Annotated in this window: 44 protein-coding genes (2 of these 44 cut by a window edge); 14 read left to right on the top strand and 30 right to left on the bottom strand. The window is 58.0% G+C overall.

Annotation, left to right across the window (positions count from 1 at the left end; genetic code table 11):
• Nucleotides 1-253: the start of a DJ-1/PfpI family protein gene (locus tag BCM02_RS20310; RefSeq protein WP_148930937.1), read on the bottom strand. Its footprint begins 779 nt before the window's first position; 253 of the gene's 1,032 nt are visible here — the first part of the coding sequence; the start codon lies at nt 251-253; the stop codon falls past the left edge of the window.
• A 188-nt stretch (nt 254-441) separates the two neighbouring features.
• Between BCM02_RS20310 and BCM02_RS20305 the strand changes: the two genes are divergently transcribed.
• Entirely contained in the window at nt 442-1,140 is a 699-nt protein-coding gene (locus BCM02_RS20305; protein ID WP_425466192.1) for a response regulator transcription factor, read from the top strand.
• Entirely contained in the window at nt 1,137-2,231 is a 1,095-nt protein-coding gene (locus BCM02_RS20300) for a sensor histidine kinase (RefSeq protein ID WP_148930935.1), read from the top strand. The genes BCM02_RS20305 and BCM02_RS20300 overlap by 4 nt, the downstream gene beginning before the upstream one ends.
• Before the next feature lie 121 nt (nt 2,232-2,352).
• On the opposite strand, the gene BCM02_RS20295 is transcribed toward BCM02_RS20300, so the two are convergent.
• The 6 genes from BCM02_RS20295 to uvrA all read right to left on the bottom strand — a co-directional run bounded on the left by BCM02_RS20295 (nt 2,353) and on the right by uvrA (nt 10,869).
• Nucleotides 2,353-3,054, bottom strand: coding sequence for a YczE/YyaS/YitT family protein (locus BCM02_RS20295; protein WP_148930934.1), 702 nt, complete (start codon nt 3,052-3,054; stop codon nt 2,353-2,355).
• Between the two features lie 166 nt (nt 3,055-3,220).
• Nucleotides 3,221-4,960 carry an amidohydrolase family protein gene (locus BCM02_RS20290; protein WP_148930933.1) on the bottom strand — a complete coding sequence of 580 codons (1,740 nt, stop codon included), beginning with the start codon at nt 4,958-4,960 and terminating at the stop codon, nt 3,221-3,223.
• Between the two features lie 772 nt (nt 4,961-5,732).
• Nucleotides 5,733-6,710, bottom strand: coding sequence for a LacI family DNA-binding transcriptional regulator (locus tag BCM02_RS20285; RefSeq protein WP_148930932.1), 978 nt, complete (start codon nt 6,708-6,710; stop codon nt 5,733-5,735).
• A gap of 247 nt (nt 6,711-6,957) precedes the next feature.
• Nucleotides 6,958-7,566 (bottom strand): hypothetical protein, encoded by a 609-nt coding sequence (locus BCM02_RS20280; protein ID WP_148930931.1) that lies wholly within the window; start codon nt 7,564-7,566, stop codon nt 6,958-6,960.
• 68 nt (nt 7,567-7,634) lie between these two features.
• On the bottom strand, nt 7,635-8,087 hold the full coding sequence (locus BCM02_RS20275; RefSeq protein ID WP_148930930.1) for a flavodoxin: 453 nt from the start codon (nt 8,085-8,087) through the stop codon (nt 7,635-7,637).
• 274 nt (nt 8,088-8,361) lie between these two features.
• Nucleotides 8,362-10,869 (bottom strand): excinuclease ABC subunit UvrA, encoded by a 2,508-nt coding sequence (uvrA, locus tag BCM02_RS20270; RefSeq protein ID WP_148930929.1) that lies wholly within the window; start codon nt 10,867-10,869, stop codon nt 8,362-8,364.
• Nucleotides 10,870-11,093: 224 nt separating this feature from the next.
• On the opposite strand from uvrA, the gene BCM02_RS20265 reads away from it, so the two are divergent.
• On the top strand, nt 11,094-11,528 hold the full coding sequence (locus tag BCM02_RS20265) for a MarR family transcriptional regulator (RefSeq protein WP_222871023.1): 435 nt from the start codon (nt 11,094-11,096) through the stop codon (nt 11,526-11,528).
• Between the two features lie 634 nt (nt 11,529-12,162).
• Here the strand turns inward: BCM02_RS20265 and BCM02_RS20260 are convergent.
• On the bottom strand, nt 12,163-13,458 hold the full coding sequence (locus BCM02_RS20260; protein WP_148930927.1) for a hypothetical protein: 1,296 nt from the start codon (nt 13,456-13,458) through the stop codon (nt 12,163-12,165).
• 983 nt (nt 13,459-14,441) lie between these two features.
• A complete protein-coding gene (locus BCM02_RS20255) occupies nt 14,442-15,626 on the bottom strand; it encodes a replication initiator protein A (protein ID WP_148930926.1) in 1,185 nt (394 codons plus the stop codon).
• Nucleotides 15,627-15,802: 176 nt separating this feature from the next.
• Between BCM02_RS20255 and BCM02_RS20250 the strand changes: the two genes are divergently transcribed.
• From BCM02_RS20250 to BCM02_RS20240, 3 genes are all read left to right on the top strand, one after another.
• Nucleotides 15,803-17,929, top strand: coding sequence for a winged helix-turn-helix domain-containing protein (locus BCM02_RS20250; protein ID WP_342791319.1), 2,127 nt, complete (start codon nt 15,803-15,805; stop codon nt 17,927-17,929).
• A 77-nt stretch (nt 17,930-18,006) separates the two neighbouring features.
• Complete coding sequence (locus BCM02_RS20245; protein WP_148930924.1) at nt 18,007-18,666, top strand: DUF4386 domain-containing protein; 660 nt, start codon at nt 18,007-18,009, stop codon at nt 18,664-18,666.
• A gap of 105 nt (nt 18,667-18,771) precedes the next feature.
• Complete coding sequence (locus BCM02_RS20240) at nt 18,772-20,316, top strand: right-handed parallel beta-helix repeat-containing protein (protein WP_187434324.1); 1,545 nt, start codon at nt 18,772-18,774, stop codon at nt 20,314-20,316.
• A gap of 49 nt (nt 20,317-20,365) precedes the next feature.
• Here BCM02_RS20240 and BCM02_RS20235 read toward each other — a convergent pair whose 3' ends face one another.
• The 5 genes from BCM02_RS20235 to BCM02_RS20215 form a co-directional block, all read right to left on the bottom strand.
• On the bottom strand, nt 20,366-21,025 hold the full coding sequence (locus tag BCM02_RS20235; RefSeq protein WP_246183474.1) for a DapH/DapD/GlmU-related protein: 660 nt from the start codon (nt 21,023-21,025) through the stop codon (nt 20,366-20,368).
• A 164-nt stretch (nt 21,026-21,189) separates the two neighbouring features.
• Complete coding sequence (gene rhaS / locus BCM02_RS20230; RefSeq protein ID WP_246183484.1) at nt 21,190-22,257, bottom strand: rhamnose ABC transporter substrate-binding protein; 1,068 nt, start codon at nt 22,255-22,257, stop codon at nt 21,190-21,192.
• Between the two features lie 110 nt (nt 22,258-22,367).
• Nucleotides 22,368-23,348: an ABC transporter permease gene (locus tag BCM02_RS20225; protein WP_148930921.1), complete on the bottom strand. Its 981-nt coding sequence runs from the start codon at nt 23,346-23,348 to the stop codon at nt 22,368-22,370.
• Between the two features lie 2 nt (nt 23,349-23,350).
• Complete coding sequence (locus tag BCM02_RS20220) at nt 23,351-24,403, bottom strand: ABC transporter permease (RefSeq protein ID WP_148930920.1); 1,053 nt, start codon at nt 24,401-24,403, stop codon at nt 23,351-23,353.
• Nucleotides 24,404-24,418: 15 nt separating this feature from the next.
• Nucleotides 24,419-25,936, bottom strand: coding sequence for a sugar ABC transporter ATP-binding protein (locus BCM02_RS20215; RefSeq protein ID WP_148930919.1), 1,518 nt, complete (start codon nt 25,934-25,936; stop codon nt 24,419-24,421).
• Between the two features lie 838 nt (nt 25,937-26,774).
• Here BCM02_RS20215 and BCM02_RS20210 point away from each other — a divergent pair.
• Together BCM02_RS20210 and BCM02_RS20205 are read left to right on the top strand one after the other, a co-directional pair.
• Nucleotides 26,775-27,668: a helix-turn-helix domain-containing protein gene (locus BCM02_RS20210; protein WP_148930918.1), complete on the top strand. Its 894-nt coding sequence runs from the start codon at nt 26,775-26,777 to the stop codon at nt 27,666-27,668.
• A 127-nt stretch (nt 27,669-27,795) separates the two neighbouring features.
• Nucleotides 27,796-28,251 (top strand): VOC family protein, encoded by a 456-nt coding sequence (locus BCM02_RS20205; RefSeq protein WP_148930917.1) that lies wholly within the window; start codon nt 27,796-27,798, stop codon nt 28,249-28,251.
• A gap of 121 nt (nt 28,252-28,372) precedes the next feature.
• Here BCM02_RS20205 and BCM02_RS20200 read toward each other — a convergent pair whose 3' ends face one another.
• The gene (locus BCM02_RS20200; RefSeq protein WP_246183473.1) at nt 28,373-29,377 is read right to left on the bottom strand and encodes an SMP-30/gluconolactonase/LRE family protein; all 1,005 of its coding nucleotides are present in this window, start codon (nt 29,375-29,377) and stop codon (nt 28,373-28,375) included.
• A 219-nt stretch (nt 29,378-29,596) separates the two neighbouring features.
• Here BCM02_RS20200 and BCM02_RS20195 point away from each other — a divergent pair, with 219 nt between their 5' ends.
• The gene (locus BCM02_RS20195; RefSeq protein WP_148930915.1) at nt 29,597-30,139 is read left to right on the top strand and encodes a hypothetical protein; all 543 of its coding nucleotides are present in this window, start codon (nt 29,597-29,599) and stop codon (nt 30,137-30,139) included.
• 20 nt (nt 30,140-30,159) lie between these two features.
• On the opposite strand, the gene BCM02_RS20190 is transcribed toward BCM02_RS20195, so the two are convergent.
• Nucleotides 30,160-31,038: an aminoglycoside phosphotransferase family protein gene (locus BCM02_RS20190; protein ID WP_148930914.1), complete on the bottom strand. Its 879-nt coding sequence runs from the start codon at nt 31,036-31,038 to the stop codon at nt 30,160-30,162.
• Nucleotides 31,039-31,248: 210 nt separating this feature from the next.
• Between BCM02_RS20190 and BCM02_RS20185 the strand changes: the two genes are divergently transcribed.
• Together BCM02_RS20185 and BCM02_RS20180 are read left to right on the top strand one after the other, a co-directional pair.
• Complete coding sequence (locus BCM02_RS20185) at nt 31,249-31,839, top strand: TetR/AcrR family transcriptional regulator (protein WP_148930913.1); 591 nt, start codon at nt 31,249-31,251, stop codon at nt 31,837-31,839.
• 79 nt (nt 31,840-31,918) lie between these two features.
• Nucleotides 31,919-33,163: an MFS transporter gene (locus BCM02_RS20180; protein WP_148930912.1), complete on the top strand. Its 1,245-nt coding sequence runs from the start codon at nt 31,919-31,921 to the stop codon at nt 33,161-33,163.
• 120 nt (nt 33,164-33,283) lie between these two features.
• Here BCM02_RS20180 and BCM02_RS20175 read toward each other — a convergent pair whose 3' ends face one another.
• The 7 genes from BCM02_RS20175 to BCM02_RS20145 form a co-directional block, all read right to left on the bottom strand.
• Complete coding sequence (locus BCM02_RS20175; protein ID WP_148930911.1) at nt 33,284-34,933, bottom strand: helix-turn-helix domain-containing protein; 1,650 nt, start codon at nt 34,931-34,933, stop codon at nt 33,284-33,286.
• Nucleotides 34,902-36,776 (bottom strand): sensor histidine kinase, encoded by a 1,875-nt coding sequence (locus BCM02_RS20170; RefSeq protein WP_148930910.1) that lies wholly within the window; start codon nt 36,774-36,776, stop codon nt 34,902-34,904. Before BCM02_RS20170 ends, BCM02_RS20175 begins: the two co-directional genes overlap by 32 nt.
• Nucleotides 36,766-37,818: an autoinducer 2 ABC transporter substrate-binding protein gene (locus tag BCM02_RS20165; protein ID WP_246183472.1), complete on the bottom strand. Its 1,053-nt coding sequence runs from the start codon at nt 37,816-37,818 to the stop codon at nt 36,766-36,768. The genes BCM02_RS20170 and BCM02_RS20165 overlap by 11 nt, the downstream gene beginning before the upstream one ends.
• Nucleotides 37,819-37,984: 166 nt before the next feature.
• Entirely contained in the window at nt 37,985-39,967 is a 1,983-nt protein-coding gene (locus tag BCM02_RS20160) for a beta-galactosidase (protein WP_148930909.1), read from the bottom strand.
• Nucleotides 39,968-39,969: 2 nt separating this feature from the next.
• Complete coding sequence (locus tag BCM02_RS20155) at nt 39,970-41,652, bottom strand: type 2 periplasmic-binding domain-containing protein (RefSeq protein WP_148930908.1); 1,683 nt, start codon at nt 41,650-41,652, stop codon at nt 39,970-39,972.
• Nucleotides 41,653-41,702: 50 nt separating this feature from the next.
• A complete protein-coding gene (locus tag BCM02_RS20150) occupies nt 41,703-42,572 on the bottom strand; it encodes a carbohydrate ABC transporter permease (RefSeq protein ID WP_148930907.1) in 870 nt (289 codons plus the stop codon).
• A gap of 15 nt (nt 42,573-42,587) precedes the next feature.
• Nucleotides 42,588-43,583: an ABC transporter permease gene (locus tag BCM02_RS20145; RefSeq protein WP_246183471.1), complete on the bottom strand. Its 996-nt coding sequence runs from the start codon at nt 43,581-43,583 to the stop codon at nt 42,588-42,590.
• 196 nt (nt 43,584-43,779) lie between these two features.
• Between BCM02_RS20145 and BCM02_RS20140 the strand changes: the two genes are divergently transcribed.
• Together BCM02_RS20140 and BCM02_RS20135 are read left to right on the top strand one after the other, a co-directional pair.
• The gene (locus tag BCM02_RS20140) at nt 43,780-45,507 is read left to right on the top strand and encodes a sensor histidine kinase (RefSeq protein WP_148930906.1); all 1,728 of its coding nucleotides are present in this window, start codon (nt 43,780-43,782) and stop codon (nt 45,505-45,507) included.
• A complete protein-coding gene (locus BCM02_RS20135; protein WP_187434323.1) occupies nt 45,485-46,849 on the top strand; it encodes a response regulator in 1,365 nt (454 codons plus the stop codon). Before BCM02_RS20140 ends, BCM02_RS20135 begins: the two co-directional genes overlap by 23 nt.
• Nucleotides 46,850-46,916: 67 nt before the next feature.
• Here BCM02_RS20135 and BCM02_RS20130 read toward each other — a convergent pair whose 3' ends face one another.
• Complete coding sequence (locus BCM02_RS20130; protein WP_187434322.1) at nt 46,917-47,780, bottom strand: alpha/beta hydrolase; 864 nt, start codon at nt 47,778-47,780, stop codon at nt 46,917-46,919.
• A gap of 123 nt (nt 47,781-47,903) precedes the next feature.
• Between BCM02_RS20130 and BCM02_RS20125 the strand changes: the two genes are divergently transcribed.
• A complete protein-coding gene (locus BCM02_RS20125; protein ID WP_148930903.1) occupies nt 47,904-48,746 on the top strand; it encodes a hypothetical protein in 843 nt (280 codons plus the stop codon).
• A gap of 59 nt (nt 48,747-48,805) precedes the next feature.
• Here the strand turns inward: BCM02_RS20125 and BCM02_RS20120 are convergent, their stop codons facing one another.
• The 6 genes from BCM02_RS20120 to BCM02_RS20095 all read right to left on the bottom strand — a co-directional run.
• A complete protein-coding gene (locus BCM02_RS20120; RefSeq protein WP_148930902.1) occupies nt 48,806-49,879 on the bottom strand; it encodes a glycoside hydrolase family 88/105 protein in 1,074 nt (357 codons plus the stop codon).
• A 57-nt stretch (nt 49,880-49,936) separates the two neighbouring features.
• Nucleotides 49,937-51,613, bottom strand: a complete 1,677-nt coding sequence (locus BCM02_RS20115) for a type 2 periplasmic-binding domain-containing protein (RefSeq protein WP_148930901.1) — start codon at nt 51,611-51,613, stop codon at nt 49,937-49,939.
• A gap of 39 nt (nt 51,614-51,652) precedes the next feature.
• Nucleotides 51,653-52,552, bottom strand: a complete 900-nt coding sequence (locus BCM02_RS20110) for a carbohydrate ABC transporter permease (RefSeq protein ID WP_148930900.1) — start codon at nt 52,550-52,552, stop codon at nt 51,653-51,655.
• A gap of 15 nt (nt 52,553-52,567) precedes the next feature.
• Nucleotides 52,568-53,533 carry an ABC transporter permease gene (locus BCM02_RS20105; protein WP_148930899.1) on the bottom strand — a complete coding sequence of 322 codons (966 nt, stop codon included), beginning with the start codon at nt 53,531-53,533 and terminating at the stop codon, nt 52,568-52,570.
• A 555-nt stretch (nt 53,534-54,088) separates the two neighbouring features.
• Nucleotides 54,089-56,389 (bottom strand): helix-turn-helix domain-containing protein, encoded by a 2,301-nt coding sequence (locus BCM02_RS20100; RefSeq protein WP_148930898.1) that lies wholly within the window; start codon nt 56,387-56,389, stop codon nt 54,089-54,091.
• A 983-nt stretch (nt 56,390-57,372) separates the two neighbouring features.
• Nucleotides 57,373-57,671, bottom strand: partial view of a helix-turn-helix domain-containing protein gene (locus BCM02_RS20095; RefSeq protein ID WP_246183470.1) — the 3' portion only. It continues 136 nt past the right edge of the window; only the last 299 of its 435 coding nucleotides appear in the window; its start codon lies beyond the right edge, outside the window; the stop codon is at nt 57,373-57,375.

Raw genomic sequence — 57,671 nt, 5'->3', positions numbered from 1 at the left:
ACCCGTCCCCTAACAGCTCGCCCGATGCGCCCGGCACGAGAATGATGCCCGGCCGCGACGGGTCCAGCTTGGCGGTCGCCTCCATCCGTACCCCGCCCACGCCGCTCGTGACCGTCCTCGCGCCTTCCGCCGCGACAAGCTCCGCCTGAACCGCTCCGTCCGCAAACATGCCCGCCGCGCAAAATACTTCATAAGGCGCGATGGCATCCAGCAGATCGAAGCCGTCGAACAATGCGATTTGTACGTTCAACATCACTCATTCCTCCTGTTATTCGCTCGTATGGGAATCAGCATACCAACGCAACGTCACGAACAACGCGCCCAAAAGGTCACAAATTCATCAACGAACGGTCACGATTCGCGCGGTTCCGCTCCTAGCCGCCGCGAATTTGATACACTGGGAGAGAAACGGCAACAGCGAATACGGGACGCAAAGGCGGGATGGACGTGAATGAACGGCCTACGGTGCTGATCGTGGATGACGATCCGAGCATCGTTGACATATTGAAGGATTTCCTGGAGTACGACCAGTTTCGGGTGGTGACGGGATGCGACGCGCAGGAAGCTTGGAACGCGTTCCGGAACAACGAGGTGCAATGCATCCTATTGGATATTATGATGCCGGGGCAGAGCGGCTTCGACTTCTGCCGGCGCATACGCGAATCGAGCGACGTCCCGATTCTGTTCTTGAGCGCCCGGAGCGACGACGTGGACAAGATCCGCGGCCTCTCGCTCGGCGGCGACGATTATATCGTCAAGTCCGCTTCGCCCGGCGAGATCATCGCGCGCGTGAAGGCGGTGCTGCGGCGGGCCGGCGCAGCGCAAGGGAGCAGCGCGCCCAAGGCGCTCGACTACGGCTACCTGAAGCTCGATTTGACCTCGCGGGAGGTGTTCGCCGGAGGCCGGAGCGTCTCGCTGACGCCGAAGGAGTACGACCTGCTGCGCCTGTTCGCGGAGCATCCGAGACAGGTGTTCACTTACGACCAGCTGCTCGCGAAATTCTGGGAAGGCGTCGGGGACAAGCATACGATCCGCGTCCATATGGGCCGGCTGCGCGAGAAGATCGAGCCCGATCCGGATCACCCGAGATATATCGCCAACGTATGGGGCGTCGGCTACCGCTTCGAGGCCTCGCCATGAAGAAGCTCCGCGTTCGCTCGTATGCGCTGCTCGGGCTGTTGACCCTGCTGTTGCTGCCCTGGATATTTTTTTTGGCTGTGCTCCTCATTACGACCCAGTCGGTACAGCTGGGAACGGACCGGCAGCATTCGTATATGATCGTCATCCCGCACGTTGCCGCGTTCGCGGGGCTGCTGCTCGCCTTCTTCCTGGTCGGCATCCGGCTGCGGCGGCTCCTGCTCGCACCCTTGGAGAAGCTGAGCGCGGCTTCTCGCCAAATCGCCGAGGGCGATTGGGACGTGAGGCTCACTCCCTCCGCGATCCGGGAGATCGCCGACGTGCAGGCCGGCTTCGAAGCGATGGCGAGCGGCCTTGCGGATTCGCACCGGAAGCAGGCGGAGCTCGAGGAACAGCGCCGGTTCGTCATCGCGGCCGTCGCCCATGACCTGCGAACGCCGCTCTTCGCGCTGCGCGGCTACTTGGACGGACTCGAGCAGGGCATCGCGCGCACGCCGGAGCAAGCCGCCAAGTACGTCGCCGTCTGCAAAGCGAAGTCGGCGCAGCTGGACCGGCTCGTCGAAGATCTGTTCGCGTTCGCGAAGCTGGACGTCATGGACGAGGCGGCCGCGGATACGCTCCGGACCGCCGACCTTCGCGCCATCGCGCGGCAATCGATCGACAGCGTAATGCCGCAAGCGAGCGCGAAGCGAATCGAGATCGCCGCCGATTGCGACGACGCCGATGGCGTAGCGGTACTCGCGGATGCCCATATGCTCGAGCGCGCCATTATCAACCTGCTGGACAACGCGGTGCGGCATACGCCCGCGCAGGGGCGAATCGAAGTGAGCTGCCGCCGGGAAGGCGACCGCGTCGTCTTCGCCGTGCGCGACACCGGAGACGGATTCGCGCACGATGAGCTGACGCGCGTCTTCGAGCCGCTGTTCAGGGGCGAGCAATCGCGGAATCGCGCGACCGGAGGCGCCGGACTGGGGCTGGCGATCGCCCAGCGCATCATCCGCAGGCACGGCGGCGAGCTTGCCGCGAGCAATCGCCCGGAAGGCGGGGCGGTCGTGACGGGCTGGCTCCCCGCGGCTGATCCGGCCGCCGGCTGAACGCGAATAACCGGGGAAGCCGAACGCGGCCTCCCCGGTTATTTTTGCTGCGTCGCGTCATGCCTCGCGCCGGACAAGGCCGCCCGGGCGAAGCTGTTTCTCGACCGAGAACGCTTTCATTTTACCCTTTCGCGATCGTCGATCCTTCGTTCGCCGACTTCGCCTTCGCTCTTCTCAAGAGATACGCATACAGCTTGATATACTGCCCGACCAGAATCGCGTTGATAATCGTGCCTTCGCGGATGAACTTGACTTCGCCGAGCCACAACAGCCCGACACAGGCCGAGATGACGAGCAGCGAGCAGTCGAATACCGTCTTCACGTTGCCCCATTTCTTCTGAATGCGCTTGACGACCGTGTTCACGAACAAGTCGACCGGGATCAGCACCAGGTTCGCCTGAATCATGAGGAACAGCCCGAACGCGAGCGCCGCGTCCGCGAAGGCGAGCAGCGCCACTTTGACCGCATACGCATCCAGATGGATGAAGCTCGTCAGCTCCAAATTTAAATCCAGGAACACGCTCAGCGCAAGGGCCGGGATTAACCCGGCTATGTATTTGAGTTTGAATTCCTTCGGCATGACGAAATACGATAGAACGAGCATGACGAGCTCCAATAAGAACGAGAACGTGCCCTGCGACATACCGGGAAAAATGAGCGTCATCGTCCGCGTCAAACTGCTCTGCGGCGAAATGCCGATGCCGGCCCGAATGGCCAGACTGATCCCCAGCGTCAAAATATAGATACCCGCCAAATAGACGATCCATCGCTTCATGACGCTGTCGCTGCTATTCATCTCGGTGATACCCGTATTGTTTTGCATAGTCCATCCCTCTTTCACGTCAATAGTTTATTTTCCGCGAAGCCTCTAAAGCAGGGAATGATGCGCTGCAGCGTTCACCGAGAACCCCCCAGTTCAACGGTTGCGGGCTGTTGCTTGCAAACAAGAATAAGAAAAGCGTTGCGCGGCCGAGAACGGCGCCGGGCTGCTATTGCATGAAGCGGAAGCGGTGAAGCGAAATGAACAGGCTGAGCAGCTTGTTCACGACCGGCTCGCCCTCGTTGCGGTTGCCCAGATCCTCCAAAGCACTGTCGATCGCGGCCGCGCTGGACGTCAACTCGTCCACGGTCATATTCGCCATCATGCCATAGATTTCGATCGGCATCACGCTTTTGTGCATGTGGTCCTCCGTGACGATGCAGGCGCCGGAATACTTGTCGACCTCTTGGACGCAGTAATGCATCTCCTCGCTATCCTGCCCGACGACGACGAAATACGGGATCGGAGCCGGGAACGAAGTCGCGACCGCGCCGCGCTCCGCATATACGCCTTTGAACAGACCGTTCACAACATGCCGATTGCCGTCCGCATAACGGCGAATGACGGATAACCGACTGAAGCGCTCGCCCTCGTATTCCGGCACCACCTTGCCGCCCTGGAACGGCACCCACACCTCTTGATAGAACTTCGCATGCCCGCGTCCGTACACGTCGAACAGATACACCTTCGCCAGCGTGCCGTCCTCGGACAGTTCGAGCGGCGCAAGGTCCAGCTCCTCCGGCTTCAGATCATCCGCGCCCGGCACCCCCGGCGTGCACATGGCGGAGTAGTCGGTGTCCGCGTTCTTCAGCAGCTTCCGGTCCTTGGCGATCAACTCGCCGTCCTTGAATACATACCGCGGGTTGATGCTGGAGAGGCTGTCGGTCAAGACGATGTCCGCGAACCGGCCCGGCGTCAGGGAACCGATGCGGTCGTCCATGTTATAGGATTTGGCCGTGTTGTAGGTCGCCATCTTGATCGCCTTGATCGGACTGATGCCCATCTCCGCGCAGAGCGAAATGATCCAGTCCATATGCCCCATCTTCTGCAGCCGCTCGATCGAAATGTTGTCCGTGCACAGCATGAAGTTCTCCGTTGGGAATTTGCGGTCGACGATCGAACGAAGCAGCGTCTTGATTACCTCGCTGCTGCCGACGCCGAATTTGATCTGGGTCGGGAAGCCGTAGCGGATGCTCTTGGCGATATCGTCGCCGTTCCACACGTCGTGGTTGTTGGACACCCCGATCGCCGGCAAATAGTTCAGCACCATGTCGGGCAGCGCGGTCAAGCCCCAATGGCCGTTCATGAAGCCGCCCTTCGCCCGCACCCAGGCGGCTTTGCGGAAGTCGTCCTCGTCCCCTTTGCTGTACGTAAAATGCTCGAATTCCCCAAGCCCGATAACCGGCTCCATCTCTAGCACTTCCTTGGTAACCCAGGCTGCCGTCTTCTTGCCCGGCGCGAACGCGTACAGCCGATACGGCAGCTTGTCATAATCGCGGAACAAGAGCTGGGCCGCCCGCACTCCGTCGTCTCCGGCCGCGCTGAGCAGGTCGAGACACTCTGCGAAAATCGTCGTCGTGCCGCACGGCACCATCGCCTCGGCCAGCGCCGTCGGGTGGGCAAGCTGCGACTCGAAATGCAGATGCGCGTCGATCAGCCCGGGAATCGCGTACAGCCCCTGCCCGTCGAAGATTTCCTTCACCCGAATTGCGGATTCGTCCGGATTCAGCGCCACGATGCGCTTGTCGTAGACGAGAATCGACCCTTGGTAGACGGTCTCCCCGTGCACGTCGAGGATGTTCAGATTGCGGAGCAGAAGGTCGGCTTCCCGGTCTCCGGCCAGTACCTCGAAAATGGCGCGGACGTTGGCGAGCTGCGACTGCTGAGTTTCGGTTTCGGCTTGTTTCATGGTGCGTTCTTCCTTTCGCGGATGATTGTATATAAGCAGAGGCGAGCGGGGCTCGGCACTGGGCTTATCGAAGATTGTGTTGTTCGATTGTTGTTATTAAACGTTTAATAAATGGTATGCGTGTGGTACAAACGAATGGCGGAATTAGTTGGATGGCTGTGAGTTTTACGTTAAGCAATTTGAGAACATGCAATGCGGTGTTACAAACAATCATGTCTGTACGAACAACCAAGACATGCGGATGGCACAATCAGCCAGCGTGAATGATTCAAGTGGTGAAATTAATGAAAAAAATCCGTTGAACCTTCCATGTTAAACGTTTAATAAATGCTAATGCGTGAACGTTAATTCGGAATTGTGCGTATCTTTTATTCAGGGTTCGTTTCTTGTTGATAAGAACCCCTTTGTTAAACGTTTAATAAGTGGGTATAAAAAAGGCTACAACCAGATAGCAGCTAAGGTGATTTTCCATTGGAAAGTCGTCTGAGCACGGCCATTGTTCGACTAACCATCAATACGACAGCCGATAGTGGGTTAGAAGCCACTATCGCCCTACTAGGCACAGGTGAGTTCATCAATAGTCGGCTGGGTACCATTATTTCGTTGCTGGACGATGATACGACCGCCAATAGTCGACTAGACCCCACTATTTCGCCGCAAGTCACTGGCACGATTACCAATAGTCTGCTGGAACCACTATTGCGCGACTAACCATCGGTACGTTCACCAATCATTGCCGGACACCGCCATTCTCCCCGTCCAGCGCCGCTCCTTAGACGGAGCCGCGCTCCACGATGGACGGTTCGAGCACCGTCACCGGTTTGAACGCCTGCTTGCGGATCTGGCTTAAAATGATCTCGGCGCTGCGAATGCCCAGTTCCCGGTTCTGCAAGTCGATGCACGTTAGCTCCGGGGTCGAGATTTGCGAAATGAGCGAATTGCCCAGGCTCAGCACGGCCATATCTTCGGGAATGCGAATATTCGCCTTCGTCAGCGCTTTGGCCAAATAGACCGCGCTCAATTCATTGAGCACGAACACGCCGTCGATCCGGTTCTCCGCAAGCGCGGGGATGACCGACTCCGAGAGCTCCATGCCCTCCTCGATCGCCACCAGCAGCGGCTCGCCGTCTTCTTCGATCGCCTGGCGATACCCTTTCGCGAACAACTCCAGCAGACGATCCGGCAGCCGCTTGTGGACGAGCGCAATCCGGCGTCTCCCTTTCGATGCCAAATATGCCGTCCCGAGCTTGCTCGCTTGCACGAGATCAGGGTACAACAGTGGGAATCCGTCGAACGAGATATACCGATTGGCATACACCACCGGGATCTCCCACTCGACCGCCGCGCGAATCGATTCCTTGAACGATTCATCCGAGAACAAGCCGATGAAAATAATGCCGGCGATCATATTCTCGCGCATCAGCTGCAAAATTTCGCCTTCGTCCAGATTGAGCTGGTCTACTTCGTAGATGAACAGATTGTAATGCTGCTTGCCGAGCGTCTGGCTGATGCCGGAGGTAATCTCCGAATAGTACAGATTGTTGATCTTCGGCACGATGACCGCGACATTGAACGTCTCCTTGCGTTTCAGCGCCTTGGCCACCACGTTGGGCACGTAACCAAGCTCCTTGATCGCGGCTTGGATGCGCGCTTCGGTCTCCTTCTTGACCGCCAGATCGAGACTTAAATACTTCGAAACGGTGGCAACGCTTACATTTGCATGTTTGGCGATATCCTTCAACGTCGTCATGAATGCCCCCTGCTTGCTGCGCGATGAGCATACTCATGCCTCGTCGCGTCTTGTTAAACGTTATACTAGTTCGTAAAAAATATAGCACGCCCATTCGGTAGTTGCAACCACATTTCGGCAAACGCCAACTCGACGGCCAAACGAAAAGAAGCGCCCGAACGTCATCCGCATGACGGGGGCACCTCTTATGCTGGAGCTCTAGCGCTACTCGTCTGCGGCAGCATCATCGCCAATGACCAACGGCCAGCTAGTGCGCGATGCCGGCAGGCGCCGCGAGCATGCTCTTGACGACCTGCAAATAGTCGACCGACGCCTGCCAATAGGCCTCGTAGGGACGCCATTCATAGACGTTGCCCGTCAGCAGCGACACCGCTTCGATCCGGGACGGCATCGCGCCGTACAGCGCCCGGAAATACACGGTCGTCATGCGCGCGTACAGCTCGAGCGCCTCCGGCGATTCGTCCACGATCAGCTTATGAACGGCCATGCCGCCTTGCCCCGTCTCATCCTGCAGCACGAGGTGAAACGTCTGCTTGACCTCCATGTCCAGCTCCGGCAAGTAGTGGACGAACGTTTCGAACAGCACGATCGGGACGGCGCCCGCAAGCCGCTCTATATAGTCGCTCATGCGACCGACGACCGACTCCCGGGTCAGCAAAAAATGCTCGGGCGTATGAAAACGTTCATACCTTCGGCTCCACCTGCGAATGACCGCCATCTCCAGCTGCTTCGCGCGCGCCGCCGTGCTTCCGCCGCCAAGCACGTCGAACAGGCAGGCGCACGCCGACTCGAGCACGATCTGCTTCCAAGGCTTGTTGGCCGCCGGGCGCCGTTCCCCGCGCAGCATCCGCTCCATGACATCGTCCTCCAAGCGGACGAGAGGATCCATCGTTTGAAGGTCGCCGCTCCGGATTTCGTCCTGCTTCATGTGGCGACCGACAGGAGTCCGGCCATCAGCTTGCCCATCTCGGCCGCCCGCTCCTTCTCGCCCGAGGAAGCGCCGTATTCGAATTTCAGGCTCTCGCATGCCACTTCCGCGCCGAGCTCCTTCAGCTTGTTCTCGATCGTATCGACCGCGCCGCAATAGATCGCGTACGACGTATCGCCGGAGCCGAATACCGCCGCCTTCTTGCCCGTCAAATCCAATCTTTCCATGCCTTCGTAGAAATCGAGGAACTCGTCGGGCAGCTCCCCGTCGCCCCATGTATATGCGCCAATGATAATGCCGTCGTATTGCAGCAGTTCTTCCGCGTTCGCATCGAATGCTTCCTTGAGCACCGTATCGGCGCCGGCTTCCCGAGCGGCCGCGGCGATAATTTCCGCCGCTTCTTCCGTATTGCCGGTCAGGCTTGCGTAAACAACTAAAATCGAAGACATTGCGTAACCTCCATGCATTAAGTGATAATGATTCTCATTATCATAAATCATATTCATGTTTCCCGAATTTGTCAACCGACGTGTTGGGATAGCCAGTCTGCATGGGGTCGGTCGGCACTATAATCGAGTCAAGTGCGGAAGTCATTCCAATAACCGCTTCCCAAGCATGAAAAAACCTGCAATTCGGCGCGAATTGCAGGTCTATCTCAGCATGAATTCAACTGTCCGCCGGCCATGTACCCGCATTATACGGCGTCGTCTCGCGCAAGGCCGATCAGCGACTCTCCGCCAGAACCTGTCTCAAGAACGCGCCCGTATGCGAAGCCGATACTTCCGCCACCTGCTCCGGCGTGCCTGCCGCCACAAGCTGCCCGCCTGCCGCGCCGCCTTCGGGACCGATATCGATCACATAATCGGACTCGCGAATCAGTTCGAGACTGTGCTCGACCACGATTACAGTATTGCCCGAATCCACCAGCTTGTCCAGCAGCGCGCGAAGCCGTTTGATGTCGGAAGGATGAAGCCCCGTCGTCGGCTCGTCGAGCAAGTATAGCGTGTGATGCTTGGAAGGCTTGCTCAGCTCTTTGGCCAGCCGAATCCGCTGACCCTCCCCGCCCGATAATGTCTTGACCGATTGGCCCCACTTCAGATAACCTAGTCCAACCTCGCACAGCGTCGCGATCAGTCCCGCAATCTTGGTTTCCGACTGCAGGACGGACAGGCTTTCCTGGATCGACATATCCAGCAAATCCGAGATCGAGCAGCCCTGATACCGGACCTGAAGCACTTCGTCCGTAAATCGTCTCCCCTTGCAATCGTGGCATCTGACCTCAAGGTCGGGCAAGAAGTTCATATCGACGGACAACACGCCGAGCCCTTGGCAGGTCTCGCAGCGGCCTCCGGGCGTATTCGTCGAAAAATGCTTCGCGGTCAGCTTCCTTGCTTTGGCTTCCGGCAAGCCGGCGAACAATTGGCGCAAGTGCGTGAACATATCGGTATACGTCGCGACATTCGAGCGCTGCATGCGGGCGAGCGGCGTTTGGTCCACGATGACGATGCTGCCCGCCTGATCCAAGCCGGTGATTACCTTACAGCCCGATTGCGCATTCCCCTGCGGATGTCCTTTCGCCAGAATATCGAAGACGAGCGTGGATTTGCCCGAACCCGATACGCCCGTCACGGACGTGAGCGTGCCAAGCGGGAAGGAGACGGAGGGGATATTCACGTTGCGGACATTGGCTTCTTGGATCGTCAAATGATGGCCGTTCCCCAGCCTGCGGACGCGCGGGGGCACCGGCCGAAGTTCATCTCGCAAATAAGCGCCCGTCGCCGACAGCTCGCTTGCCATCAAATCCTCCAAACTGCCTTCGCCTGTAATCATGCCGCCGTATATGCCCGCTCCGGGACCGATATCGATGATATGGTCGGCTGCGCGCATCATCTCGATATCGTGCTCGATGACAAGAACGGTATTGCCGAGATCGCGAAGCTCCTGCAGCACCCGGATCAAGCCGGCCGAATCCTTCGGATGAAGCCCGGTCGTCGGTTCGTCGAGAATATACAGCACCCCGGTCAGTCCGGATCCGAGCAGCGACGCGAGCCGCAGCCGCTGCGATTCCCCGCCTGATAGCGTGACCGTCTGGCGGCTCAACGACAGATAACCGAGTCCGACGTCCATAATCCGCTTCAGCCTTGCCGGCATGTCATGGAGAATAGGCTCAAGCAGTTGAAGACCCTCGGCAGGAATCGCCGTTTGCAGTTCGCGCGTCCATGCATGCACTTCGCTAAGCGACCATTCCGACACCTCGGTGATGGTCGCGCCCGCCGCTTGCACCAAGCGCATCTCATGCTTCAGCCGGGCGCCGCGGCATTCCGGACACGACTGCTCGTGAAAGAAGCCGTCTTTCCCTTGTCCGCCGGAATCGCCTTCCTTCTCTTTGTAACGCCGCCACAAGCCGGGGATGACGCCTTCGAATTTGGCGCCTTGGACGGGCTTCACGCTCGGATAATGCCGCTTGAACGCCTCGCTCTCGACCCCGTAATAGAGCAGATCGCGCTGAACCTCGCCATACGCATGCAAGGGCTGGTCCACATCAAACTCGAAGCCATAGTGCTTGCCGGCGGCAACGAGAATGCGCATCTGAATGTCGCGGTGGACGCCGCTCAGCGAAGCAACGCCGCCCTCGCGCAGACTGAGCTCCGGATGGAATACCGCGGACTCGTTAATGCTCGCCACATGACCTAGTCCGCTGCACGCCGGGCATGCGCCTTCCGGCTTGTTGAAGGAGAAGTGCTGCATCGTCAGCTTCTCGAGCTCGGCCTCGCAGTGCGGGCAAGCGATCGTCCGGCGTTCCAGCGGCTCATCCTCGTCCTCGTCCATGAGCGGACCCGTCGTCTCGAAGACCGGCGGAATGCGGCCGCTGCAGGAAGGACATATGCGTTCTCCCAACCGGGCATAGATAAACCGGACGTACGTGTAAATATCGGTCACCGTTCCGACGGTCGATCTCGGATTGCGGTTCGCGGCATGTTGACCGACGCTGATCGAGGGAGACAGTCCTTCGATGGCTTCCACCTTCGGTTTGCGAATCGAATCCGACTTCATGCCCATCGACTCCAAGTATTGCCGTTGGCATTCCCGCTGCAGCGTATCCATGGCAAGCGTGGATTTGCCGGAGCCTGACGGTCCGGTCAGCACCACCAGCTTATATTTCGGAATGGATAGCGAGATTTGCTTGAGATTATTCTCGCGAGCGCCTTTAATGCGAATACATTCTTTCACGCGAACGACTCCTTCTATTGAATTTGACCGCACGCCGGTTGCGCCGTCTTTGCATGGCAATCGTCTTTTCGCTACAATAAGTTTGATTAATTGTCATTCATCAAGTATCTTGTTTATAAAGTATCTTGATTATCAAGATATTATGATCTTAAAAGGAGGCTGGTCTTTTGTCAAGCGACTGGCAAGATCCACCAACCGAGCTTCAGGAAACGTTTACCTTGCGCATGCGCGGGCTTGGATCCCGAACGGTATTATTTCAGCAGCAGGTCGCCGCCTCGCTCGGGCTGTACAACAACGATTTTTTGGCGGTCGATGTTCTTCATGAGAAAGGTCCCATCACGGCCGGCGAGCTGTCCAAACTAACGGGCCTTACGACGGGTAGCGTGACCGCCTTGATCGACCGGCTTGAGAAGAACGGCTTCGTCCGCAGACAGCCTGATCCGAACGACCGCCGCAAAGTCATTCTCGTTCCCTTGTACGAGAACAAACAAGAGGTCGGCGATACCTACATGCCGCTGCACGCCGCCATGATTCAACTGGCTGCCTCTTATTCGGAGGAAGAGCTGATGCTCATCAATCAGTTCCTGGCGCAGGCCAGTATGGTTCTTGAGAATCAAATCGATCGCCTGAACCAAGCGCGCGGGCGAACTTCAACATAATGCGTATGGGCGTATAAGAATGAGTTCTCCCAATTATAACGGCGTCACAGGTTGATCCCTGTGGCGCTATTTGTCGTCGATTTCGGCATGAATCTAGATTGAACCCCATGTACTCCGATGATGAAATATATCTCTTAAACATAAGTATCTTTTAAAATCAAAATCTTTTAGGGCTGCCGTTTGTCCGTTGAAACCCTTGGCGCATAAGGCTTTGCCGCGAGTCTAGCGCTATTTTTCCAGCCTGACGGGTCTTTCGAGTGAATTTTGCAGACAAGCCGTATTATCCGTCAAAGAAATAGAAAAAGGCATCTCCATCTCGCATGTCCGTGCCGCCGACCTCGGAGTGCTTCAGTTACCCCCATTATTTATCCCCTATTCGCATCGTTACGTCTAAAATAATAACCAGCTACGATCCACGAAGGCTTTACTAGGATGCTAAAGTCTATATTTATAACAACGGTCGAGATTCCGTGTGCATTCCAAGGGTATCCCAAGGCTATCGTTCGCGCCTCCTTCGCGTGTATTTGCCGCCATCGCGCCTCCCGAATTCGTCCCCTATTCGGCTGCTCCTCGCATGAACCAACGCCAAATAGCCCCTCACTACTGGGGGCTAAGATGGGATGATACTGCTCGATTAAGTTGTCGCGAAGCGCTCGATCAGGAAGTCCTCCAGATAGAAGTCTTCTCCTCCCGCGCCGCCGAGCGCCGATTGTTGGCCGCGCAGCAGAGGAAGCGCCCGGCGGCAGACGGCCGCGAATCGCTTGAGCGAGAAATGAGCCCGGATCGCCCGGTAGAACTGGATGGGTCGGGCCAGTCCGAATTCATCCGTCTCGTCGGAGACGATGAACGGATAGATGCCCGTGCGCTTGGAGAGCTCCATGAACTGCACGAACTCGCGGTCCGCCAGCTCCGATTGCAGGACGAGGATCGGGTCGGCCGCAAGCAGCGGGTCTCGCCGCATCATCTCCTGGAGCCGTCGCGCGGCGAAACGGAGCTTCTTCAGGCCGCTATTGCGAAGCAGCTGCGCGAGCCGCAGGAAGGTTTGTCCATGCTCCATAAATTCGAAATCTCCGATGTTGAAGCTATGAAGCAGCATGCGAAGACGCCCAACCGTTCTCGAGTAAGGCACCTTGGCTTTCGGAATCGAACGGTAATGCTGGCCTGCCTGATGACGCGCCAGGTAGGCCGGGTTCGGCACGCAGCGCAAAGCCCACCGTCCCAATGCGTCCTTGTCGACGGAAGCCGCGTTAAACAACGGCTCGCCGGCGATCGACTCGAGCGCGGCAAGCGACCGAAGCAGCTCGCGTACTTGAGCCGGACGGGACTTGTGCGTTAACGTATAGAGCCAGCAATCCTCGCCGAGGAATTCCTTGAATTCGGTATTGACCTTCTGGCCATTCCGGCTGACGACGTATAGATAAAGCTTCTGGGCGGCGACGGGCAAATCGGTGAACGCTTTCGTAAACACGACCGGATTGAACAGCACGAACCGTCCGGTGCCGCGCTTGAACGATTCCACGCGCCATTGCGTGATCAGGCCGCTGCGGTTCGTCGAGATCAGTTTGAGGGCGATGAATTTGCGCACTTCCGCATAAAATTGCTCCTTGGAGCCGGCATCCTCGTATTCTTCGTTCATCAATTGGTAGAGACGGTGGATGGACACGCCGATAAGCGATCCTTCCGTATTGAAGCGGCGGAAGATCGTCATCATTAGGCGGAGGGACATCTCGGTGACATGGTATTTCCGCACCGGATGGCTGTTGCGGCGGAACAAGACGACTTGATCCTCGCGATAGGAGCGTTCGATCTGGAAGAGATCTTGCAGGAAAGAATAATCGACTGCAACCGGAAAGGTGGCGCCTTCGTTCTTGTTGTTCAAGATCATGTAGTTATAGGTTCGCGTACCCTTCGGTTGCTGCTTTTTACTCATCCTGCGTCCGTTGCCTCCTTCCCTCGATGTCCTGTCAAAACTAGCGGTCGATTGTATTTACGCCAAGCTATTCGGGCGGTATAATAGAAGGCAGACCATAAAAATGGCAAAGCGAAAGCAGACCTTTTTGATCGCGTTTTTTCGCGAAAAAAGGACTTCTGACGACCGCATGGTAGATTCTCGATGTTCCGTCGAGAACGCATGCTTCGATCCGTTGGCGCGGATTCGAAGCCATCTTATGTACCGCAACTGCATCTATTCGCTGCTTCCGGTTGGCGCCGGGACAGCTCGCGCAAAGTTTGGCGACTTTGCGTTTGTATCCCCCGCTGGCAGCGGGGGTTTTTCTTTATGGAAACAAGACTGATTCAAGCCTTGCGTTCATCACAAAAACAGGTGACTCTTGTCGCCTAGTTTCGACAATATCATTCCGACGAATCGGTGGTCAATCGTAATGCAGAGGAGGTTTATTCGTAATTCAAAGGAGGTTGTCGGCAGAAAAGCAGGGCTTTTCGCCTATGCCAAACTTATTTTCGTAATACAGAGGAGGTTTAATCGTAATGCAGAGGGGTTTCGTAGCGGAAAGGATAATCGCTCGTAATAAAGAGGAGTTTGGCTCGTAACGCAGAGGCGTTTCGTAATACAGAGGCGTTTGGCTCGTAATCGAGAGGTGCGAATTCGCGAAAGAAAATTTTTGAGCACCCGAACATGGATTCTCATCGTTTCGTAATGCAGAGGCGTTTCGTTCGTAACGCAGAGGCGTTTCGTAATACAGAGGCGCTCTTTTCGTAATGTAGAGGAGTTTCGTAATGCAGAGGCGTTTCATTCGTAATCCAGAGGAGCTTCGTAATCCAGAGGTGTTTTAGTTCGTAATGCAGAGGAGTTTCGTAATGCAGAGGCGGTTTATTCGTAACGTAGAGGAGTTTCGTAATGCGGAGGCGTTGGCGGTCGGATTCGCCAAGGTTGAAAACAAAAAAAACGCCGATCTAAATATAGATCGGCGCGTTGGCGTTGTCGATGAGCAGCTGCTCGTCGTAGCTGTTGGCTTGCAGCAGCCAGTCGCTCGGTTGAAAAATGATTTTGACCGGCGTCCGGCCGTTCTTCAAAATCGTGAAGCTCTGAATAACGTCGAAGTTTTGCAGCTCCTCGAACGAGGCTTTGAGCAGCGAATAGGCCTTGGACTTCTCGTTCGAATTAATGCCCAAGTGGCCGATCAGCGGCTCGACCTCCAGAATGAACTCCTTGTCCTTCGTCTTGTTGACGACGACGAGGTACAGGTTTTTCGAAGTTGGCGTGGCGAGATCGTTGAAGAGCGAGATGCTGATGGAGACGACGTTGCCGAGCAGCAAATTCTTGAACAGATCGTCGCTCAGCTTCACGTGCGCCTGGTTCGAGTCCCTGTCGATCTCGACGGTCTGGAACGGATTATGAATCTTTGTTCTTCTCCGTTTCTTCGCTTCGGCATCGTAATACTCTTCCATGACGATCGACGTTTTGCCCAAGTTGTCGAGACTGTCGTGCAGCGCTTCGTATTCTCCGCCGTTAATATCGGCCTGCACGCATTTGAGCAGCTCCCGGAATTCGAAGGCGAACTCCTTGTTCTTGCCCTTCTGTTCCCACATCTTGAAGATGCCCAGCATGTTGCGCGCGTCCGAGGGCAGCAGCACCTTCCCGTTGCCGTTCTGGTAGAACAGATTGCGGAAGCCGGTCTTGCTCATCTCCAGCACGCCGTTCTCCTTGCGTTTCTTCTTCAGCGTCACCTCGTTCGGACTGCTCGAAGAGATGAACGGATGATCGATGAAGTTCCGCTCCACGCTATGGCTCAGCTGACGGTTCTGCTCTTGCTTCTTATGGATCGCCTTCTCGAGCATGAGGATCTGCATCTCGACGGTATCGAGCTGTTCGATCAATTCGTCGCTCGGATTCTTCTGCTCCATTCGCGTGTTCAAGAACTGGCCGGACAGATCGTTGCGCTTCTCCATCAGCTGAAGATGCACCCGCTTGAGCTCGTAGATGCGTTTGTTCAAGAGCGGCGTGCAGTATGTATCCGCCTCTACCTCCAGCTGCCCCTTGATCATCTCTTCGTCCATCGTCCGGCCCGTAAGCTGCTCGCGAATGGCCACCAGATTCGGCGCGTATTTTTCGAGTGTGTTGATGATGGCTTTGCTCAAAGTTGACGTAACCCACTTTCAATCGTCGTTGTCTATCTATTGTAGTGCGAATGCGAACGTCTGACAATCGGGCATGCTTACCAGCGTGGGGATTACGTTCTCAACGTTGTAAAAGAAGCTCGCCCGATGCGGCCCCTCTCGTTGAGGTTGGAAACTGCCGGTGATAAGATGGAATTATGTCTACTTCCATTCCTAACGCCAAATTTCATATTCCGCCCCGTCGGCCCCATACGGTTCTCCGACAACGTTTGATCGAGAAACTGCGACATGGGTTATATCGTAAAATGACCCTGATATCCGCGCCTGCCGGTTACGGGAAAACAACCTTAGTCGGCGAATGGATCGCCGGATGCGGGCGGCCCGCCGCCTGGCTGTCGCTGGAGGAAGGAGATGACGAGCTAACGCGCTTCCTGGGCAGCTTCATTGCCGCGCTGCAGACGCTGTCGAAGCCGATCGGAGAAGGCGCGCTCGAAGCCCTTCAATCTCCCGCGCCTCATACGGAATCGATTCTCGCGGCGCTTCTTCAGGATGCCGCCGACCTGGCTCCGTTCGTCCTTGTCCTGGACGATTACCAAGCGGCGAAATCGAAGCCGATCGACGAGGCCGTCTCCTTCCTGCTGGACCGTCTTCCCGCGCATATCCACCTCGTGTTGATCACGCGCGAGGACCCGCTTGTTCCGTTGGCCCGGTTGCGGGCGCGAGACCAGTTGACCGAATTACGGGCGGCCGATCTGCGATTTACGTCTGCCGAAGCCGAAGGATTCCTGAACGAAATCATGGAACTGCGCCTTCCCATGGATATCGTCGAGACGTTGGCCTCCCGTACCGAAGGCTGGATTGCCGGCTTGCAATTGGCCGCGCTATCCATTCAGGGCGATCAAGGCCCCGATCGATTCATGCAATCCATCGCCGGCAGCCATCGTTTCGTGCTGGATTATTTGGTGGAAGAGGTGCTTCATCGACAACCGCAGGAGGTGCAGACCTTTTTGCTGCGGACTTCCGTTTTAGACCGTCTGTCCGGTTCGCTTTGCGATGCCATCCTGCTCGATCCGGGGATGTCTGGCCAGGAGCGTCTGCTTGATCTGGAACGCCGGAACATGTTCGTCATCCCTTTGGACCATGAACGGCGCTGGTATCGCTACCATCGCTTGTTTGCCGAATCTTTGCAAAGACGGCTGCAGGACAGCTTGGACGGCAGCGAAATCGCGGAATTGCACCGTCGCGCAAGCGCGTGGCACGAGTACCGCGGCTTTGAAATCGAGGCCTTTCGTCATGCGGGGGAATCGGCCGATATTGACCGCGCCGCGCGACTGCTGGAAGGGGGCGGAATGCCGCTGCATCTTCGCGGTGCGGCAGGCTTATCGCTGAAATGGCTGGAGTCGCTGCCCGCCGCGGAGCTGGACGCCAGACCCGCATTGTGGGTGATGTCCGGTTCCGTGCTGTTGATTACGGGTAAGCCGACTCACGTCGAACCGAAGCTTCGATCGGCGGAGGCCGCGCTGGAAGGCGCCGACCTGGACGATCGCGTGCGAGACTTGATCGGACTCATTGCGACAACTAGAGCCGCGGTAGCCTCGCTGAAGATGGCGGCAACGACGAATGAGGCTAGATGGGAACTGCAAGCCGCGGAAGCGTCCATGCGAATGACGGAACATGACGATAAGACCGATGATTTGATTAAACTGATCGCCCCTTCGAAGGATGCCGGAGCGAACGAAAGCCGCGAGATCGACTACGTCATTGCCCAGGCAAGCCGCGCGTTAGACTATCTCCGTCCGGATAATCTTCCCGTTCGGACATCGGCCGCATGGATGCTCGGCGTCGCGCGTCACCGGCGCGGAGACCATGCCGAGGCCCGAAATGCCTATAACGAGGTCATCGCGTATTGCCGCATGATGGGTCACAACCTAATGGCCATCATGTCTCTAATCGGGCTGGGTCAAATCGAGGAAGCGGACAATGAGCCTCGTTCGGCGGAGTCCCGTTACGAAGAGGCGCTTCTGCTGGCCGGCGATCTGCCGCTCCCTGCGCTTCGCGAAGCGCAAGCTGGATTGGAGCGCGCGCGGGCGCGCCTCCGACCCGGAATGAAGCGAGATCTGATCGAACCGCTCAGTCAACGCGAACTCGAGGTGCTTGTCCTCATCGCCAAGGGACTGTCCAACCGGGACATCGGCGCGAAGCTCTTCTTGGCCGTGGACACGGTCAAAGGGCACAACCGCAGAATTTTCGAGAAGCTCCATGTGCAAAGACGCACGGAAGCGATCGCGCGCGCCCAAGAGTTGAATTTGCTCCCGCCACCATAAACCACACTAAAGTGTCTACTGAACCCCATGCCCCCTTCGCTATAATCCTACTAACATGAGCCAAGGGGGAGATAAGCATGAAGTGGATGGCAAGGGTGGCAGGGGCATTATTTCTGGTATCGACGGCGGCCTATTTGATCGGGAGCGGGCTCTTGAATCCCGTTCTTCAGCAGTCCGAATTTCTCGAGGGTCTGGCTGCGAGCCGAACAAACATAGTCGCGGGGTTGTTGTTGGAGTTGATTAACGCGATCGCGGTTCTGGGAATCGGGATGCTGCTCTACCCGATTCTACGCAAACATCACGAGGCGTTCTCGCTAGGGTACTTCGGTTCCCGCATCATCGAGTCCGCGATTCTCATCATTAGTTTAGCCGGCCCGCTCGTGCTCATCGCGCTCGGCGACGAATATGCGGCGGCGGAAGCATCGGATCGTTCGTATCTCCAAGCGATCGCCAATGCTGCGGCGGACGCGCATTACATGCTCTTCGAATTGGCGATGGCCGTGCTGAGCATAGGCAGCTTGCTCTTCTGTTATGTCCTCTACCGGTCGAAGCTGGTTCCGCGCGTGTTGTCCGCGATCGGCTTCATCGGGTATGGCGGTTTGCTGACCAGCAGCTGCCTGGCGATCGCCGGCATAGACACCGGAGCCGTGCTGTATATCCCGGGGGCCATATTCGAGATTGTTCTCCCGCTGTGGCTCTTAATCAAGGGAGTCGATCCGCGTGCGGAGAAATCCTGATGAGGCATTAGGCATCGCGCATTACTTACGCATGGCACAAGAACGATCGCGCGCGTCTCTGGTATCATTAGAATAAACCAATACTGGAAGGCGGACCCTCTCTCCATGTCTATCACGCTTACGTTCCGCATTCTGTTGCTGGCATCAGCCGTGCTTGCAGGCATGACGGCGAGCCGGCAGGAGATCTCTCCTGCCTCTGCCGCCTCGGCCTATTATGTAAGCGTCCAAGGCGATGATCGCAACGCGGGGACCAAACAATCGCCTTGGCGAACGCTCCGGCATGCGGCTGACGTCGCGCAGCCAGGCAGCACCGTGTATGTACGAGGCGGCGTGTATAAGGAGCAGCTACGCATCACCCGCTCCGGATCGGCTGAAGACGGTCCCATCACGTTCGCAAGCTATCCGAAGGAACGCGCGATCCTCGATGGATCCGGCCTTCCGATCGAGGACCGGCTGGGAATGATCGAGATCGAAGATGCCAGCTACATTACGGTTCAAGGATTCGAAATCCGCAATCTCAAGACAGCCAAGCGAGATCGGCTGCCCATCGGCATCTATGTGCACGGTTCGGGCGGTCATATCCAGATAAGAAGCAATAAGGTGCACAATATCGCCAATACCGCCGTGCCGAAGGGCGGCGATCTGATCGGCCGAGATGCGCACGGAATCGCGGTGTACGGTACGAATGCCCCTGCTTCGATCCATCATGTCGCGATAGACGGCAACGAGCTCTACAATCTGGTGCTCGGCTCCAGCGAATCTCTCGTCGTCAACGGCAACGTGACCGATTTCGTCATCACGAACAATTCGATTCACGATAATGATAATATCGGCATCGATCTCATCGGCTTCGAGGGCGTCGCGCCGGATCCGGCCTACGATCAAGCCCGCAACGGACGCGTAAGCGGCAATCGCATCGCCAACATTACGTCCAATTACAACCCCTCCTACGGCCGATCGCTGCCGAACGACAGCAATTCTGCCGGGGGCATCTATGTCGATGGCGGGAAGAACAGCATCATCGAACGAAATTACAGCTACAAGAACGACATCGGCATCGAAATCGCCAGCGAACATGCCGGGAGGTCCACAAGCGGCATTACCGTGCGAAGCAACGTCGTCTACCAGAACCGTTATACGGGCATCGCGATGGGCGGTTACGATCGCGAGCGAGGCGCGACCGTGAACAGCGCGATCATGAATAATACCCTCTATCTTAATGATACGTTGAATACAGGCGGCGGCCAGATTCTGCTGCAGCACAATACGAAGAATAATCGAATCGCGAACAACATTATTTATGCAGGCGCGTCCAACGTCTTCATCTATAACGAATTCACTTCAAACGCGGGCAACACGGTCGACTACAATCTGTACTACGCGGCCGGGAATCGTTCGAAGGCGACATGGGTGTGGAAAAATAAAACCTACGTCGGTTCCGCCGCCTACAAGTCTCGTACCGGCAACGACGCGCATTCGATCTTCGCCGATCCTGGGTTCGCGAACGCGGCGGCCAGCAACTTTCACGTCAAGCCGACTTCCCCGGCCATCGATGCCGGCCAATCGTACGGCTTTGCCCTTGGCACCTTGGACATCGACGGTCAAGATAGGATTCGGGGGCGCTCCGTGAACATTGGGGCAGACGAATAACGAATAGAGGGCTGGCGGGATCTTCGTATTCTGCCAGCCCTATTCGTGTTCATGCGTCGCAAGCGATTCCGCACGAGCAGCGGCGCTTGCCGAACATCAGGGAGTAGCTCGCGGCGAACTCGCGGTTGACGCGCTGCACTTCCGCCGCGAACGCTTCTTTGTCCTGCGGGATCGGCTTTAATCGGTCGGCTTTCTCCTGCGTGTCGATCATGGCGCCCGGCGGAACGAAGCGATCATTGGCAATGGTGACGTTCCCGATGACGACGGCGTTATTGGCGATATGCACGTTGCTCCCGACAATGGCTTGAAACACCAAGGATTGAAAGCCGACAAACGATTGCTCCCCGATATAGGCGGGACCATGCACGATCGCGCCGTGCGCCAACGAAACCGATCGATCGACGTAGATCGAGTACGGTTGCCCGCCGACGAGCACGCGGCCATCCTTGAGGCCATGCAGAATGACGCCGTCTTGCAGATTGCTCCCCTCTCCGATATGGAACGGCGTTCCCTCGTCCGCGCGTATGCTGACATTGGGCGCGACAAAAACGCGATCGCCGATCGCAACGCCGCCGATCACGCTCGAGAACGGCCCGATGAAAGCGGTAGGCGCGATACGCGGCGATAGCGATTCGGCATGAAATGGGGTAGCGGGATTAACGCCGATAAATCGAACGAATTGGTTGTACGGACCTGCTGGCAGCGTCATGATCATCCTCCATTCGCATGCTCTCTCGGCTAGTGTATGCCGGGCGTTCGGATGGACTAACCATCGATACGGCAATCAGCCTAGGCTCAATTCCGAATGGCCGCGAAATAAAAACGTCTTCCGCCGCTCGTGAGAGGGCAAGAAGACGTCTGAGAATGAAGCGCTTAGTAAACCTCTTTCCACTCCGCGATGTTGCCGGCGTCGAACTTGAACGGATCGCCGAGCATGATCTGCGTGCCGTCGCCGTCCGCGACGATCTCTTTCTCGCCGAGGCTGCCCGCCGTGAACTTCTCGCCCGTCGCGCCGGTAATCTCGCCTGCTACAAGCCCTTCGGCCGCGAAGCCGGCCAGATAGCCGACGTCGATCGGATTCCACAGGTACATCCACGGACAGACGCCGCTTTCAATATACTCCGCCATCTCGCTCGGCAGGCCCAGACCGGTCAGCTTCACTTTGTCCTTCAAGCCTTTGTCCGTGAGCACCTTGCCCGCAGCCGCGATGCCGACCGTCGTCGGCGCGATGATGCCCTTCAGGTTCGGGTACGACTTGAGCAGCGCTTCGGTCTCGGAGACGCTCTTGTCGCGCAGGTCGTCGCCGTATGCGACTTTAACGAGCTTCACGTTCGCGTATTTCGGGTCCTCGAGCTCCTTCTTCATCCACTCGATCCAGGTGTTCTGGTTCGTCGCCTGGCTCGTCGCGCTCAAGATCGCGATCTCGCCTTCGCCGCCGATCATCTCGGATACGCCTTGGATGAGCGTCCGGCCGATGCGCTCCGGATCGGCCTGGTTGACGTGCGTGTTGCGGCTCTGCGCGTTGACGGCCGAATCGAGCGACGACACTTTAATGCCCGCCTTCATCGCCTTGGTCAGCGCCGGCTGCAGCGCGTCCGGATCGTTGCCCGCGATGGAGATCGAGTCGACCTTCTGCGAGATAAGCTCCTCGATCATTTGTATTTGCGCTTCCGCGGTCGGCTGGTCCGGCGCCTTCAGAATGGCCTCGTCGCCCTTCTCCTCGATCGCTTTCTTGAAGCCTTCCATCATTTTCTCGCCGTAAGGATTGCCCGTATTCTTGAAAATAATGGCGAACTTCTTCTTGCCGCCGGCATCCGCGCCGTTGCTCGCATCGGCCGCCGCGTTGGCGCCTCCGCTCTCTCCGCTTCCCGCATTGTTATTGCTGCCGCAGCCCGCCAAGAGCGAGACGGCCATCACGGCGGTTAATCCCAAGGTCATCATCTTTTTCACTTTTTTCTTCCTCCCTTTTATTGAACGTGATACGCCTCTCTATATACCAACCGATCCCCGGAGGACCGACGAGTATCGAACCGGGCACGAATGTCCGCGTCTTAACGGGCCGTCCGCTTCAGCTTGAGCTTCGGCACCATGACGGCGAAGATCAGGAGCAAGCCGATGATGATGAGCAGCGTCTGCGCCGAGATATTGACGAGACCGAGACCGTAACGCAGATACCCGATCAGGAAGACGGCGAGAATCGCGCCGACCATGCGTCCTTTGCCCCCTGCCGTGCTAATGCCGCCGAGAACGGCCATCGCGATGACGTCCAACTCGTAACCGGTGGCGATGTTCGGACGGGTGCTGCCCATACGTGACGTCAGGAACAAGGCGGTCACGGCGGCCATAAGTCCGGCGAGCGTGAAGACGATGATTTTGATCCGGTCGACTTGGATGCCGGAGTAGCGGCTCGCCGTCGGATTGCTGCCGATCGCGTACACCCGTCTGCCGAATTTCGTCCTGTGCAGCAGCACGCCGAACAGCGCCGCGAAGACCGCGAAGACGATAAGAATGAACGGAATGCCTCCGACATAGCCCCAACCGAGGAAGTTGAACCACTCCGGGAATTTGCCGGCCGATTGATCCTCCAGCAAAATATAGGCGATGCCGCGGTAGATGATCATCGTGGCCAGCGTCACGATGACGGCGGACAGCTCTTTGAATTTGACGATGAGCAGACCGTTCACGAAGCCGCATACGGCGCCGACGGCCAGGCAGATCAGCATCGCCAGCCACATCGGCACGCCATGCGTATACAGATCCGCCATGACGACCGAGGACAGCGCGACCGTCGAGGCGACCGAGATATCGATGTCGGCCATGATGATGATGAGCGCCATGGGCAGGACGATGAACGCTTTGTCCAGGAAGCCCATCGTCGCGTCGCGCAAATTGTTGTAGTCCCAGAAAAATTCCGATAGATTGACGTTCATGACGATGACGGCGAGAAACAGCAGCGCCAGCATCCATTCCCATTGCAGGAAGAAGCCTTTAAGCGTGAAGGGTCTCTCGTTAAGCAGCACTCTCGGTTCCATGCTCAAATCTTCCTCCTCATCAGGTTGTTGCGGTCGATGCCGCGCTTCACGAGCGCGTTGATGATGACGGCGACGACGATGATCATGCCCTGGATCCAGCTCTGCCAGAACGGGGATACGTTGATCATCGGCAAGGCGTTATTCAGAATGCCGAGCAGCACCGAGCCGAGAATGATGCCCGAAACTTTGCCCGAGCCGCCCGCGATGCTGACGCCGCCGAGCACGCACGCCGCGATGACGTTCAACTCGTAGCCGGACGCGGTATCGCCCTGCGCCGAAGCGAATTTGGATACCCACAGCACGCCGGCCAGTCCCGTTAATCCGCCCATCAGCGTATACACGAGCCACAGGATTCGGTCGGTCTTGATGCCGCTGATCGCCGCCGATTCGGGGTTGCTGCCGACCGCGTAGACTCGTCTGCCGGTGCGCGTATGATTGACGAAATAATACGCCGCGATATAGACGAGCACCGCGATGACGATCAAGTTATTGACGCCGAGGAACGTGCCGGTCGCCAGCGCCTTGAACGACTCGGGCATTTGGTGGGCGCTCACCCACTTGCCGCCGCTCGTCTCGTACGTCAGGCCGCGGAACACGTTCATCATCCCGAGCGTCGCGATGATCGGGAGAATGTCCATCTTGGAGACGAGAAACCCGACGATCCATCCGCAGACGATGCCGACCGCAATCCCGAGCAGCAGCGCGGCGGCCGGATGCAAGCTTGGCATCTGCTGCACCGTCTGGGCGGCGATCATCCCCGAGAGGGCGAGCGTCGCGCCGATCGACAGGTCGATCCCCCGCGTAATGATGACCAGCATCATGCCTACGGACAGAATGGCCAGAATCGCCGTGTTGGTCGCGATATCGTTGATGTTCTCCCACGTGAGGAAGCTCGGGTTGCGAAGCTGCACGCCCGCGCACAGCAGGACGATGAAGACGAGCAGGCCCATCTCCCGGAATTTGGCAAAGCTGCCGCTAAAAGAGGTTTTCGGCACGGTCTGCCGCGCCCCTTGGCTCACCGCCAATGCGGGCTGTCCCCATTCTTTCTGCTTCATGTTGAGGTCCACTCCTTATCCAATGTCCGCGGTCTCGGTCGCATCGACCATCGCCGCGCGCAGAATCGCCTCCTGCGTAATGTCGCTGCGTCCCAGCGTCGCGGTGATCCGCCCTTCCCGCATCACCGCGACCCGGTCGCACATCCCGATGATCTCCGGCATCTCGGACGAGACGAGGATGATGCCGTAGCCGCTGCACGCCAGCTCGCTGATAATCTCGTAGATCGCCGACTTGGCGCCGACGTCGACGCCTTTGGTCGGTTCGTCGAGAATGAGGACGTCCAGCTCCGCCGTCAGCAGCTTCGCGAACACGACCTTCTGCTGGTTGCCGCCCGACAGCGAGCTGACCAGATCGAAGATGCTCCCTGCCTTCACGCCAAGCTTCTCGGCCAGACTCTTCGCCGCCTGCGCTTCCCTTCTGTCGTGCAACAGGCCGCGCTTCGCGTACTTCCCCAGCGACGGCAGCGTAATGTTGCGGCCGATGCTCCACTGCAGCACCAGTCCCTGCTTCTGCCGATCCTCCGGCAAGTAGCCGATGCCGTGCTCCATTGCTTCGAGCGGATTACGGACTTGCAGCGTCTGGCCTTTGTAGCGAATGCCGCCCCGGTCGAAGCGCTGCACGCCGAAGATCGCTTCGCACACCTCGGTCCTCCCGGAGCCGACGAGCCCGGTCAAGCCGAGAATTTCGCCTCGGCGCAGATTGAAGCTGATATCCGCGAAATATCCCGTTTTGCCCAGCCCCTCGACTTTCAGCAGCTCCTCGCCGAGCTGCGCCTCCTTCTTCGGGAACAGCTGCGTGATCTCCCGGCCGACCATCGCGACGATAAGCTCCGGATTCGTAATCTCGTCGACTTTCCACGTGCCGATGTACTTGGAATCCCGGAACACGGTCACCATGCTGGCGAGCCGATACATATCCTCGAACCGGTGGGAGATGAAAATAATCGACGCCCCGTTATCCCGCAGCCGCTCCGCGATCCGGTACAGCTCCTCGCTCTCGTTCTTCGTCAGCGCGGCGGTCGGCTCGTCCATGATGATGATTTTGGCGTCGGTCGACAGCGCCTTGGCAATCTCCACGATCTGCTGCTCGGCGACGCTCAGCGCCCCCATCTGCGTCCGCGGACTGAACGCGGCGCCCAGTTCGTCCAGCAGCCGTTGCGCTTCCGCGTGCATCTCGTTCCATAGAATCCGCCTGCTGCCCTTCGCGACCTTCTCATGCCCCATGAAAATATTCTCGGTCACGCTCAAGTCCGGGTAGCAGGTGACGTGCTGGTAGATCGCCGCGATTCCCGCCTTCTTCGCTTCGGTCGGGTTCTTGAAGTTCACCCGCTGGCCGTTCAGCAGCATCTCGCCTCCGCTGTCGGGCGCATGCACCCCGGTAATGACTTTAATAAACGTGGATTTGCCCGCGCCGTTCTCGCCCATCAAGGCGTGAATCTCGCCCGGCCGCAGCTTGAAATATACGTCATCCAGCGCCTTTACGCCGGGAAAGGTCTTCGTGATGCCTTTCAGCTCCAGCACATATTCGCCCATCGTCGCTTCCCTCCATGCCTTGATCGATCATGTTGCGCTTTCGTTCGTTATGCTTATGATAGCGCTTTAGTCTGGCGGCGTTGAGGTGACAGCTTTCGGATAGGGGGGAGAGTTGTCGGGAGTTGCCCCTCCCACCTGGCTTTAGGAGAGATATAGGGCTTCGCCCTCTGGACACCCGTGTCTATACAAGAAGGGCTTCGCCCCCTTTGACCCCACTTTTGTTACTCCCTCCTCCCACCTCCTCCGCCGAGGAGGCTCCAAAGGACTTTGCCCAAGCGTATGCTTCCGAAGTGCGTTTTCCTTTGAAAACGCTAAGGACTCCCTATTTCGTGTTCGCATGTTTGTTCGCGGTCGGCGGGAAGGCTTGAGTGTGGCACGCTTTTGTCCTTGCGGACAAAGCTTCAGTAGGTTTTGAAGTCCGTCCTAAGACTTAAGCCTGTCAACTATAGGTCCTAGTTGGCTTCATCGGTTTACCTCAGGCACCCGAATGGGGCGTGACCATTGCGCGGCCGTCGTTGATGTGTCCTTTCGTTGTGAGCTCGCTTTGTCCTTGCGGACAAGGCTTTCGTTCGAGCTTCTTTCGGGGCTTGGGTGCCTTGGGTGGAGACCTGTTGGTGGTGCCTATTGCTCGGCTGCGTGCGGACTCTCGCTTGACGTCCGCTGTTGTGGACACGCTTACCTTCTTATTTGGAAAAGCAATGAAAAAAAGGACAAAGGCTAGTTCTGGCCTTGCCCTCCTTGATGGATCGCGAGATCAACATTTTGTAGCCCTAGCTAGTGGAGAAATATGTTAAAATCGGGACGCATACCTGCAAATTCCTCCTAAGGAGTCATGTCCATGGCTGCGCCCTCGAGCAAATTGAAGAAAATTCCCGGGACTTTAGAGAAGACCGCCTCCCACCAACAAAAAATATTAAGGCTGAACGGACTGGCCGCCATTGAATCGTGCACGCGCACGGAAGGCGCCTCGGGGACGCTTTTCTTGGAAGACCATATGCTCTTGTTCGTCCTTGAAGGGGTCTATACCGTCCGGTTTGGAACGGAGGTCCATACGGTACGCAAACATCATATGGTGCTGATCCATAAATCCGTCGCGATCCAATACGAGAAAAGCGGGGAGCCGAATTCCGACTATACGCTCAACTACATGATGTTCTTCTTAAAGGACGACGTCATTCGCGAATTTATCCAGCTGGCGGACGCCCCGTCCGATTCGGCGGCCGACGGCACGGCGACGATCTCCGTCCATCCGATCGATGACCGGCTTTTCAGCTATCTCGAATCCTTGCAGCCGTATTTTCACGAACCGGAGCGGGTGAAGGATGGCTTGGTTAAAGTGAAATTGTTGGAACTCTTGTTCGGCATCGCCGAACGAAACGCCGGATTCCGGTTCGAGTTGTCGCAGGCGAAACGCCAAGCGCGACGAAGCATCGCGGACGTCGTGGAAACCAATCTCGCCAATCCCGTCTCCGTGGATGATCTCGCCTATTTATCCGGACGCAGCCTGTCCGCCTTCAAACGCGATTTCAAGGCGATCTACAACACGTCGCCATTGCAATGGATCCGGAACGCCCGGTTGGATCGAGCGAAAGACCTGCTGGCCCACTCGTCGTTATCCGTCACCGAGGCGTGCTTCCGGACGGGCTTCGAGAACGTCTCTCACTTCTCCAAAGCGTTCAAGTTAAAATTCGGCTTCCCGCCTTCCGCGCTCAAGCAGCCGCCGCATCCCTGACTTGAACTTGAGCCAAATGAACAACGGATTTGGACCTCCGGGCAAAGCTCGATTCGCCATCGTCTGGTACGCTAATACCTGTTAGCCCGAAGATGCGATGGGCAATAGAACCCAAGGAGGAACCACCATGTCCGACCTCAACCTGCGGCGGGAAGCCGCTGCCAACCCGATCGCCTCGATGAAAGGCCACCATATCGCCATCCGCGTGTCGGACTATGAAGCTGCAAAGAACTGGTACGTGGAGAAGCTGGGCTTCCGCGTCATCCAAGAGTGGCCCTTCGGCGATTTGAACCTCGCCTATGTGGCGCCGCCCCATGACGATTCGTTCTATATCGAGCTGATCGGAGACGGAGAGGTGAGCGAAGCGCCCCTTCACACGGAAATCGGCAGCAGCCTGCGCCAAGGCGGGCACCACCATCTCTGCTTGAACGTGGACAATGTGGATGAAGCGATCGCATACTTGGCCGCGCAAGGCGTAACGCTGATCGGGGAGCCGTTCGAAGTAGACGCGATCCATCGCCGCCTCGCGTTCTTCGCCGATCCATGGGGGAATCTGTTCGAATTGGCTCAAGTGACGGAGTAGCGACTCCGAAGGCTAGCTTAAGCTTTGGCATAATGATCGCATAAGCAGCGAAGTCCGCCTGATGAACGGCTGTTCGTTCAGGCGGACTTCGCGGTTTAAAGATGAATTTCCCGATCGGAAGCTACTGCTTGTCGTGATGCCCCCAGTGCTTCTTCGCCAGTTCGATCTTGGCGATGGACGCCCCGATGCCCGGTTGGTTCGGCGCGTTGGCGCCGCGGGCGACGTCGAAGTTGCTAACGTACAACGTGTCGCCGACGAAATGCAGACTGGCCGGGAATTCCAGCGGCCCCTGGTTGTCGTTGGCGATCAGTTCCTTGACGTTGCCGGAACGGGATACGTGGACGATCGCGTTGCGCTCGTTGGCCGCTACGTACAAAGCGCCGTTCGGACCGAAAGCGATGCCGTCCGCGCCGTAGAGCAGCGGGTCCTTCGCGAACCGCTCGACTTCGCCGAAGGTGCCGTCCTTCTTGATTCGGACCCGATTAATCTCGCCGGAGCTCGTATTGGCAATGTACAGTCGTCCGTCCCGGCCGAACGCCAGTCCGTTCACGGTTATCGGCTGCTCCGGACGTTCGGCTCCGATCCCACTAGCCCATACGGTCCGCTGCCCTTGCGGGGTGATCACGTAAATATTCCCCGTCGCGCCGCCGCTGACGTACAGGTTGCCTTCGCGGTCGAACGCCAATCCGTTCGCGCCGTCGACGTCTTGCGCGAACGTCTCCACCTGCCCGCTCTCGATTGGACCGCCCGATAGCGCACCCTTGGCGATACGCAGGACGACGCCGTCTACGCCATTGCCGCCTCCGCTTGCCATGTACAAATTGCCTTCCCGATCGAACGCCATGCCGGTCGCGGACCTTGGCAGAACCGTCAGCGCTTCGAGCTGCCCCGTCTCAGGCGTGAACCGGAACAACTTCTTGGAGTCCATGTCGATCGTGTATAACCGCCCGTGCTTGTCCCCGGTAATGCCTTCGACGCGCATGCCCGTCGCGCTGGACAGATCCAGATCGACCGCGATCGATACGTTCGCCGCTCGCTTTGTTCCCTCCGAAGCTTGCATCGCAGGCGCCATGACAGCAACCGCCACCATCGTCGCCGCTAACGCCGAAATGACCTTTGTCTTCAACTGCATCGCCTCCTTCATATTCATTCAGCCCAACGTAATAAGAGTAACCCGCATCGGGCGAACGCAATCAAGGGAAGCGGTTGGTCGGATAAAGGCAAGCGATTGGCCGGCACAAGGCGTGACAACGGCATTGCATCGCGGAATCGGAAATCGCGCCCGCGATGCCATGATTGGAACTTCCTTCATCCCCGCATCGTCTCAGTTAGTGGAGGTGTTGGAATGAAATTTGGTTTTGCAGGCATACTGCTCGGCGCGATTCTAGTTACGGGATGCGCCAATGAAGCCGTGAACGTCCAGGACGTCGCCGTTAGCCTGGAGGAGACTAAGAAAGAAACGCTACTCGCGAGCGAGGAACAGGTCATCGAAGCTTATCTGACCGACAAGCTCTTGAGCCCGGCGACGGGCGATGTCAGATTCGCGGCTTATGAGAGATTGGAGGAAGATACGCAGGCTGGCGAAATGTACGCATGGAGCTTAGTCGAGGCGTACGACTTGACCCGGGATGCGTCAGAATCCACCCGAGGCGTGTCCATTCCGGTCGTCCTGAAAGTCAGCCGAACGAACGGATCGCTCGCGATTACCGGGCACACGACGCCACGCGACGGCAGCTATTATGCACCCGATGTTCGAGCGTTGTTCCCTGCCCGGATCCAGAACAAAATTCTGCGCTACTCCTCGCAACACATCCAGACCTTGATCAAGGAGCTGGAACAGAAGGTGAAGGCCGCCAAGGAGAACGGAACACCGCGCCCGCAGTCTTGATGGCCGCTCGCCTTGTCTCCTCACGGCTTTCTGTAATCGACCACGATGACGTCGATCACGCGCTTGCCCCAATTCGCTAACTCCGATCTCCGCTCGTTCCAGGCATAGGTGATGAGCGCCTTCCACAACGCCCATCCGCGCGCGCGATCGACGGTAGCTTCATCGACGTTCATGCGGTCCAGGAAGATGCGGCGGCTATCGACATCGAAAAAGTTCCACGCCATCACGAGGTCGCTCGACGGGTCGCCAACGCCCATCGTGCCGAAATCGATAACGCCGCTGAGCCTGCCGGAGCGCACAAGCAGATTGCCGACCGCCACGTCGCCATGCAGCCACAACGGCGCCGCTTGGTAGGTCGTCGCGAGGGCGCGCTCCCATATTTCCGTTAACAGACGCGCGTCATATTCACCCGCAAGCGCATCGATGATCTTGCGCGTATCCTCGTCGTACACGGCGAGATTGCCGCCGCGATGAAAGTTCTGAATGCCGGCAGGCACGCCGCCGGTCGCATCGATCGCCTGCAATTCCTGCAGAAACCCCGCGAGATCCTCGGCGAACTGGTTCGGAACACCCACATTTGCATGCGTAACGGTCTCTCCTTCGATCCATCGGTTGACCGACCACGGAAGCGGATATTCATCCGTCGGCTCCCCTTTGGCCACAGGCTCCGGTATAGGCAAGGACAGCAGCGGCTTGAAGACCGGCAGCCACGTCAACTCCTTCTCCACCGCCGACGCGTAGCGTTCATGGCTCGGCAGACGAACAGTCATGTCGCTCCCTAGCCGGTAGGTACGATTATCGTGTCCGCTTCGGTCCACCGGCTTGAGGGGCAGCTCCCTCCACTGCGGGTGTTGGCTATCGATTAATCGTCGTACGAGCTCGCCCGTTATGTCCACCATCGTCCATCGCTCCCTGCGCGTAGAATCCATCCCCTATCATTACCCTGACTATAAACGCCGATCCCGGATCGGTTCAAGGGAGAGAATCGTTATAACCCGAACGGTCCGCTCCGCAACTGCCGCTTGAAATTCGGTCGAACACAATCTATACTGAGTTTGTAGACTGGATAGTCGGTTTATTAATAGCCGCATCGAAAAGGAGAACGCATCATGGCAAGACCTGCCGGAGCGGGGGAACACACGAAGAAACGAATCGCGCTAAGAGCGAAATCGCTGTTCGAGCAGAAAGGGTATTCGGCCACGACGATGGATGAGATCGTTGCCACGGCCGGTACGAGCAAGGGCAGCATCTACTACCATTTCAAGCGCAAAGATGAGCTGTTCCTGTACATTCTGGAGCTGACGATGCAGGAGTGGACCGATAAGTGGGCCCGCCTCTCTGCCCCTCTCCAGACCGCGACGGAGAAGCTGTATGCCTTGGCCGAGCTATTCGCGACCGATTTCCAAAATCCGCTCATGAAAGCGGCGGAGGAGTTCTCAGGAAGCGAGACGGCAGATCCGGACATTCACGCCCGTTTGGTCGAGATGACGCGAATGCACTATCCCATTCTTCAGGAGCTGCTGGAGGAGGGCATAACCCGCGGCGAGTTCGAGCCGTTCGATACGAGGGAGCTCATGTACGTCGTACTCGGACTGCTAGGCGGTCTCGGGGTTGCATATTACGACCTGGGTACCGAGCAAATCGTGCCCCTCTATCGCAAATCGATCGACATGCTTCTTCGGGGCATACAGAAGAAATAGACAGCCCCGGTCTGGCACCAAATTTTTTTGTCCAATTAATAGACTGACTAGTCGGATTAATAATGAGGAGTGATGAGACTTGAAACAATTGTTCCGTAATCGGGTGTTCCTCATCGTAGCTTCGGTCGATCTGATTCAACAGCTGGGCATCTGGGTCCGCAATATGGCGCTACTGTTCTACGTGATGGATCAGACCGGCAACGATCCCGTCGCCGTATCGCTGCTGACCGTGTTCGAATACTTGCCGATCTTCGTCTTCTCGATGATCGGCGGGACGCTCGCCGACCGATGGAACCCCAAGCGGACGATGATCGCGGGCGATGCGCTGAGCGCCCTCTCCATCGCCGTCATCCTGGCGTTCATCGAAGCCGGATGGTGGCAGGCGGTATTCGCGGCGACCATCGTATCCGCTGTCGTCAGTCAATTCTCGCAGCCTTCGTCCTCCATCATGTTCAAGCGGCACGTGCCGGAAGAACTGGTGCCGGCGGCGATCGGAGTGACGCAGAGCCTGATGTCCTTGTTCGTCATCGTCGGGCCGATGATCGGCACGGCCGTCTATGTTTGGCTGGGCGTGAGCACCTCGCTCCTGATTCTGGTGATCGCCTTCGCCGCCGCGGCGCTGATCCAGCTGGCGCTTCCCGCATACGTGAGAGAGAAGCGGCCCGATAACAGCTCCGTATGGAGCGAGATGGCGATGGGGCTGCGCTACGTGGGCGGCCAACGCAATCTGCTGCTTATCACCGCGGCCTTCGCGCTAATCGGACTCGGCTCCGGCTTGATCCAGCCGCTGGACGTCTTCCTTATTACCGAGCGGCTCGGGCTGGATAAAGAGGATTTGAAATGGTTCTATGCGCTGTCCGGCATCGGGATGTTGGTTGGCGGCGGAGCCGCGGCCGTCTTCGGCCGAAAGGCGAACCCGAGAATCGTCGTCGCGTCGGCCATCGTCTTCCTATCGGCGTCCATCGTCGTCGAAGCGCTGTCCGTCTGGGTTGGCCTGACGGCGACGATGCGATTCTTGGTCGGCGGCGCGCTCACCTTCATGCAAATCATTCTCGGCACCGCGCTCATCTCGATGGTGGCGGAAGCGTATATCGGACGGGTGAACGGGACGATCGTGCCCGTCATGATGGCCGGCATGCTGATCGGCTCCGGGCTCTCCGGCTTCCTCATGAAGTCGACGGGTCTCGTCCCTGCGTACATCATCGCCGCGGCGATCGTATTGTTGGCCGCTCCGGTGGCGATGCGCATGAAGATCGATCGGCCGAAGGACGCCGAGCCGTCCCTGCCAATTGCTCAAGGTGAAACGGCCGACGCCGCTCTTTAGCGTCGCGTCGCTCGATAATGAAATATGAGACAATGAAGAAAGCCGCCCCGGCGCCATCTCGAAGGATGACGCCCGGGGCGGCTTTCGCGTACACGGTTTACGGCTAGACGCCGCTCGAATCTATTTTCCCTGCAGTCTCCCGGCTGCGGCCAGCTGCTCTCTGTATTGCGAAGGCGTCACGCCCGACCATTGCTTGAAGAGCCGGCTGAAATATTTGACGTCCTGGTACCCGACCTGCACGCTCAGCTCCTGCAGCTTCAAGCCCGGGTCCTGCAGCAGCTCCTTGGCGGCTTCCATCCGCATGCGGGTCACATAGTCGAGCACTGTCTCGCCGCATTGGACTTTGAAGCACTCGCAGAAGTAGGTCGGGTTCATATGGACGCGGTCGGCGATCCGCTTGATCGTCAGCTCGCCGGCAAGATGCTCGCGAATCCAAGCTTTGGCCTGGTCGACGGGGGTGCTCTGACGGCTGTCGGCCCGCGTCTCCTCGATCCCGCGCACGGCTTCGGCGATCCGCTTCTGTACCTCCTGCTTCAACTCATGCAGATGCGCGGCCCGCTGCAGCTTCTCGAACGTCTCCTCCAGCGTGACCGCGAAGCCGGAATGTCCGCTGCCGGTCAGCGACGCGGAGTGGACGAGGATAAGCAAGTTCTGAACCGCCGGCAAGATCGCGGCGGGCGACTCCCGCTTCTCCACCTGCTCGAAGAACTGCTTCGTCTGCAGCAGCGCCTCTTCCAGCCGTCCCTGCTCGACCGCGAGCCTAACTTTCCCGGCTGATGGCGGGAGGGCGGTCTCTGCACCCTGCTGCCCCGTTCCGAGCGTATCCTGCTCCGGCCGGAAGAGCCGGTTCCCGCCCACCACGAGCCGATATTGAACGAGCGACAGGCATTGCCGCTTGGCTTCCGGCAGCAGGTACAAATCCTCGATTGCCTCGCTGCAGGCAATCGAGGCGGAGAACGGCGTATAAATCCGGAACGCGGAACGAATCCGGTCCGCAAGCTCGGTCATGGCGCGATCCTCGGCCGCCTCGTCCTCGGGCATATGCAGCAGCGTCCAGAAATCCGACTGCCCGCCGCGCCAGCACCAGCCGCTGCCGCCCGACTTCTCCGTATGCGCATAGACGAGCTCCTCCAGTATATTCTCAAGCGCATAGAAGTAAGCTTCCCAGTCCTTGACCGTATACGAACGGCTTTTGACCGGGAGCGCATCCAGGCTGATATACATCAGCTGGTACCGGCCTTTCGGGAACTCCTCGACCCAATAGCCAAGCCGCGTCAGATCGACGCCGGGCGAAGTCGTGTAGCTGAGCGCCTGCGTCTGGCGCGTGCGCTTCAGCCGGCCGGCTTGCTGCTCCAGTTCGCCGAGCTTCAGCTGCCGCGAGCGGTCGCCGGCGATGCGCTCCTCGATCTCCGCCATCCGGAGCCGGAATTGTTCCCGGTCCACCGGCTTGAGCACGTAATCGATCGCGCCTTCGCGCAGCGCGGCGCGCAGATATTCGAAATCGTCGTAACCGCTGATGAAGAGCGAATAGAACGAATAGCGCGCTCTCGCTTCTTTCACGAACGATAAACCATCCATCTCCGGCATTTTCACGTCGCTAATGACCAGATCGACCGCCCCGCCGCACTGATGCAGGAAGTCCAGCGCCTCCCTGCCGTCGGAGAGAACGGCCACTACTTCGAAGCGTTCTCCGCTGGAGAGAACCAGCCGCTCGATCCCCCGTCGAATCCGCGGCTCATCATCCACGATCAAGGTTCGTATCCGTTGCACGATGCTTCGCCTCCCTCTCGATTCGTTCGACCTCCGCGGCCCGGATAACCGGAATGCGTACGGCCACCTCGGTCCCGATGCCCTCGATGCTGTGCAGCTGAACCCCGTAATCCTGCCCGTGCAGCAGCACGATTCGGGCATTGACGTTGCTCAGGCCGAAGCCGGAATCTTTGCCTGACCAAGCGTCCTCCCGGATCGCCTGCTCCAATTGCGCCAGCCGTCCGGCCGTTATCCCCGGCCCGTTATCCCGAATGCGGAACACGAGATCCTGCTTCCCTGACCTCGCGCTGAATTCCTCGCTGACCGTAATGCGGATATCGACGCCTTTGCGGGCTTCCAAGCCGTACTTGATCGCATTCTCCACGATCGGCTGCAGCACGAAGTTCGGCGTATACAGCGCCTCTCCCGCCTGACTCGGCACCGACTCCGCGATATCGAAGCTCAGCCGGTCCTCGAACCGGAACTTCTGAATGGTCAGATAATCCCGCACATGCTGCACTTCCTGCGTAATCGTCACGAACTTCGACTTGTTGCTGACCGAGAAACGGAGCATGCGCCCGAGCAGCGACACCATCTCCACGACCGTCTCCTTCTCGTCCTCCTCGACCGCCATCGAGATCGTCTCCAACGTGTTGTACATGAAGTGCGGGTTGATCTGGGACTGCAGCGCATACAGCTCCGCTTCTTTCTGGCGAATCTCGATATGGTAATTCTGCTGAATGAGTTCGCGGATCGTCGCGACCATCGAATTGAAGCTGGCCGCGAGCGTCCCGATCTCGTCCTTGCTCTGCACCTTCAGATCGACGTTGAACTTGCCCATCTCCACATGCTTCATCAGCTGATTCAAGCGTTTGAGCGGGTTGGTCACCCGGATCGAGAAGAGCGCGTACATGAAAATGCTCACGAGCACCAGGCCGATGAAGACGAGCACGGTCACCTTGCGGACAAAATCGGTTCGCGCCGTCAGCGCCTCGAGCGGCACGCTGTGCACGAGCACCCAATCGAGCTCCTTGGATTCATGCATGCTGACCAGTCGCGCCCCGTCTCCGCTTTCCTTGCGGAAGCTGCCGCTCAGCAGCGGATATTGATCGATGTTCGGGTCGAACGTGCCGGTCAGTTCCGGGTCGGTATGATAAATAATCTGGCCCTCGCGCGTCATCAGCCACATATCCGCCTGATCGCTGTTCTCGAGATCCTGCAGCACATTGCGGATAAAATTCAGCCGGACGGCAATGAACATCGTGCCGAGCTTCCTCCGGTTGTCGACGTCCTCGATCGGCTTCATGATGAGCACGTATGGGATGTTATCGACGAACCGTAGGCCGACATCGCGCGGCAGCATGACTTTCACGCTCCCGCGCAGCTCCAGATCCTGTCCGTAATCCGTGAACGCCCGGCTCCAATCGATGCCGGAATAACTGAGCCTCGTGCTCTCGAACACGCGGTTCTTGGACAGGAGGAAGACGCCGATGACATCGGGGCTCGCCCCGTTCAGGTACGTCCGGTTCAGGAAGCTGTTCATCTCGAATTGATCCCGGTTCAAGTCCGCGCGGCTCTGGTACGCATCCCGGCGCAGGATCGCGACCATCGATTCCGAGTTGAACAGCATCTCCGGCAGCACGGACAGCTCCTCCATATGCTTCTCGATGTTGGCGTCCGCCTGGACGAGAAAGCGCGGCATGTATTCCCCGATCTGCTCCTCGATCGACTTGGTATACTGCCTGTACGAGATATAGCCGAGCAGCGACATCGGGATGACGGTGAGCAGGATATAGGTGACCATCAGCTTGGTGCTCAGCCGGAACCGGGTAAAGGCGAGCTTCCCCCGCAAGTTAGAAATCATATTGGTTCACGTTCTCTTTCGTAAAATCGACCGGGTCGCCCATGACGACCACGTCGCCGTTCACCCGGATGATGCCGACGTTCGGCAGCATGACGCCGTCCTCGGGCGGCTGGCCCGCAAGCGCCCGCACCGCGAGCACGACTGTCAAATAGCCGAGCTTCTTCGGGCTCCACAGCGTCGCCACCTGGGCGGAGCCATCCGTCAGATAAGGCGCCATCAAGTTCGGGAGCGACAACCCGACGACCTTCACCTTACCGGTAAGTCCCGCTTCCTTGACGGCTTGGGCCGCTGCGGGCGGGCCGACCGAGGAGTTGCCGATCAGGCCGGCCAGATTCGGATACTTCGCGAGCATCCGTTTGGCCGTCTCGTACGCCTTCTGCGGATCGTCGTCGGTCGCGGCGATCTCGACCAGCTTCATGTCCGGATAATACGTCTCCTGCTGCACCTTCATCCACTTGATCCATTCGTTCAGCGTAGCCGCCTTCTGCTGCCCGGTCAGGATCGCGAATTCGCCCTTCTCCCCCGTATTCCAGGCGAGCGTATCCATCAGATGACGTCCCAGCTTCTCGTCATCGACCATGTTAACGAAGAAGTCCCGGCCCTCCCGGTACGTATCCGAGTCCCAGGTAATCACTTGGATGCCCTGCTGTCTCGCCTTCATCAGCGCCGGCAGCAGCTTCTCCGGGTCGTTGGCCGAGACCGCGAGCGCGTCGACGCCTTCGACCATGAGCTCCTCGATGATGCGGATCTGCTGCACGGTATCCGCGATCGGAGGACCCCGATAGACCAGCTCCGCGCCCAATTGCGCCGCGGCCTCCCTAGCGCCTTCCTCCACGAGATTAAAATAAGGGATCTCGACCAGCTTCGGCACGACCCCGATCTTGAATTTACGCGGCTCCTCCTCATGCGCCGACTGCCCCGGCGATGCGACGGCCTCGTTCTTATCCATGGCGTATATAACTTCATATCGATTCTGCTGCCCTGCCGATTGGCAAGCGCTTACAAACATAACAAGCAGCAATGCCGCGATCCCGATCCGCACGCGCCCGCCTCCCCTACCATTGCTTTATCGCATAATACGACTATTATTGCACGCGTAAGAAATGGAGGTAAAGATGCGAAATAAGAGAAGCCTCGCCGATCATCGCGAAGAGACCATGAGCGCTATCCTGCGATAGCGGCTAATGGTCCCCCTCTTGCATCACCGGCTAGAACCCCGTCTTCGGGATTTCCTTCGGACAATCCCGGAACGGCTCGATGAGCCCGGTACGCACGCCGTACATGTCCCGATGCGTCTGCCGCATCGCCGCGGCGAACGGCGGATAGGGCATCATGCAGACGTCCACGGCGCCAATCTGATAGTTCTCTCCGTCGAAGCGCCCTAGCACCGGCTGATCATTCAGCTGGAAATAATGAACCCCGATAAGCTCCGGCAGGGAAGCGGCCGACTCCACGTAATAGCGGTAAGCCTCGCCCCGCTCCCGCTGCGTGGCTACGGCGCGGATGCCGTAAGCCAACAGGCCGCCGTCCGCCGCGCCGAAGTGAAATTCGCCGATCATGACCGGTTTATTCAGCTTGCGGCTAATCCACTGGATATGCTCGCGGTCCGGTTCGAACGCGTAGCAGTTGAGCGAGAACACGTCGAATGCTTCGCAGCCCTCCAGAATCGATTCATCGCTCACCCAGGCGTACCGCATGCCAAGATTCAGATGATGAGGCAGCGTCTGCTTGCAATACGCAGCCGGAATTTCGACGTAACGCCGGATGAGCTTTCGGTTAAAGTCGTCCACATCCCGCTTGCATGCGGGGCTATCGGTCAATTCGGCAAGCTCCGGCTCGAGTAGATCCTCGAACCGCGCGAACTTCGTCCGCCAAGCCGCGTTCAATTGCCAGATATCGCCGTACTTCGCCCGCACGTCTTCGAGGAATACGGTTTTGCTCCGAAGCCGAAGCGGCGACCTTAGCATATGCGCGGTCAGATTCAAGCTGTCGACGAACGCCCAATGCGGCTCGTTCCGCATGAAATACCCGATCAGCCGGCGGTCATCTTGGAACGAATGAAGCTGCTCGGCGAACCGCTTCGCATGAACCTCATATTCGGGATCGAAGACGTCGGGGAAATCCCGAAAAATCGTCTGCGCGGTCGTTGGAAAGTCATACATCGGCCATACATAAGGCAGACTGGATTGCGCGATGAACGCCGGCGATGACCAGTTGCCGATCGTATTGATTCCCCACGCCTTCATTCGCTGTTCCGTTCGGCCGAACCATTCCTGCCACCATTCCGAGCCATAGAGCGCAATCAGGTTCGCCGCGGCAAAGTTGAACTCTCCCCGCTGCCACGCCTCCGCGAATTCGCCGTCCGCCTCCGGCAGTGCCGGCAGCAGATGCTCCATGCCCGCCACGCGCGTCCCGCCGCCCGGGTGAATACAATCCATGCCGGCGCTGAACAGCGCATAGCCGTCCGGATCGACGAACCACCACCGCTCGCCATCGTGCTCCGTTCGGAAATACCCGGTCGCGTCGAAGCGCAGCCGCGTCCAGCCCCCGTAGGCGTTCCAATCGGCGAAGTCCGACATCGCGGGCGTAAGCTCCGCCGCTTCTGCTTGCCATGCGGCGCGAAGCTCCTTCGGGCCCTTTATTCGGCCGTCCCATTGCCTGCCTATCAATTGACCAAGCTCATCCACATATGGCGCTGCTTCATAATCGAACTGCGGTTCGGTCTCGCTTAACGCCAAATTTGCGATCAGCACCGTCCTTGCCGTCGTCGAAGGGATCGTCGAGATGCGGAAGGCGCGGATCGTCTCCCGATCCACGAAGGCATCCCCCCTCAGTACGGACTGCATCACGCCGGGATACCGGGGCAGGAATAACCGATCCCCGTTCAACGCTTGCAGCGGCAGGCAAATCGTCGTTCTCACATGCGGAAGCAAGCCGTAATGAATGGCAATCGAGCGGCCGAGCGCATCCTCGAAGGCGAAGACGAGCACGAGCACGTCGTGCGACTCGTGGTAGGCTTCCGCGGTTACAAAGGCATGTTCGCGCCACGCTTGCGGAGAGAGGCGCTCGCCATCGACGAACAGCCCTCCTCCCTCGGCCGGCGTCGTCAGCCGGAATTGATTCGCGCCGACCGGACCCAGCGCCACGTTCGGATCGCCGCGCAGCCAAGCCGATGAGATGTGCAGCGTCATCGCTACTTCATCCCCATCTGGCTCATGACGTCGACTTCGCTGGCGTTCTTATACCACGCGTTCACTTCTTCGGCGATCTGCGTGCCGCCTTTGTCGTGCCATTGCTTCACGAAGTCGTCGAACGCTTCGAGCGGTTCCTTGCCGTAAATGATTTTGGTGTACGTTTCCTTCTCCATCGTCGTCAGCTGCGCCCAGGAAGACTGCATCGTCTTCGTCGGCGGACCGTTGAATGCGTTCGGCAGCAGAACGTCGCTGTTCTCATACGAAATGACATAGCCTTCTTTCATCGTCTGATCCGCCGCATTCGCTCTCATCAGCACGCCCGTCGTCGGCTCGGCGCCTTGGGCCAGCTCGTAGAACGATTTCCCCGTGCCATCGACGCTCGGCGAGTTTTTGGTGAACGACATTTTGCCTACGCCCTGCACGACATCCAGCGGTTTGTTGAATTTCGTGGAGTCGAACGTCACTTCGTCGTTCACGATATCGTAGTCGTAGCCTTGCGCGTAGCCGTACTTGAAGTCGCCGGTACCGAACGCGGCGTCGTACAACTTGTCGTAGTAGAGGAAGAACGCTCCCATGTTGGTGAAGTCCTTGTTGAACATGAAGACGCCGTCGTTCAGCTGGCCGGATTGATACGTTTTATCCCCGCTTATGCCGCTAATCGTCGGGTAGATTTTAATTGTGGCGCCCTGCACGTTCTTCTCGACGTCCTTCACGCTGCCGTACAGCCAAGGGCGGCCGATAATAATGCCGGCTTTCCCCTGCGTGAAGTCTGCCAAGGCATCCCAGGCGCCTTGGGTGGCGAGCTCTTTGTTGAGGTAGCCTTTGGCATACCAGTCCCGAAGCTTCGCCAAGGCGTCCTTCATGCCCGGCTTCACCGAGCCGTACGCGAGCTTGCCGTCCTCGTTCAGCCACTGCCCCGGCAGACTTTTGCCCGCGAAGGCGCTGAAGATCATGACCGAATCGCTCACCCAGCCCGTGTTGTACGAATCCTTGCCGGAGAAATCGAAGCCGTACGTATCCGGCTTGCCGTTGCCGTCCGGATCGTCGTTCGTGAAGGCCGCGATCACCTGCTCGAATTCCTCGATGTTCGTCGGCGCCTTCAACTTCAACTTATCCAGCCAATCCTGGCGGATCAGCATGACCTGGCCTTCGGTCAAATTCGGAGAGATCGCCATCCCGTATACTTTGCCGTCTTTAATAACGGGATTGAAGGTGCCGGGATATTGCTTGTAGATGTCCTTGAGCCGATCCGGCATGAATGTCTTAACATCCTCCGTGATATCCTTCACGAGCCCGGACTGGATCAAATCGCTCGCCAATGCCGTATCGTACACCGGCAGCACGTCCGGAAGTTTCTCCGATCCGGTCAGCGCGAGGCGAAGCTTCGTATTGTAGCTGCCGGCGTCGCCGCCCAGCAGGGTCGTCTCGATCTTAATGCCGAGCTTATCCTCGCCCCATCGCGTCAACACATTATCGTTCAAGCTTTCGCCGTTGATGTATTTGCCGGCGTTCTCGTCTAATTGCTTGGCGATCGTGATCGTGATCGGAGGATCGTATTTGCCGTCTTTCAACGTGCCCTCCGAAGCGGAGGAGCCCGTATCTTTGCTGACCAGATTGCATCCGGACAGCACGCCGGCCATCAGAATCGCGGAGGAAAGCAGAACACCCGTCTTTTTAAGCATCGACCTGTCTCCTTTAAGTTCATATGTTGTCGAAATGAGAAGCGCCGTCTTTATTCTTTCACGGCCCCCATCACGATTCCCTTCACGAAATACTTCTGCAAGAACGGATACACGAGAATAATCGGCAAGGTGCTGATGAAGATCTGCGCGGCCTTGATGCTCTGCTCGGACAATGCCTCCGCCTCCGATTGGCTAAGCGCCATGCTCTGCGCGGAGCTCTGGACGACGACCGTCTGCATGAACGAGGCGAGCGGATAGTTCGTCGTATTCGACATGTACAAGATGCCGTCGAACCAGGAATTCCAATGCCCGACCATAATGAACAAGCCGACCGTGGCCAGTCCCGGCAGCGACAGCGGCAGGTAGATCCGCCACAGAATCGCGAAGAAGGAAGCCCCGTCGATGAACGCCGCCTCTTCCAGCGCCTTCGGAATCGTCTTGAAGAAGTTCATGATGAGGATGAGGTTATACGCGCCGAACGCCCCCGGCAGCACGAGCGACCAGATCGTATCCTTGAATCCCAGATTGGTGATGAGGATATAGGACGGAATGAGGCCGCCGGAGAACAGCATCGTGAAGATGAACACCCACATGAGCGCGTTCCGGCCCCGGAACTCCTTGGACAGCGCATAGCCCGACGTCGTGATGACGAACATGCTGATGAGCGTCCCGAGCGCCGTTCGGACGGCGGAAATCTGCATGGAGCGCACGAAGTTGGCGTTCTGGAACGTTTTCACGTAAGCATCGACGTTGAATTCCACCGGCCAGAACGACACCAGATTCCCGTTAATCGCGGACTTGCTGCTGAACGACTGCGCGAGCAAATGGAGCAGCGGCAAGAAACAGGATAACGCGACGAGAATGAGGAGGAGATGGTTGAACAGCGAGAAGACTTGATATCCTTTGGACTTATGGTACACGCCCGGCCCTCCTTTCTAGAAAATCCTGTAGTTGGCGACCTTGTACGCGATCCGGTAGGCGATGACGATCAAGATGAGACTGATGCCCGACTTGAACAAGCCGACGGCCGTGCCGAATCCATACTGTCCGTTCAGCAGCGAGGACCGATACACATACGTATCGATAATATCGCCGGTACTATAGACGAGCGGGTTGTACAAGTTGAAGATTTGGTCGAACCCCGCATCCAATATATTGCCGAGGCTTAAGGTCGAGATGACGATTATCATCGGCATCATGCTCGGCAGCGTCACGTGTACGATTTGCTGGCGCCGCGTGGCCCCGTCGATCTCCGCCGCTTCATAGTAAGAGGGATCGATGCCCGTAATGACGGCCAGATACACGATCATCCCGAAGCCGAAGTTCTTCCATAGATCGCTGATGATGATCGTGGGGCGGAACAGCTCCGGGTCCCCGAGGAAAAAGATCGGTTCGATGCCGAACGCGCCGAGCATGTGGTTCACGCCCCCGTCGAGGCCGAGCACGTCGATCATGATCCCGGCAATCGTCACCCAGGAGAGGAAGTGCGGCAAATACACGAGCGTCTGAATGCTCTTCTTGATCCCCATATGGCGGATTTCGCTCAATAGAATCGCCATGACGACCGGGACGATAATGCCCGCGACGATTTTGATCACCGCGATAATAAGGGTGTTCATGATCGCCTGCATCGACTCTTCGTACTCGAATATTCGCGCGAAATTGTCCAACCCGATCCAAGAGGAGCCGGTGATGCCAAGCCATGGCTTGTAATCCTGGAAGGCCATCACCAGCCCGCCCATCGGGCCGTAGGAGAAGATCAGCACGCATGCGAGCGCCGGCAAGCACAACAGATATAACGGCCAATTTTTTCGGATTTCCTTGTTCCAAGGCGTTTTTTTGCCTCTCTCGACGACCGGTTTTGCTTGGACCCGCCTCGTCCGCCGCTTGGTTAGTTCAGCTATCGTCGTTACCCCCTTTGACATCTTCATCTGGTTTTGCCGTGATTCCAATGCTAACAAAAGCGCTTTCATTCCGAAATGTCACAATCTTAACATCATAGCCACAGCGTCAATCGATGCGGCGAATCATGCAGGATCTGGAAGTTCACCTCCTTCCTATTTGGTAACGAATCGCTTATGATAGGCATTAAATCAAGGGCAGTCTCGGCTGAAGGGGAAGAAACGCATGTTCCAAAAAGTCAACATGAAGCGGTTCATTTACTTTTTCGTCTTTTTCCTATTGCTTACGCTCGCGTTGTTCTACGTGCTGGAGCGGTTGGGCGCGGAGGCGATCCAGGACAGTCTTATCAACTCCTCCGAGAATCAAATCAACTACACGGAAGGCATGCTGAGCGGCGTCATCTCGGAGGCGACCATGCTGGGCATCCAATATACGGCTGACAAAACCGTCGAGTATTATCAAGCCCAGAAGCGATCCCTGAGCGCCTATGATTCGCAAATGCAGAAGAATCAGATCTTGGACCGCATCACCGACACGTTGCTGTCGAACCAATCGGTCGATTCCATCGGGATCTACTGGAAGAGCGAGCATGAATTCATTACGAGCAGCCACGATCCCCTAGCCAGAGCTCCTTTTGAAAGCGTAACCAAACGAGGCTGGAAGCTGGTGGACGGCAGCCTGTATTACTTCTCGCTCTATCCCTATATCAAAACCGATCAGCCCGCCCAATCGCAGTACATCGTCGGCGTGAAGCTCAACATGGACGCGTTGTCCGGCCTGCTCGATAAGGCGTTCCAGGGCAGCGATACGCATGCGTTTTGGCTCATTCAGCAGAAAATGATGATCGGCAATCAGCCCGTCGACCAGCAGCTGGCCGATGCCGCGAAGCGCACGGTCACGCCGAACTCGGAAGCGATACTGAAGTTTAATTACGAGTCCCGCGAAGGCCGTTATTATGTCTTGTCCAAATATATCGAACCGCTGGACGGCTATCTCGTGACGTATACCCGGACGAATCCGTTCTTCGATCCGCTTAACCGCAATCATCAGGTGTTCTATGGCAGCATTCTCGTCATTCTCGTCATCGGTCTGTTCGTCATTCTCATGTTCTACCGCCACTTCTATCGCAACGTCCATCTGCTCGATCGGAAATTCGTTCAAGTCGAGCAAGGCCATTATACGACGCGCATCACCGAGAATCCGGACAATGAATTTATCCGCCTGTTCAAAAGCTTCAATCACATGGTGTCCAAAATCCAAGCGTTATTCGAATCGTTGCGGATCGAGACCGAGCTTCGCCGCCATGCCGAGCTGAAGCAGCTGCAAGCCCAGATCAACCCGCATTTCCTATACAATAGTCTCTTCTTCATCATGTCGATGGCCCGGACGTCGCCCGAAGCCGTCACGCAGATGAGCAAACATCTGGCGGAATATTACCGGTACTTGACCAAGACGACGTCGGAAGCGGTTACGCTCGGTTCGGAGCTAGAACTCGCCGATCATTACCTGTCCATCATGTCGCTGAGCAAGGAAATCGACTACGACATCAACGTATCGCCCGGGCTTGCCGATCAGCGCATCATGCCGCTCATCCTTCAGCCGATCGTGGAGAACGCGATTCAACACGGGATCGAAGAGCGTCATGGCGCCTACCGGGTCGCCATCGAAGTCACGGCCGATTCGTCCGGCACGCGCATCGCGGTCTCCGATGACGGCAAGGGCCTGTCGCCCGACGAGCTGAAGCGGCTCAAGCAGCAGGTCGAACGAGAGCAGGCACCGGAGGAAGCCGGCGGGGTCGGATTATGGAATATTCATCGCCGTCTTAAGAATAGCTACGGAGAGACGAGCGGTTTGCAATTCGCCGTGAACGAGTGGGGCGGACTGACGGTAACCTTGACGATTGATTTCTCGCGGAATGGAGGAGGCGCGCATGCGGCTTTTGATCGTGGATGACGGCCATTATATCGTGGAATATGTGAAGCATTTGGTCGACTGGGGCAAGATGGGCTTCGACGAGGTGGCGACGACGACCAATTCGATCCATGCCAAGCAGCTCTTGAGCGAAGGCCGGGTCGATATTCTCCTGACCGATATTCGCATGCCCGAAGTATCCGGCATCGACTTGCTCCAGCATGTCAAGGATCGCCGCCTCGACACCCAGGTCGTATTCCTGACCGGCTATTCCGATTTCGAATACACGCGTACTGCTATTCGCCTTGGCGCCGCAGACTACCTGCTGAAGCCCGTGGACAAAGAGGACATGGAGAAGACGATGAAGAGCGTCCTGGATAAAATCCCGCGACGGCCGGCCTCGGCCGACATCGATTGGGAGAAGTTCGACGGCCTCGGCTGCTTGCTCTCCCTCCTCTGCGGACAACGGCAGTTCGCCCGGGACTACAGCGGCTATCAAGAGGCGCTGCGCGAAGAACCGTTCCGCTTCTTCGAAGCACCGGGCATGACGGAGAAGGAGGAGATGCTCCTCCGCGACCAGTGCGGTCATCCGAGCCGCTTCATCTGGACTGCGGCCGGGATGGCGGCCGGGCTTATTCCAGCCTCCCGCGCGGCCGGGCTGCCCGGCAGCATCCCCGCCATCCGATTGTCCGATGCGTTCACGATTCAGCAGACTCATATGGTCCGCCTCCTGTTCTATCAATTCTTTCTGCGGGAGCAGATCGGGACGGACGACTTCGAGCTGCTGCAGGGCGTCGAGGGTTTCCCGAACTTGGAGCCCGGCGAGTGGGAGTGCTCGAAGAAGAAGCTCCTCAAGCGATTCGCCTCGTTCCGCTCGCGCAAGCATAAAGCGATGTTTCTGCTCGAAACGATCCATTTTCTCTATTCGACCGCGAGCAAGCTGCCGCCCGCCGAGGTCAAGGACTGGATGTTCAATCAGCTCCAAGATCCGGTTGAAGCGATCAAGACGATTATGCAGCGGGTCGACGCCCTCGAGAGATGCAGCCGCGTCTCGAATGACGCCATTATCCGAACCGTGCGGCAGTTCATCGCCGATCATCTAAGCGAGGGCTTAAGCTTGGAGGATTTGGGGCGGATCGCGCACCTTCATCCCGTCTATCTATCGAAGCTGTACAAACAGGAGACGGGCGAGAATCTATCCGCGTACATCGCGGCCAAACGGCTGGAGAAAGGAGCTCAGCTGCTGCTTGATTCGAGTTTGCACGTGGTCGACATTTCGCTGATGGTCGGGTACAAAAAGCCGCAGTACTTCATTAAGCTGTTCAAGGACGAATACGGCATGACGCCCAGCCACTACCGTCGGAAGGAAATCGGGAAGGAATAGAATGGAAGCCCAAAGAGGCATGCGACTCGTCATTGAATCGCATGCCTCTTCGCCGTTCATGCTCTCGTCAGGACTCGAAATGCCGCGCCAAGAACCGCAGCGCGAGGCCAAGCCACTGGGCCGCGTCCGCGTTCAGCTGCTCGTTCTTCCCCGTCACCTTCGTCGCGAGACTTAGGCCGTGTCCGCCCGTCTCGAACACGTGCAGCTCGTACGGCACGCCGTGGTTCTCGAGCGCAAGCGCCAGCTTAAGCGAATTGCCCGCCGGGATGAGTCCGTCCCCGGCCGTATGCCAGAGGAACGTCGGCGGCACGTTCGGGCTGACGTGGTGGATCGGATTCGCTTCCGCAATCGTCTCCTCCGTGAAGTTCTCGCCCAGCATCGCCGTGTCGATCTTCCGCATCAACGCCTTGAAGTTGTCGTCCGCGCCGCGAAGGGCGATCTCGTTCGTATGGGCGACGTCCAGCCACGGATACCCGAGTATCAGGGCGTTGGGTCGCAGCATCGCAGGCTCGGCGCCGAGCTTCTCGCTCAGGAATGCGTCCTGCCAGCGAACCGCGAGCGAAGCCGCCAAGTGACCGCCGGCCGAGAAGCCGCAAATCGCGATTTTATCGGGGTCGATGCCCCACTCCGCCGCGTTCTCCCGGACGGTCTGCATCATGCGGGCCGCATCGTATACGGGGTTCGGATAGGCCGGATCCCCGTTCGCCGTCGTCGTGTAGCGCAGCACGAACGCGTTGTAGCCCGCGGCGAGGAACGTCATCGCGATCGGCTCCGCCTCCCGGTCCGACGTGTACTTATAGCCGCCGCCCGGGCAGACGATGACGGCGGGACGCTTCCGCTCCGCCTCGATCTCGCCCGAGTTGTCCAACAAGTATTTCACATAATACGTTTCGCTGCCCGATTCCCACAGCCTGCTTTGTTCGACGCGCACGGGGATGACCTCCTTCAGGTTTGGCACTTTCGGTAATTCGATGAAAAAGTCCGTCTTAGCCATTTTAACGCGAAATGATTTGGGCAACAATGGAATTTATCCAAGCACGGGAAGGAACCGACTATGTCCAGCAATGCCTATTGGTACATCGGCTTAAGCATCGTCAGCCTCGTCGTGTTAACCATCGTGCTGGTGCGGGCCAAGGCGGTCCGCGCCGTGTTCTTCGTCCTCATCATGACGCAGATGGCGTACTTGATCGAGACGGTCATCTATATATTTGGCAACAGCTACTTCTATCGCCCGGGTTTTCTGAAAGACAGCGCCTACTATGACAGCAATATGGGCGCGCTCGCCTCCAACATGCTCGTGATACCGACAGCTGCGCTCCTTATCGCCGTCTATCGCCTGCAATGGAGGGGGATCTTGGTCGCTATCGCGCTGATCGGGGCGATCGAGTGGCTATGGGTGAAGCTTGAGCTTTACACGTTATATTGGTGGCGAATTGAATATACGGCGATCGGGCTGACGATGTACTTCCCGTTCGCGCGAATCGTCTACGAGCGCCTCCGTCGTCCGGCTGCCGGGTTGCTCCATTCGGCGCTCCTCTTCCTGTGCGTCGCGCCGATTCTAGGCACGCTGCACATCGTGCCGATCATGCTGTTCATGAACCGCGGCTACGATCCGGGCTGGTACGGCGATCCCGCGCACGATACGACGGCCTTCTCGGCCATCTATTACGTGGTGATGAGCCTGGTTATCGTGACGGCGACGAAAATGCGGCGAGGCGCTGCCTGGGTGAAGGCGCTCGCCATCGCGCTGATTATTTTCGGGGTCACGAGGCTTCTATTAGCGACGGACCTACTTCGCATCTATGCGTGGTGGGACCCTTGGTACTATTGCTTGTTCCCGCCAGTTGTCTACTTGCTGTTAAAGCCGATTAGCGCTCGCTTGGCGAGAGGCGGCTGAACTATTTGGCTGCAGGCAAAAGACGCGTGCTCCCCGATGGAAGCAAGCGTCTGAACCCTTTATTTCGAAAGTTCCTGTTCTTTGGCCTGCTCGTTAGCCTGGGCTTTCGTCGTTGACTCCAGCACGGCCGTCAGCAGCGAGAGGGCGAGCCCTTGACCCCAGCCTTGCGCCCATTTGCGGTCGATCGCGAGATAGCCGGCAATATCGTTCATGACGGCAGTGCCGCCGGATACGTTCCGAACTCGTCCGTTGTCCGCGATATTCGCAATCACGCCTTCCAGCGACTTCTGCACGTATTTGGCGTGCAGCGGGTTGTGCTGCATGACCATGGCGGCGGCGATACCCGCCGTCGCCGACAATTCCCCGTAAGCTTCCGGATAGTCAAGCACGGTGCCCCAGAGGCCGTCTGCCTTCTGCAATTTCTTGATCGCGGCCAGTTGATCGCGCAGGGAGCTCCAGATATGCATCATCGGCGGATACAAGTATGCTTCCGGCAGGATTCTGGCTGCGCGGGACATCGTATAGGCCGCCCACGCGTTGGCGCGGGCCCAGTAGATGCCGGACATGTGATCCTTGTTGATGTTGTTGTAGCCGTGATACCACAGCCCGCTGTCCTCGTCCTGCAAATAGTTGATATGCCAGAAGAACTGGTGCAGCGCGTCGTCGATCAGCCGCTTCTCGCCCTGCATGATGCCCACGCGCAGCAGGAAGTAGGCAGCCATGAACAGCGTGTCCGCCCAGCATTGCTCCGGAAAATCGTTCTTCGCGGACACCGTATGCTGGAGCACCCGGTCGCCGAAACGAAGCGCCTTGTTCTCCAAATAGTCCACCTTGCTCATAATCAGATCGAGGTAGCGCTGCTCCCCGGTTTGCTCGTACAAGGTGATCAGCATATGCCCCATCGCGCACGTGTTTACCGTCCAGACCGGTAGACCGGCCTCCATGTACTCGTCGACCCATGCCGCCATCCGCTCCAAATACGCCTGCTCGCCCGTAACCTCGAATGCGCGGCTGACGCCGTAGTAGGCGACGCCGCCCGGCCAATCCCACGTCAGGTCCATGCCGAAGGTGTATTCGACCACGCGGTCGATCGTCTGCTTCAGCTCGGATGAATCAATCGAAATTTTCACGATGATGTACCTCCTTGGTTTAAAGCCCCAGCTGGGGGCTGGGGCTTTGGGAATATGCCTCTAGTTAAACTTACCCGCGTCGATCGCGGCTTGCTTCTCGTCGAGAATTTCTTGGTAGCCTGCCTCGAGGTACGCCTTCTTCGCCGCCTCGTACGTCGCGGCGAACTCTTCCGGCTTCGCGAGGACGCACTTCACGTACAACTCTTGGAACAGCGCGTTCAGGTCCGCCTTGTACTCGTTCACCTTCTCCAGCACGACGCTGAACAGCGCGTCCGGCGTGCGGAACTCGGCGTATTGATCATAATACTTCAACAGATCCGTCGCCAGGTACTCATAGCCCGGAGGCGCCCATTGACGGATATAGGCCTTGCGCGTCACGGCAGGATCGGAATACTCGACCATCTCGGTAACGAGCGCCCAGTAGTCTTTGTTGTTGTTCTGGGACAGGACGGATTCGCCCTTGAAATCCGCGTTCTTGACCGCGATGCCGTCGGCGTCCTTCGTGTAGTTCTGGCCTTCGACGCCGTTCTGCAAGAAGAACAGGTTCTCCGGCTGACTCATCCACTCCAGGTACATCCAGACCGCGGCGCGCTCTTGCTCGGTCGACTCGTAGTTGATGCCCATGATGAAGCCGAACGGCCAGTACGCGCGCGCCTGCGGCTTCTTGCCTTCCGGCACGCCCGCCGCCGCGTCCAGCACGGCGAATTCCGCGCCGGGATTGTTCGCGAGCGTCGCGGTCAGCACGTCGGTGTTGCTCGCGAGGTAGAAGCCGAAGGAGCCCGTTTTGCCTGCGACGAACTCGGCTTTGATTTTCGGCTCGTCGTCGCGCAGGTAGAATTCCTTGTCGATGAGGCCTTTGTTATACAGGTCGTTCAGATTGCGCAGGTAGCTCTCCGACGCCGCCGTCGTCAGATCGGCCACGCCCAGATCGGAATAGAGCGCGCGTTCCTTCGGATCGACCGGCCAGTCGCGGAAGGCGTAGCTGTAGATGTAGTTGTTCTTCACCAGGGACATGGCGCCGACGCCAAGTCCGGCTTCCTTCCACTTGGCCAGCATTTCGTTGTATTTCTCGAGGGACGTAATGTCCTCCACCTTCATGCCAACCTTCTCCACCCAGTCCTTGCGGATGATGTTCACGAAGTTGTCCGCGGCCGGGCGCTTGGCGAAGAAGAACGCGTTCTTGCCGTCGACCTTGCCGTATTGCTCGATCGTGGCGCTCATGTTCTTCCAGTAGGTTGGGGCGTAGTTCGCAATCTCGGCGTGATCCAACTCCTGCATAACGTCCTCGCTGTAATAAGCAAGCGCTTGCGGCATGTCGTAGTGGAAAATGATGTCCGGCGCCTTATGGGAGGCGAGCAGCTGCTGGTAGTCTTTCACTTCGCTGCTGCGCGTGATCGGCACGAATTTGACGTTGACGTTGTATTTGTCGCCGAATTCCTTCTGAATCCAGCGGGTGTAGAAGTTGTCGGTGACGTTCCAGCCTTCGAAAGCCCGCTCGTAGACCGGAATGTCGAGGTTCACCTTCTCGGGGAAGCCCTTCGAATAATCGGCGTACTTGCCGCCTTCGGCCGCGGCATTATTGGTCTTCGTGCCCGTGTTGGCCGCGGCCGGCGCCGGATCGTTCGCCTTGTTGTTGCCGCCTTCGGAATTGCCGCCCCCGTTGTTCGAACAAGCGGCCAGCATGCCCCCGGCCATCACGACCGACATCAGCACGGATGCGAATTTCTTTGCTCTCATCGCCTTATCCCCCATCGATTCTTAGTTTGACTTGCCGGGTTACTCCTTGATCGCGCCCAGCATGACGCCTTGGACGAAGTACTTCTGAATGAACGGATAAATGCACAGGATCGGCACCGTCGCGAAGACGACGCACGACGCCTTCAACACCTCGGGATTGCTCAGCGACACCTGCGTCGCCTCCAGCTGGAAGCTCTCGCTCGCCTGGATGACGAGGTAATACAGCTTCAGCTGCAGCGGTCGCAGATCGACGTTCTGCTTAATGTAGAACAGCGCGTCCATATAGGCGTTCCACCGCCCGACCGCGAAGAACAGCGCGAGCGTCGCCATGATCGGCTTGGAGAGCGGCAGGACGACGCTCCACAGAATGCGGAAGTGGCCGGCGCCGTCGATCCGCGCGGATTCTTCCAAGCTGACCGGAATGCTGTTGGTCAGCGCGCTTTTCATAATGAGCAGGTTGAACGAGCTGAACGCGAGCGGCAGGATGAGCGACCATATCGTATCCAGCATGCCGAGGTTGTTGATCAGCATGTACTCGGGTATGATCCCGCCGCTGAAGAAGAGCGGGAACGTGAAGATGATGGTCAGCGTCACGCGTCCCTTGAGCTGTTTGCGGGACAACGGGTAAGCCGCGCAGATCGTCAGAATCATGCCGAGCAGGGTGAACAGCGCGGTGACGACGACCGACACGTAGAACGAGCGCAGAATGCTCGCGTCGGCGAAAATTTTGCCGTACGCCTCGGTCGTGAAGCCGGCCGGCCACAGGAACACCTTGTTGGCGATGACGTAAGCGTCCTCGCTGAACGACTTGGAAACAACGTGCACGAACGGCAGCAGACAGGCTAGCGAAGCGATGATCAGAGTGAGGCGGATCAGCACATCCCATATGTCGAAGCGCCGTCTGCGAGACGCGATTAACGCGCCGCCGGTTGCTTTCATGGTAACGCCTCCTCTCTAGATCAATCCGTCTTCGCCAAGCTTCTTGGCGATTCGGTCGGCGAGCAGCACGAGCGCAAGTCCGATGACCGCCTGGAACAGCCCGAGCGCCGTCGCGCGGCTGAAGTTGCCGCTCTCGATGCCCCACCGGTAGACGAGTACCGGAATGGTCGTGGTGTATTCCGTCGTGGCCTTGTTCTGCAGCGCGAACACCCGCTCGAACGACCCGTCCATCACCTTGCCGAGGTTCATGATGAGCAGCGTCACGATGGTGAAGCGGATGGACGGGATCGTGACGTTCCACATTTTGCGCCACCGCCCGGCGCCGTCGACGGTCGCCGCTTCATACAGATCCGGGTTGACGCCGCTGATCGAAGCCAAGTAGATGATCGTGCCCCAGCCCATGCTGTACCAGACGCCGATCGCCAAATAGCTGATCAGCCAGTTGGTATCGTCCTGCAGGAACGGGATGCGCGTGCCGCCCAATGCCTCGATCGCGTTGTTCACCATGCCGCTGCCCTCGCCGAGCAGCTGGTAGGCGACCGCGCCGATGATGATCCACGATAGAAAGTGCGGCAGATACAGCAGCGTCTGATTGACGCGCTTGAACCGGATGCTCTTGACCTCGTTGAGCAGCAGCGCGAGCACGATCGGCATCGTGAAGCTGAAGATCAAATCCAGGACGTTCAGCAGCAGCGTGTTGCGGACCGCCTTGGCGAAATCGGGCTTGGCGAAAATATCCCGAAACACTTCGAAGCCGACCCATTCGCTGCCCCAGAATCCTTTGGCGATCTTGTATTCCTTAAAGGCGAGGACAAGACCGGTCATCGGCGCGTATTTGAACACGAGCACGAACGACAGCGGCAGCAGCAGGAGCAAATACAGCTGCCAGTCCCGCCGGAAATAATGCAGGATCCCCTTGGATTCTCTTTTGGATGGTTTTAAAGCGGTTTCAAAATTCGCTGAAGCGCTTTCAACTTTCACGGATTCACCTCCCCCATGTCGTGCGTCTTATCGTCGCCGCCGAGCCAACGGGATCGGCGGGTCATGTTTGCATCATAGCCGCTCCGTTTCGCCGCCGACAATCGTGAGGTTTGATTCCCCGCGTCATTTTTGATCGCGGAGGCGTCATTTGGCGCATTGGCAAGGCTTACATAATCATTTTTGATGTCCCAGAATCAAATGTGAAGCGCTGCTTCCTCCCCCTTCCCCCTCCGCTGAGGGGAACCAGAGGACTTCGCCCAGCTTATGCTTCCGAAGTGAGTTTTCCGCTGGAAAACTTCAGGACTCCCTTTTCGTGCTGCCTCAATTGTTCGCGGTTGGCCGGGTTGCTTCGAGCTAGCACGCTCTTGTCCTGACGGACAAAGCTTCATGCGTCGGTGCCCTTCTCCTTCCCTGTCCGCCACCGGGTGACAGAGCGCGGGGAGCGTCGGGGTAGAACTTAAGCATGCCAACGAGAAGGGCGGCGCATGTAATGGAATGAAGAACGCCGTCCCTCGAGGGCCCGTACGGACCGGATGGACGGCGCAAGCGGCATGCTTATAGGTGCTCTTCCAATCCGCCGGCGGGCGGCATGGCGGCGGCGCCGCGCAGCGCCTTGAAGCCGCTCGGCGGGATGCCCTCGAATTTGCGGAAGAAGCGGTTGAAGCTTTGGACGTTGCTGTAGCCGACCTCCGCCGCGATCTGCGTCATGCTGAGATTCGTCTCCAGAAGCAGCTGCTTCGCGCGTTCGATCCGCAGCGCATTCACGTAATCGATCAAGCTTTTGCCCATCACCTCGTACGCGATCTTGCGCATGTAAGAGTAGCTGATGCCAATTTTCTTCGCCATGTCCTCGTACACGATCTCTTCGCGGAAGTGCGTCTCCAAATAGCGGATGATCCGCTCGCCGTAGTTGGCTTCGCCGGAGCTTCGCGCCAGATATTGCGTAATGTCGCGGAAAAATCCGCGCAAATAGTCCTCCAGCTCGTCTAGCGTGTCGATCGACGCGATGGCGGAGTAAACGTTGCCCCGCCCCGCGAATATGCGCGACGTGCTGATGTTGTTCTCCCGCAGATGCTTGATCGTCACGCCGACCAGCTGGTTGTAGATGAACAAAATATTGTCGTAGGAGATGTATTCGGCCGATTCGATCTCGACGCGGACGTTCGCCAGCTCGTCCTCGATGCTGCCCAAGTCGCCTTTATCCAGGAAATTGACGATGCGCCGCTCGCTGTTCGTCGGATACATGTACTTCTTGCCCCGGTCGGCTTGCTGTCCCCAATAGGTGATCCCCCCGCCGCCCGCGATCATGCGATGCTTGATGACCTCCATCGCCTCGACGACCAGGTCGGACAACCGGACGCTGTCCTCGGCTTGGCTGCTGACGCCGATCGTCACGGTATGGCCGAGCAGTTCCGCGGCCGAATCCCGAATCGCGGCGAGCGCGTCGCCGATGCCGGCCGAGACCGCCTCCGGATCTTCCTCGCCGTAATTGAGCACGATGACGAAGCAGCCGCCCCCCTGGTAAACGCATCGCGCTCCGACCGTGTCCGGGAACAAACCGTCGCATTGCGAGATGAGCACGTACCGGTGGTAATTGCGCGTCTCCGGGTTGGCGTGGCTCACGTACCGCCGGTAGCGGTCGATGGAGACGACCGCCACGCGGAAACAGGACGCCGGGAACAGCTCGGCGATCTGCTTGGTCAAGTCTCCCCGCAGCAGATTGTGGATCGCCAGGCTGCGGGTATCCTGCTCCCGCTCCTTCAGCAGTTGATAGAGACCTTCTTCCTCCTCCTGCATCCGCTTGAATGCCGCGTCCAGGAAGAGCAGCTCGTTCTTGTTCGCGACGCCGAGATGGCCGCGGTCGCGCATCGCGCGCACGAGCTGCCGCACCGGCTTGGACAGCCACGTCGCGAGCAGGACGGTCAGCACCGCGCCGGCGAAAATAATGACGATCGTCAGCCCGATCAAGCCGCGCTGCAGCGTGCGGGCCTTCGTCATGAGCTCGTCCGTCGAGTACAGGTTCACGTTCCACCAGCCGAGCAGCTCCGATTTGGACCACGTGTAGATGAGCCGCTCGCCGTCCGTCTCCCGGAACGCATAGCCTTCCTTCGATCCCGCGTCCAATATCTCCCGAATGAACGGCTGGTCCCGGCCATCCGTCAGCAGCAGGTTCTTGTCGCTATGCGAGATGATCGTGCCATCCGCTTCGAGCAGGAAGTAACCGTGCTTGCCCGGCTCGGTCGAACGGAGGTAGTCGCTGATCCGGCCCTCCTGCAAATTCACGACGATCGTCCCGCGCGTCGTGGTCGACAATCGGTTCAGCGGCATCACGTACGTGACGACATTGACGCCCGACGCCAGCTTGCGCGGCACCCACACGCCGCTGATTCCCCTTCTGCCTTCCAAGGCCTTCGCCATCCAATCGAGCGGCTCGTAGCGGTCCAGCCGCGTAATGCCTTTATCCGTCGAGACGACGTAATCCGAATCGCTCAGATAGAACATGGACGAATAGACGCCGTCTACGCGGTGGTTCAAGTTCTGCAGCTCGGACAGCACGACCAGCGTGCTGCTGACGTTGCCGTAGTTGGCGTTCGCCTCCGCGAACGTCTCGAAGCCGCGAATCCGGTCGAATACTTTGCTCGTGGCCAGACGCACGACGTCCTGGGCCATATTGCCCAGCGCGTTCTCGTTCAACCGGCGGTTCGCGTTCAGTCCCGCGAGCGACGATTCGGCGATGGCGCTCTCCGAATGCTGCACGATCCGCGCGCTGCTGTACCACGTCAGGATGGCCATCGGAATAGCCATGACGCAGAACAAAATAAGCGTGAGCTGCAGCATCATCGGAAACCGTTTCATGAAACCTCTCCTCTCTTCTCTTGGCTTAGCAGCCGGAACAAATAGACCCCACTCCATAAGATAGCGCTTACATTTTAGTATGTATAAATCGTGCCTCTTTGCCTCCGCCTTGCAGCCGTCGGACGGAAGCTCCCCGCAGATGGATGCGGCGGACGGACAAACGCGCGAGGCGAACGCGGATTGCCGTCGTCGTTTGTCGAAAAATGGATTAACAGATAGCGAAATCCAATAACATTATAATAAATCAGCTCGAGGAATTAGGGAAGGAGAAGTTTGGGAATATAAGGGCTTCGCCCTTCAAAACCCACCTTTCACCCTCGCCCCTTCCCCCTCCGCCGCAATGCTGTCAGGTTAAGAGGGCTCCGCCCTTTTGACCCGACTTTTGTTGCTCCCTCCTCCCACCTCCTCCGCCGAGGAGGCTCCAAAGGACTTTGCCCTCTGGACTCCCTATTTCGTGCTGGCATGTTTGTTCGCGGTCGGAGGGTTGGCTTGAGCGGGGCACGCTTTTGTCCTTTGGACAAAGCTTCAGCAGGTTTTGAAGTCCTCCTAAGACTTAAGCCTATCAACTAACGGCCCTAGTTGGTTCATCCGACGTTTTTCCTTAACCTGACAGCATTGCCCTCCGCCGAGGGGAACCAAGGGCCCCGGCCCTCTGGACTCCCGGATAGGGCGTGACTCGTGACGCGGCCGGCGTTGATGTGTCCTTCGAGGTACGCTCGCTTTGTCCAGATGTCTGAACCGGAGCTGTTCATTTGGACAAGGCTCTTGTTTTAACCTCTTACGAAACGTTGTGCCTTGGGTGGTGACTCCCTTTTTCATGCTCTTCATCTACGCTCTGCTGACCCTCGCTTTCGTCCGCTTCCGCAGACACGCTTTACGTTATTATCCAAATAATGAACGGTTGCATATTTTTTCAAACTATAAACAGGCCGATGGATGTCCATCGGCCTGTTTCCCTACACTATGATTACGCGACATCCCCGTCACCGGTTGCCATCCGTCCTCGCGTCTCGTTCCTCTTCGGACAGTAGCCGCCTAAAGACGAATGCCAGCTTGAGCCTCAGCAGGCTATCGGTCTGCTTCAACTGCAGGCCGAGCAGCTTCTCCAGCTTCTCGATCCGGTAAGCGGCCGTATTGCGATGGATATAGAGCCGATTCGCCAATTCGTTAATTTGCCCGTCGCAGGCGATCAACGTCTCGAGCGTGAGCAGCAGCTCCTCCCGCTGTCTGCGCTCATTGCTTTCGCGCAGCGATAGCTTGGCTCGCGGATGGCCGGGGTGGC

This window comes from Paenibacillus methanolicus, assembly GCF_008124765.1.
Taxonomy (GTDB): domain Bacteria; phylum Bacillota; class Bacilli; order Paenibacillales; family Paenibacillaceae; genus Paenibacillus_Z; species Paenibacillus_Z methanolicus.
The sequence above is the reverse complement of the archived record's forward strand: the minus strand, read 5'-3'. Positions and strand labels throughout refer to the sequence as shown.

Bases quoted from the DNA above. Each gene is read 5' to 3' on its own strand.
- BCM02_RS20305 (WP_425466192.1), top strand. From the start codon at position 442: ATGGACGTGAATGAACGGCCTACGGTGCTGATCGTGGATGACGATCCG.
- BCM02_RS20300 (WP_148930935.1), top strand. From the start codon at position 1,137: ATGAAGAAGCTCCGCGTTCGCTCGTATGCGCTGCTCGGGCTGTTGACC.
- BCM02_RS20295 (WP_148930934.1), bottom strand. From the start codon at position 3,054: ATGCAAAACAATACGGGTATCACCGAGATGAATAGCAGCGACAGCGTC.
- BCM02_RS20290 (WP_148930933.1), bottom strand. From the start codon at position 4,960: ATGAAACAAGCCGAAACCGAAACTCAGCAGTCGCAGCTCGCCAACGTC.
- BCM02_RS20285 (WP_148930932.1), bottom strand. From the start codon at position 6,710: ATGACGACGTTGAAGGATATCGCCAAACATGCAAATGTAAGCGTTGCC.
- BCM02_RS20280 (WP_148930931.1), bottom strand. From the start codon at position 7,566: ATGGAGCGGATGCTGCGCGGGGAACGGCGCCCGGCGGCCAACAAGCCT.
- BCM02_RS20275 (WP_148930930.1), bottom strand. From the start codon at position 8,087: ATGTCTTCGATTTTAGTTGTTTACGCAAGCCTGACCGGCAATACGGAA.
- BCM02_RS20265 (WP_222871023.1), top strand. From the start codon at position 11,094: ATGCGCGGGCTTGGATCCCGAACGGTATTATTTCAGCAGCAGGTCGCC.
- BCM02_RS20260 (WP_148930927.1), bottom strand. From the start codon at position 13,458: ATGAGTAAAAAGCAGCAACCGAAGGGTACGCGAACCTATAACTACATG.
- BCM02_RS20250 (WP_342791319.1), top strand. From the start codon at position 15,803: ATGTCTACTTCCATTCCTAACGCCAAATTTCATATTCCGCCCCGTCGG.
- BCM02_RS20245 (WP_148930924.1), top strand. From the start codon at position 18,007: ATGAAGTGGATGGCAAGGGTGGCAGGGGCATTATTTCTGGTATCGACG.
- BCM02_RS20240 (WP_187434324.1), top strand. From the start codon at position 18,772: ATGTCTATCACGCTTACGTTCCGCATTCTGTTGCTGGCATCAGCCGTG.
- BCM02_RS20235 (WP_246183474.1), bottom strand. From the start codon at position 21,025: ATGACGCTGCCAGCAGGTCCGTACAACCAATTCGTTCGATTTATCGGC.
- rhaS (WP_246183484.1), bottom strand. From the start codon at position 22,257: ATGATGACCTTGGGATTAACCGCCGTGATGGCCGTCTCGCTCTTGGCG.
- BCM02_RS20225 (WP_148930921.1), bottom strand. From the start codon at position 23,348: ATGGAACCGAGAGTGCTGCTTAACGAGAGACCCTTCACGCTTAAAGGC.
- BCM02_RS20220 (WP_148930920.1), bottom strand. From the start codon at position 24,403: ATGAAGCAGAAAGAATGGGGACAGCCCGCATTGGCGGTGAGCCAAGGG.
- BCM02_RS20215 (WP_148930919.1), bottom strand. From the start codon at position 25,936: ATGGGCGAATATGTGCTGGAGCTGAAAGGCATCACGAAGACCTTTCCC.
- BCM02_RS20210 (WP_148930918.1), top strand. From the start codon at position 26,775: ATGGCTGCGCCCTCGAGCAAATTGAAGAAAATTCCCGGGACTTTAGAG.
- BCM02_RS20205 (WP_148930917.1), top strand. From the start codon at position 27,796: ATGTCCGACCTCAACCTGCGGCGGGAAGCCGCTGCCAACCCGATCGCC.
- BCM02_RS20195 (WP_148930915.1), top strand. From the start codon at position 29,597: ATGAAATTTGGTTTTGCAGGCATACTGCTCGGCGCGATTCTAGTTACG.
- BCM02_RS20190 (WP_148930914.1), bottom strand. From the start codon at position 31,038: ATGGTGGACATAACGGGCGAGCTCGTACGACGATTAATCGATAGCCAA.
- BCM02_RS20185 (WP_148930913.1), top strand. From the start codon at position 31,249: ATGGCAAGACCTGCCGGAGCGGGGGAACACACGAAGAAACGAATCGCG.
- BCM02_RS20170 (WP_148930910.1), bottom strand. From the start codon at position 36,776: ATGATTTCTAACTTGCGGGGGAAGCTCGCCTTTACCCGGTTCCGGCTG.
- BCM02_RS20160 (WP_148930909.1), bottom strand. From the start codon at position 39,967: ATGACGCTGCACATCTCATCGGCTTGGCTGCGCGGCGATCCGAACGTG.
- BCM02_RS20155 (WP_148930908.1), bottom strand. From the start codon at position 41,652: ATGCTTAAAAAGACGGGTGTTCTGCTTTCCTCCGCGATTCTGATGGCC.
- BCM02_RS20145 (WP_246183471.1), bottom strand. From the start codon at position 43,583: ATGAAGATGTCAAAGGGGGTAACGACGATAGCTGAACTAACCAAGCGG.
- BCM02_RS20140 (WP_148930906.1), top strand. From the start codon at position 43,780: ATGTTCCAAAAAGTCAACATGAAGCGGTTCATTTACTTTTTCGTCTTT.
- BCM02_RS20135 (WP_187434323.1), top strand. From the start codon at position 45,485: ATGCGGCTTTTGATCGTGGATGACGGCCATTATATCGTGGAATATGTG.
- BCM02_RS20125 (WP_148930903.1), top strand. From the start codon at position 47,904: ATGTCCAGCAATGCCTATTGGTACATCGGCTTAAGCATCGTCAGCCTC.
- BCM02_RS20115 (WP_148930901.1), bottom strand. From the start codon at position 51,613: ATGAGAGCAAAGAAATTCGCATCCGTGCTGATGTCGGTCGTGATGGCC.
- BCM02_RS20110 (WP_148930900.1), bottom strand. From the start codon at position 52,552: ATGAAAGCAACCGGCGGCGCGTTAATCGCGTCTCGCAGACGGCGCTTC.
- BCM02_RS20100 (WP_148930898.1), bottom strand. From the start codon at position 56,389: ATGAAACGGTTTCCGATGATGCTGCAGCTCACGCTTATTTTGTTCTGC.